We start from the raw sequence: 57,671 nt of genomic DNA, 5'->3' as shown, positions 1-57,671 counted from the left end.
GGACTCGCGGGTCATCCTCGACCAGCCCGGCGCCGAGAAGCTGATCGGCAAGGGCGACGGGCTCTTCCTGCCGATGGGGGCGAACAAGCCGACCCGTATGCAGGGCGCCTTCGTCACCGAGGACGAGGTCGCGGCCGTCGTCCAGCACTGCAAGGACCAGATGGCGCCGGTCTTCCGGGAAGACGTCACCGTGGGCACCAAGCAGAAGAAGGAGATCGACGAGGACATCGGCGACGACCTCGACCTGCTGTGCCAGGCCGCCGAACTGGTCGTCTCCACGCAGTTCGGGTCGACCTCGATGCTCCAGCGCAAGCTGCGCGTCGGGTTCGCCAAGGCCGGCCGGCTGATGGACCTCATGGAGTCCCGCAACATCGTCGGTCCGAGCGAGGGTTCCAAGGCACGTGATGTTCTTGTGAAACCTGACGAGCTGGACGGAGTGCTCGCGGTGATCCGTGGGGAGGCTCATCCGTAGAGAAACGGGGAAGTCCGTTTCCTCTTGCGGATGGGCCACGGCCACGTGGGTGAGCACGTCAGGGCCACGTGGGTGATTCGAACGTGACTCACCCGTAAGGGAACCGTGAGCAACCGTTTCCCTTCGCCGCACGTCAAGTTGAGGGAAGGGAAAGGCACGTGTCCCACCATCAGGATGACCAGCCGTTCTGATGGCGTACAAAGTCCCACCGCCCGGTTGCCCCACCCTTTCGCAACCCCCCTAGACTGAACCTCCAGCACAGGTGGCTACACGCTCGAAAGGCGCCCCCGTGTCCATCGGCAACTCCCCTGACGACAACTCCCCTCAGGACGAGCCTCCCATCGAAAAGGGTGATCGCCCTTCGATCGGCCGTGCTCTGCAGCAGGCGCGCATCGCGGCGGGGCTGACAGTCGACGACGTCAGTAACGCCACCCGGGTCCGCATCGCCATCGTGCACGCGATCGAACAGGACGACTTCTCGCCCTGCGGCGGCGACGTGTACGCGCGCGGTCACCTGAAGACGCTGGCGCGCGCCGTTCACCTCGATCCGGCGCCGCTGCTCGCCCAGTACGACGGTGATCACGGCGGGCGGCCCGCGCCGACCCCCGCGGCACCGATGTTCGAGGCCGAGCGGATCCGTCCGGAGCGCCGGGGGCCCAACTGGACCGCCGCCATGGTCGCCGCGATCGTCGCGGTGATCGGCTTCGTCGGGTTCACGATGGTCAAGGACGACTCGGACGGCTCGAAGACGCAGGTCGCCGAGGGATCCACGCCCACCGCCAGCAAGCCCGTCAAGACCAAGCCGACCCCCACCAAGCCCGCCGATCCCAAGCCCGACCCGTCGGACAGCGCCATCGCGGCCGCGCCGCAGGACAAGGTGACCGTCCAGGTGACCGCCCCCGACGGGCGCAGCTGGATCTCCGCCAAGGACCACAACGGCCGGCTGCTCTTCGACGGCTTCCTGAAACAGGGCGACTCCAAGACCTTCCAGGACAAGGAGAAGATCGACCTCGTCCTCGGTGACGCCGGAGCGCTCCAGCTCTACGTCAACGGCAAGAAGATCGAGGACGAGTTCCAGCCCGGTGGGGTCGAGCGCCTCACGTACACGAAGGGCGACCCCGAGGTCGGATGAGCGACCCAGAGGTCGGAGAAGCGACCTCAAGGGGCATGCGGGTACGGGGTTGGCCAAGATCGGCCAACCCCGTCGACGTGGGGTGTCAGTGGGACGAAGTAGTCTTGAGCCCATGCCTGAACGCCGTACCGTCGCACTCGTCACTCTTGGCTGCGCCCGTAACGAGGTGGACTCGGAGGAGCTCGCAGGCCGCTTGGAGGCGGACGGCTGGCACCTCGTGGAGGACGCCGAGAACGCGGACGTCGCGGTCGTCAACACCTGTGGCTTCGTCGAGGCCGCCAAGAAGGACTCCGTCGACGCCCTCCTGGAGGCCAACGACCTCAAGGGCCATGGGAGAACGCAGGCCGTCGTGGCCGTCGGCTGCATGGCCGAGCGGTACGGCAAGGAGCTCGCCGAGGCCCTTCCCGAGGCCGACGGAGTGCTCGGCTTCGACGACTATGCCGACATCTCCGACCGCCTCCAGACCATCCTGAACGGCGGAATCCACGCCGCCCACACCCCGCGCGACCGGCGCAAGCTGCTGCCGATCAGCCCGGCCGAGCGGCAGAGTGCGGGCACGGAGGTCGCCCTTCCGGGGCACGCTCCCGTCGATCTTCCGGAAGGCCTCGCTCCGGAGTCCGGCCCCCGCGCACCCCTGCGCCGCCGACTCGACGGCTCACCGGTCGCCTCGGTGAAGCTGGCTTCCGGCTGCGACCGGCGCTGCTCCTTCTGCGCCATCCCGTCCTTCCGCGGCTCCTTCATCTCGCGACGGCCGTCGGACGTCCTGGGAGAGACGCGCTGGCTGGCCGAGCAGGGCGTCAAGGAGGTCATGCTGGTCTCCGAGAACAACACCTCGTACGGCAAGGACCTCGGCGACATCCGCCTCCTGGAGACCCTGCTGCCCGAGCTCGCCGACGTCGACGGGATCGAGCGGGTGCGGGTCAGCTACCTCCAGCCCGCCGAGATGCGGCCCGGGCTCATCGACGTACTGACCTCGACCCCGAAGATCGCGCCCTACTTCGACCTGTCCTTCCAGCACTCCGCCCCCGGTGTGCTGCGCGCGATGCGGCGCTTCGGGAGCACCGACCAGTTCCTGCAGCTGCTCGACACGATTCGCTCCAAGGCCCCGCAGGCCGGTGTGCGGTCCAACTTCATCGTGGGCTTCCCCGGCGAGACCGCGGACGACCTGGCGGAGCTGGAGCGCTTCCTGACCGGCGCGCGGCTGGACGCCATCGGCGTCTTCGGGTACTCCGACGAGGACGGCACCGAAGCGGCGACGTACGAGAACAAGCTGGACGAGGACGTCGTCGCCGAGCGTCTCGCGCGCGTGTCCCGGCTCGCCGAGGAGCTGGTCTCCCAGCGGGCGGAGGAGCGCGTCGGGGAGACCCTGCAGGTGCTGGTCGAGTCCCTGGGCTCCGCCGGCACCGACGGCGAGGAGGAGCCCGCGTACGGCCGTGCCGCGCACCAGGCGCCCGAGACCGACGGCCAGGTGCTGTTCACAAGCGGCGAAGGTCTCACCGTCGGCCGTATGGTCGAGGCGAAGGTGGTCGGTACGGAAGGTGTCGACCTGGTGGCCGAGCCGCTCCCGGGCTCGCTCGCATGTACAGAGGAGGCGGCCAGATGACCGGAGTCCCGGCATCCGCGGCGGGCGGCCCCGGTGCGCCCGGTACGCGCGGTGCTGCCGGCGCCTCCAGCGCTTCCGGCAAGGGAACCTCCGGAACCTCCGGTACAGGTGCCACCGGCGCCCAGGGCTCGAAGACACCGCGTAGCGCGAAGCTGAGCGCCGCGGCCGTCAACCAGGCCAGCCTGTGGAACGTCGCCAACCTCCTCACCATGCTCCGGCTCGTACTCGTGCCGGGCTTCGTGGCGCTGATGCTGGCCGACGGCGGATACGACCCCGTGTGGCGGGCCTGGGCCTGGGCGGCCTTCGCCGTAGCCATGATCACGGACGTCTTCGACGGCCATCTGGCCCGTACGTACAACCTCGTCACCGACTTCGGGAAGATCGCCGACCCGATCGCCGACAAGGCGATCATGGGAGCGGCGCTCATCTGTCTGTCCTCGCTAGGCGATCTGCCGTGGTGGGTGACGGGCGTGATCCTCGGGCGTGAGCTCGGAATCACCCTGCTGCGCTTCGTGGTGATCCGCTACGGCGTGATCCCCGCCAGCCGCGGCGGCAAGATAAAGACGCTGACGCAGGGAGTGGCCGTCGGGATGTACGTCCTGGCGCTGACGGGGCCCCTGGCGACCCTGAGGTTCTGGGTGATGGCTGTGGCGGTCGCCCTGACCGTCGTCACCGGACTCGACTATGTGAGACAGGCCATTGTGCTGCGGCGCCAGGGACTGGCCGAGCGGAAGGCCGCCGCCGAGGAGGCGGAAGCGTGACCTCAACGGCCGCCGAAGTGCTGCGACTACTCACGGTGAGGGGCGAGACGCTCGCTGTCGCCGAGTCGCTCACCGGCGGTCTGGTGGCGGCGGACCTCGCGGCGGTGCCCGGAGCCTCCAAGGCATTCCGCGGCTCGGTGACCGCGTACGCCACCGATCTCAAGCGCGATGTACTCGGCGTCGACGCCACTCTGCTGGATCAGCGTGGAGCGGTGGATCCGCAGGTCGCGGCACAGATGGCGGTCGGCGCCCGCAAGGTGCTCGGCGCGGACTGGGGCATCGCGACCACCGGTGTCGCCGGCCCCGAACCCCAGGACGGACAGCCCGTCGGCACGGTTTTCGTTGCCGTGGACGGGCCGCAGAGCGCGTCCGGCGAAGGCGTTCTTGGCGGGAAAGTGGTGGCGTTGCGGTTGAACGGCTCCCGGACGGAAATCCGTATGGAGAGTGTACGGAGCGTGCTCGCACTGCTTCTGGAGCAGCTTGTGGGCGAACTCACTGAGAATGAGCGGGCACAGGATACGGAACAGAACGGGGGGTTTTGATGTTTGCAGCCCTGAGTGAACACGACATCGCTCCCCGCACGGCCGCGGCGCAAGGCGGTACGGTGGGGCGAGAAGGATGCGGCTACGCGGTCCGAGGAGGGAGCCACCGATGATTCTGCTCCGTCGCCTGCTTGGTGACGTGCTGCGTCGGCAGCGCCAGCGCCAGGGCCGTACTCTGCGCGAAGTCTCCTCGTCCGCCCGAGTTTCACTCGGCTATCTTTCCGAGGTGGAGCGGGGGCAGAAAGAGGCTTCCTCTGAGCTGCTTTCCGCTATCTGCGACGCGCTGGACGTACGGATGTCCGAGCTCATGCGGGAAGTGAGCGACGAGCTCGCACTCGCCGAGCTGGCCCGGTCGGCAGCGGCTACCGAGCCTGTGCCCACACCGGTGCGCCCGAGGCTCAATTCCGTATCGGTGACCGGTGTGCCGCCGGAACGGGTGACCATCAAGGCGCCTGCGGAGGCGGTCGACGTCGTCGCCGCCTGACGCTCACGGGCTCGCGCCCGCGAGCTGAGATGCGAAGAACTGTGTGAGAGCCCCGGCCGGGGCCTTCTCCGGGGAGACCTGGAGGGGGGCGGTCGGGGCTCTTGCGTGGGCGGGGGTCGAAGCCGGGGCGTGGCGTGGGGGTTGTGGCTGATGGCGGTGGCGCGGCTCGGTGGTGTGGCTTGGTGGCCCGGCTTGGCGGTGTGGTGGGTTTGTCAGCGTTTGCCGGTAGTGGTCGGGGCGGCCATGGTGGAGGAGCGGGGGCGGAAGCCGGGGGTCGTGCTGACCGGAGGATGTCCATGTACGTAGTGAAGAGCCCGTTGTCCGATGCCGATCTGAAGACCGTGTCCGAGGCGCTGCAGGGTGCGCTGGTCGATCTGGTGGATCTGTCGCTCGTGGCGAAGCAGATTCACTGGAACGTGGTCGGGCCACGCTTCCGGTCCGTCCATCTTCAGCTCGACGAGGTCGTGGACACCGCCCGGCTGCACTCCGACACCGTGGCCGAGCGTGCCTCCACGCTCGGGGTCTCGCCGGACGGACGTGCCGCGACGGTCGCGACCAGCAGCGGTATCGGGGTCACGCCGGACGGGTGGGTGAAGGACACCGACGCGGTGGGGGCGCTCGTGGACGCGCTCGCGGCCGTCATCGAGCGGATGCGGGAGCGGGTCGGGGCTACTGGGGAGGCGGATCCGGTGAGTCAGGACATCTTCATCGGGATCACCGCGGATCTTGAGAAGCATCACTGGATGTTCCAGGCGGAGAACGGGTGAGGTTGGCTCTGCCGGGTTATGCAGGCTGTGGCTGTGGGGTTGGGCTCGGCTTCGGCTTCGGCTTTGGGTGTGCGGTTGTGGGGCGGGCGCTGGTGGTGTGCGCCGGGCGCCCTGTTCGTGTCGATGCGCCCTGTCGATGGGTTAACTCGGCGGTCTAGCGTCGGGCGTCCGGCTGGAGGTGGTGCCATGGCGGGGCGGATGGGGCGAATAGGCAGGTGGGGGCTGGCTCTCGGCGTTGGAGGGCTGTGGTGGTGGGCCGTGATGCGGCTGGCGTTCGCGCCGGACTCCGGCGTGCTGGAGGGGGCGGTCGCGGCCGGCGGGTGGGGGCTGAGCCTGCTCCCGGTGCACTGTGTGCCGAAGGGGCGAGCCGCGGGGGCGGCCGGGTCGGATCAGTGGGCGGGGCGCGTTTCGGAGGCTTGGCGGAGGTGGCGGGGGCCGCTTGTGGGGCGTGGGGGGTCTTCCTGAGGGGCTTCACGAAGGGCTTTAGAGGGCTTCAGGGATGGTTTCGCGGCGGCTCCTGGGAGGGTGTTGTGCCGGGGGGCGTGCGTCCGTGCCTCGCTACCAAGGCATTGCCACGCCTCCGTTGGGGCGGAGGATCTGCCCCGTTGTGAACGACGAAGCCTCGGAGGCGAGGTGCAGGACCGCGTGGGCGATGTCCTCCGGCTCGCCGACCCGGCCCAGTGGTGACATCCGGGCCATGAACCCCTCGGTCCGCGCCTGGGCCTCGCCGTCGTGGCGGTCGGTCATGGGCGTACGGATCCAGCCCGGCGCGACCGCGTTGACGCGGATGCCGTGCGGGCCCATCTCCGTCGCCAGGGTCTTCGTCAGCTGGACGACGGCTGCCTTCGCTGCTCCGTAGCAGAGCAGGCCCGGCCCGCCGGTGTCGACGGCTCCGGACGCCATCGTGACGATGCTGCCCCGCGTGCCCGATGCGATCATCGCGAGGGCCGCCTCCTGGCAGGCGTACAGAACACCCTTGAAATTGACGCCGAGTACGCGGTCGAGGTCCTCGTCGCGGGTCTCCAGGACCGGGCTGCTGTGCATGATCCCGGCGACCGCGGCCATGACGTCCAGGCGCTCGCAGGTGGCGACCGCCTCTTTGAGCTGGGCGCGGTCGGTGACGTCGAGGGGGTGCGAGTGTGCGGTACCGCCCGTGTCCTTGATGAGGGCCGCTGTCTCGTCCAGGCCCTGGGTGTCGCGGTCCGCGCAGTGGACGGTGGCCCCTGCCTCCGCGAGCAGTACGGCGCTGGCGCGGCCGATACCGCTTGCCGCGCCGGTGACGAATGCGGTGCGTCCGGTGAGGTCGTACGCCGTGACGGGCATGAGGGGACCGTACGAGGGTTTCTGACGGGCCGTCAATTGGTTGCGCGTGGTGGGTTCGTGCGCGACGGGTTGTTCGCGGTGGGTCTGGTCAGGGGTGCGGAGACGGGCCCGGCTGGCAAGTTGGGCACCAGTAGGTGGGGCGCTCCCTGGAGCCGTCGCCCTGGTGCGCGGTGCGGATCGACGTGCGGCAGCGCAGACAGGGGCGGGGCGCGCGGCCGTACACGTACAGGCTCTGGTCGCGGCGGCCTGTGGTGCTGCGGACCGGGCGGTCGCGGTTGGCTTCGAGGAGCTTCCTGGCGAGGGCGGGCAGACGGGCGGCGTGCTCGGCGGGGAGGTCGCCGATGGGGAGCCACGGGGTCGCGCGGAGCAGGAAGCAGAGCTCGCTCTTGTAGATGTTGCCTATGCCGGCGAGGTTGCGCTGGTCGAGGAGGGCCTCACCGAGGGGGCGGGCCGGGTCGCGCAGGAGGTTGGCCAGAGCCTTGTCGGGGTCCCAGTCCGGGCCCAGGAGGTCGGGGCCGAGGTGGCCGACGGCTCGGTCCTCGTCGGTGGTGCGGAGCAGATCCAGTACGGAGAGCCGGTAGCCCACGGCCGTGCGGTTGTTGGTGCCGAGGATCACCCGGATCTGGTGGCCCGGGCCGCCGCTCCAGCGCTCGCCCGGGGCGTACACCTTCCAGGAGCCGTCCATCCGAAGATGCGAGTGCAGGGTCAGGCCGCCCTCGATACGGGTGAGCAGGTGCTTCCCGCGCGGGGTGACGTCCAGGACCGTGCGTCCGGTGAGGTCGGCCGTGGCGTACTTGGCGACTCGGAGGTCGGAGCGGGTGAGCACATGGTCCGCGAGAGCGGTGTGCAGGCGCCGGGCGGTCTGCCAGACGGTGTCTCCTTCGGGCATGGGATCCAGGGTGGCACGGGGTGGGCGGGGTGTCTTGTGTGGTGGGGAAGGCCGGGGGAAGGGGACCGGGCGGCGAGAGGAGCGGGTGGGGACAGGGCCGGTGGTGACGGGTGGGCGTCGGGCGGGAGGTTTTACGCCGCAGGCGGCTTACGCGCGGAGGCGCAGCCCTCGTGGGGTCGCGTGGAAACCGGCTCCTTCCAGGAGGGTGCCGAAGGCGGATGTCAGCGCGGAGGCGCCGTTGACCCGCTCCACCGTCACGGTGCCGAGGGAACCCGCGCGGGCGGCCGCGGCGAGTGCTTCGGCGGCTGTGCGCAGGCGTGGGTCGTGGAGGGGCGAGTCGTCGGGAGGCGAACTGTCGGAGGGCGAGCCGTCGAGGGTGGACGGCCAGGCCAGGAGCGTCTTGCCGCCGCGCTCCATGTAGAGGGTCAGCTCGCCGTCCACCAGCACGACCAGGGAGCCCGCCTTGCGGCCCGGCTTGTGACCGGCGCCGGTGGGGGGCTCGGGCCAGGGGAGGGCCGCGCCGTAGGCGTTCGCGGGGTCGGCGGCGGCCAGCACGATGGCGCGGTTGCCGTTGCCCGCGCGGGCACGGGAGGCGGGGCCTCCGAGGAAGGCCTGCGGGGCCGTACGGGGGGTGTCGGCGAAGGGCGTTGGATATCGATGATCGGAGCCGGGTGTCGCGGCGCCGGGGAAGGGCGGTCCGGAACCGTCGCGCAAGGAGTACGGGTCGTTGTCCGACCGGAGTGCGTCGGAGGCGGGGAAGCCCATGTCGCCCATGTCGTCGAAGGGATCCGGGTGTTCGGTGGGACCGTCGGCGTGGCTCGGTGTGCGTGCACCCAGGCGGCCGCCGGGCAGGGGCATGCCCGGGAACCCGGGCTCGGGCAGGGCCTCGCCCCGCTCGCGGGCGTTGGCCGCCGCGCGGAGCCGGTCCACCGCGCCGTCCATCGCGAACTGGGCGGCGCCCAGCCCCTCCACCACATAGCCGCGGCGGGCCTGGCCGCTCTCCTCGAAGGCGGACAGGATGCGGTAGACGGCGGAGAAGCCGCCCTCCACACCCTCTGCCGCGACCGCGCCCCGGGTGACCACGCCGTGCCGGTCGAGCAGAGTACGGGCCAGGGTGTGGGCGCGGACCGTGGCGTCGGGTTCGAGGGCGGGGAGCAGCGACCAGCGGCCCGCGACGGTCGGCGGGCCCGTCCGGGACTGGGGGCGTGCGGCGGCCGTCAGGCTTCCGTACCTTCCGCGGGGCACTGTGCGTTTCGCGCGGTGCGCGGTGGAACCCGCGGTGCGGCCCGAGCCGAGGAGAGAGCGCATCGGGCCGAGGGTGTCGTTGGTCAGACGGCCCGACCAGGCCAGGTCCCAGATGGCGTCGGCGAGTTGGGGATCGGTGGCATCGGGGTGCGTGGTGGCACGGATCTGGTCGGTGATCTGGCGGAAGAAGAGGCCGTAGCCTCCGGAGAGGGCGTCCAGGACCGACTGGTGGAGCGCGGTCAGCTCCAGGGGATGCGGGGGCGGCAGGAGGAGGGGCGCGGTGTCCGCCAGGTAGACGGACACCCAGCCGTCCTTGCCGGGCAGCGCGCCCGCTCCGGCCCAGACGACCTCTCCGGCGGCGGTCAGCTCGTCGAGCATCGCGGGGGCGTAGTGCGCGACGCGGGACGGCAGGACGAGCTTCTCCAGCGCCGACGCGGGCACCGAAGCCCCCTGCAACTGCTCGATGGCGCGCACGAGTCCGTCGATGCCGCGCAGACCGTGCCCGCTGCCGAGGTGCTGCCACTGCGGCAGGAACTGCGCCAGCGCGGCGGGCGGCACCGGCTCCAGCTCGTGGCGCAGCGCGGCCAGCGAACGGTGCCGCAGCCGGCGCAGCACCGCCGCGTCGCACCACTCCTGGCCGATCCCCGCCGGGTGGAACTCCCCCTGTACTACGCGACCGGCCGCGGCGAGCCGCTGCAGCGCCCCTTCGGTGACGGCCGGCCCCAGGCCGAAGCGGGTCGCCGCCGCGGTCGACGTGAACGGGCCGTGCGTGCGGGCGTACCGGGCGAGGAGGTCGCCGAGCGGGTCCTTGACCGGCTCGGTGAAGGCCTCCGGGACGCCGACCGGCAGCGCCGTGCCGAGCGCGTCACGCAGTCGGCCCGCGTCCTCGATCGCCGCCCAGTGGTCGGCCCCGCCGATCCGGACCCGGATGGCGCGGCGGGCCGAAGCCAGGTCTTGGGCCCACTCCGGCTCGGCGTCGCGCTCGGCCAGTTCGGCGTCGGTGAGCGGGCCGAGCATCCGCAGGAGGTCCGCGACGCTTTCGGTGTCCTTGGCGCGGCGGTCCGCCGTGAGCCACTGGAGCTCCCTCTCCAACTCCGTCAGGACATCGGCGTCCAGGAGCTCGCGCAGCTCCGCCTGGCCGAGGAGCTCGGCGAGCAGACGCGAGTCCAGCGACAGGGCCGCGGCACGCCGCTCGGCGAGCGGGGAGTCTCCCTCGTACAGGAACTGGGCGACGTAGCCGAACAGCAGTGACCGGGCGAAGGGGGACGGCTCCGGTGTCGTGACCTCGACGAGCCGCACCTTGCGGGACTCCAGGTCGCCCATCAGTTCCGTGAGGCCCGGTACGTCGAAGACGTCCTGGAGGCATTCGCGGACCGCTTCCAGAACGATGGGGAAGGAGCCGTACTCGCTGGCCACCTGGAGCAGTTGGGCGGCGCGCTGGCGCTGCTGCCACAGGGGGGTGCGCTTGCCGGGGCTGCGGCGCGGCAGGAGCAGGGCGCGGGCGGCGCATTCGCGGAAGCGGGAGGCGAACAGGGCCGAGCCGCCGACCTGGTCGGTGACGATCTGATTGACCTCGCCCTTGTCGAAGGCGACGTCCGCCGCGCCCACGGGGGCCTGGTCCGAGTCGTACTCCGTACCCAGCTTGGCGGGCTCCTGGTCGAGCAGGTCCAGGCCCATCAGGTCGGCGTCCGGGAGGCGCAGGACGATGCCGTCGTCGGCGTGCATGACCTGGGCGTCCATGCCGTACCGCTCGGAGAGGCGGGCACCCAGCGCCAGCGCCCACGGGGCGTGGACCTGGGCGCCGAAGGGCGAGTGCACGACGACCCGCCAGTCGCCCAGCTCGTCACGGAAACGCTCGACGACGATGGTGCGGTCGTCCGGGATGTGGCCGCAGGCCTCGCGCTGTTCGGCCAGGTAGGACAGCACGTTGTCGGCGGCCCAGGCGTCCAGGCCCGCCGCGAGGAGGCGGAGGCGGGCGTCGTCCTTGGGCAGCGATCCGACCTCGCGCAGGAAGGCGCCCACCGCGCGGCCCAGTTCGAGCGGACGCCCGAGCTGGTCGCCCTTCCAGAACGGCAGCCTGCCCGGCACACCGGGGGCGGGGGACACCAGGACGCGGTCGCGCGTGATGTCCTCGATGCGCCAGGAGCTGGTGCCGAGCGTGAATACGTCTCCCACGCGGGACTCGTAGACCATCTCCTCGTCGAGCTCGCCGACCCGGCCGCCGCCCTTCTTGGGGTCGGCGCCGGCGAGGAAGACCCCGAAGAGGCCACGGTCGGGGATGGTGCCGCCGGAGGTGACGGCGAGACGCTGGGCGCCGGGGCGGCCCGTGACCGTACCCGCGACGCGGTCCCACACCACGCGCGGCCGCAACTCGGCGAAGGCGTCGGAGGGGTAGCGGCCCGCGAGCATGTCGAGCACCGCCGTGAACGCCGACTCCGGAAGCGACGCGAAGGGGGCCGCGCGGCGGACCGTGGTGAGCAGGTCGTCGACCTGCCACGTGTCGAGCGCGGTCATGGCGACGATCTGCTGGGCCAGCACGTCCAGCGGGTTGGCGGGGATGCGGAGGGACTCGATGGAGCCGGTGCGCATCCGCTCGGTGACCACGGCCGCCTGGACGAGGTCGCCCCGGTACTTGGGGAAGACCACGCCTGTGGAGACCGCCCCGACCTGGTGGCCCGCACGGCCCACGCGCTGGAGGCCCGACGCCACGGACGGCGGTGACTCGACCTGGACGACGAGGTCCACCGCGCCCATGTCGATGCCGAGCTCCAGGCTGGATGTGGCGACCACCGCGGGCAGGCGGCCCGCCTTCAGGTCCTCCTCGACGAGGGCGCGCTGTTCTTTGGAGACCGAGCCGTGGTGGGCGCGGGCGATGACCGGCGGGGCACCCTGGGCCGCGCCCGAGCCGCCCATCAGCTCGGCCGGCGTGTGGTGCTCCTCCAAGGGCTCGCCCGTCGCCCTCTCGTACGCGATCTCGTTGAGCCGGTTGCAGAGGCGCTCCGCCAGACGGCGGGAGTTGGCGAAGACGATCGTCGAGCGGTGGGACTGGACCAGGTCGGCGATCCTCTCCTCGACGTGCGGCCAGATCGAGGGGCGCTCGGCTCCCGTGTCGGAGTCCGCGACGGGGGAGCCGCCGAGCTCGCCCAGGTCCTCGACGGGCACGACCACGGAGAGGTCGAATTCCTTGCCGGACGGGGGCTGGACGATCTCGACTTTGCGGTGGGGGGAGAGATAGCGGGCGACTTCGTCCACCGGGCGGACGGTGGCGGAGAGGCCGATGCGGCGGGCCGGCTTCGGGAGCAGCTCGTCCAGGCGCTCCAGGGTGAGGGCGAGGTGGGCGCCGCGCTTCGTGCCCGCGACCGCGTGCACCTCGTCCAGGATCACCGTCTCGATGCCCGTCATCGCGTCGCGCGTGGCCGACGTGAGCATCAGGAACAGCGACTCCGGGGTCGTGATCAGGATGTCCGGCGGGCGGGTGGACAGTGCGCGGCGCTCGGCCGGCGGGGTGTCGCCGGAGCGGATGCCGACCTTCACCTCGGGCTCGGGCAGGCCCAGGCGGACCGCCTCCTGCCGGATGCCGGTCAGCGGGCTGCGCAGGTTTCGCTCCACGTCGACCGCCAGGGCCTTGAGCGGTGATACGTACAGGACCCTGCAGCGCTTCTTCGGGTCGGCCGGGGGTGGGGTCGAGGCCAGCTGGTCGAGGGCCGCTAGGAATGCGGCGAGGGTCTTGCCGGAGCCGGTGGGGGCCACGACCAGCACGTCCGAGCCCTCGCCGATGGCTTGCCATGCTCCGGCCTGGGCCGCGGTGGGCGCGTCGAAGGCACCCGCGAACCATGCACGGGTTGCTTGCGAGAAGCCGCTCAGGGCTCGGTGTGCGGAGCTGACCATGCGTCCATCCTGCACCCGGGCACTGACAACGGGGCTGACCTGCGTTGGATCGACTGCGAGGAGCTGCGAGGGAGCCGTGGGGATTGGCTGCTGGGCAGCTGTGAGGGATTGGCTGTGGGGCGTCGGTCGTGCGCCTGCCGGTTGTTTGGGGGCGGGGGCCGGTCCGGGGATATCCGTCCTCGGTCTGGCGCGGAATCGGTTTGCTTTCTGGGAGCTCGAGTCGACGCGCCAGCCGCTGCGGGCGGACACCCCCGGACCGGCCCCTTCCGTCGTTCGGCGGCTGCGGATCGTGGGTGTGCTCGGCCAGCGACTCTCGTGATGGCGGAGAATGGGGGCATGGCTGGAGCTGGGAAGGAGCGGGCTCGGCACTGGCAGTTTGCGGAGTTGCCCGGTGTCGATCTGCTGCGGGCTCGGTATGTGCAGAAGACCTTCGTCCGGCATACGCACGAGAACTTCGTCATCGCTGCCATCGCCGATGGTGTGGAGGTCTTTCATCACGGTGGGGCGGATCAGTACGCGGGGGCCGGGTCTCTGGCGCTGGTCAATCCCGATACGCCGCACACGGGGCGGGCAGGGGTTCCTGAGGGCTGGCGCTACGGGGCCGTTTATCCGTCGCCGGAGCTGGTTGCGGAGATCGCTGCTGAGACCACCGCTCTTCGTGGTACTCCGGGGTTCGTGAGCCCGGTTCTCGATGATCCGTATGCCGTGAGGCTGGTTCACCAGGTGTTGCGGGCCGCCGAGGAGGGCAACGCGCTGGCTGCCGACACGTTGTTGCGCGTTGCCGTGACCCGGTTGCTGCGGGTGAACGGCGGGCCGTTGCCGGAGCGGGTTCTGCGGACGGCGGGGGCCGGGGTCGCGGCACGCGCGCGTGCCGTTCTTGAGGAACAGATTGTGGAGCCGCCCACTCTGGAGCGGCTCGCCGGTGATCTGGGGACCAGCCCCTTCGCGTTGCTGCGTGCCTTTCGGGACGCCTACGGGATGCCCCCGCACGCGTGGCTGACCGATGTCCGGGTACGGCGTGCGCGTCGGTTGCTGGACTCGGGTGTCCCGCCTGCGGAGGCAGCCGTCGTGGTGGGGTTCACGGATCAGCCGCACCTCAACCGGCACTTCACGCGGATCGTGGGCGTGCCGCCGGGCGCGTATCAGCGCGAGCGCAAGAACGTACAAGAATCGCGGCGGGAGATGCTCGTACCGTCCGGGGCGTGGCAGAACATGCAGCTCTCGCAGACATACGCAGTGAAGACGGCGGAAAACCCGACGCCGCCGTCGTACGGGACGCCCTCGGAGTCGGGGTTGCCGTCGGACTGTCCGGTTTCGCCTTCGGAGTGACCTCGGCGGGCAGTGGGCTCACGCTGCTGCAGACCTGCGCACTGAGTCTTCTGGTGTTCACCGGAGCCTCCCAGTTCGCCCTTGTAGGGGCGTTGGCCGGCGGGGGGAACCCGTTCACCGCCGCGGCGGGCGCGTTCTTCCTGGGGGTGCGCAACGCCTTCTACGGGCTGCGTCTGTCGCAGTTGTTGGCCCTCCCGCGCGCGGTGCGGCCGTTCGCCGCCCAGTGGGTCATCGACGAGACCACCGCCGTGGCCCTAGCCCAGCCCACGCGGCGCAGCGTACGGATCGGCTTCACCGTCACCGGGCTCACCCTCTACGTGCTGTGGAACCTCACCACGCTGCTCGGCGCGCTGGGCGCCGACGCCATCGGCGACACCGACGCCTGGGGCCTGGACGCGGCCGGGCCCGCCGTCTTTCTGGCGCTGCTCGCGCCCATGATCAAGACCACCATGGAGCGGGTTGTCGCGGGGCTCGCGGTCGTCCTGGGGCTCGGGCTGCTGCCCGTCCTGCCTGCCGGTGTTCCCGTCCTGGTGGCCGCGCTCGCCGCCCCGGCCGTCCTGTGGGCGGAAGGGCGCCGCCGGGCGCGTATCGGGCCGGACGAGGACGACGACACCGTGGGGGAGGAGCGTTGAACATCTGGATCGCCATCGGCCTCACCGCCGTCGGTTGCTATGCCGTCAAGCTCATCGGGCTGCTGATTCCCGCGGGCCTTCTGGAGCGGCCGCTCGTCCAGCGGCTCGCCGCTCTGCTGCCCGTCGCCCTCCTGGCCGCCCTCACGGCCCAGCAGACCTTCGCCGACGGACACGTCCTGGTGCTGGACGCGAAGGCGGCGGGGCTTGCCGCGGCCGGCGTGGCGTTGCTGCTGCGTGCCCCGTTCCTGTTGGTCGTCGCTGCGGCTGTGCTCGTCACGGCGGGGGTGCGGGCGATGACCGGCTGAAGGGAGGGGAGGGGGCACGCGTGCGTGTGCCCCCTGATCGAGGTCCCGTCTGCGACCGGTAGCGGTAGCTGGTGATCGGCTTGGCCAGGCCCGTGAGTGAACGGGTGCCGACGTCAGCCGACGGGCAGTCCGTAGGCCCGCAGGGTGCGCAGGGCCTCGATCGTCACGATGGGGCGTGCCTCCAGAGCCGTACTCGGTGCCCACTGGTGCCGGCGGACCGGCCAGCCGCCGTCCTCCTGCTGCTGGCTCAGCAGGAACTCCAGGGAGCCCGTCATCTCGGCGTCGGTGAACCACGCGCGCGCGAGTGAGCCCGGTGTTCTTGCGTAGTCGTACGGGAAGTGGTGCTCCCCGGGTGCGTAACCGGGGGCCACGGGGAAGGCGTCAGGACGCGCCGGGTCCAGCGCCGCGAGCCGGTGTTCGCGCACCAGGCGGCCGAGGCGGTCGGCGGCCGCCTCCGCGCGCGGGCGGTCGGGCGCCGAGTCCAGGAAGGCGACGGCCGCCTCGATCTCGTACGGATGCGACTTGTCCAGGGACTCCACGGCCTGCCAGCAGAAGTCGGTGGCCCTGAACAGCCAGGCGTGCCAGACCTCGTTGCGGTGCAACAGGCCGACCACGGGGCCGGTGGCGAGGAGTTCGCTGGGCGGGTCGTCGACGATCGGCAGGAAGGGTGCTGCCGGATAGCCGCGCTGGCTGGGATGGATCGTCGGCAGCGCGCCGTCCTGCGTCGACACGGAGGTCAGATAGCGGCACATGCGCTCCACCCGCTGCCCGCCACAGCGCCCGATCGAGTCCAGGACGCGCAGTGCGTGTCCGGTGTGCAGGGGCTGGCTGACCGGGCCGCGCAGATCGGGTTCCAGCGCGTGACCGTACCCGTCGTCCTCGTTGCGGTAGGCGGACAACGCGGTCTCGACCGCGTCGGCATCGCCGCCCAGGAAGTGGTACGCGAAACGGCGCTGCTCCAGCACGCGCGCGGTGAGCCAGACGAAGTGCTCGGCGCGGGCGAGGGGGGTGTGCGCCGGGGGCGTCGGGGGGAGTGGGGATGCTCCTGTTTCGGCCATGAGTCAGACCGTAGGGCGGAAAGCGTTCTCGGCAAGCGGTCCCGGCTCGGGCCCACTCTCAGGGGCGGGATACTGGAGTCATGCGGTTGACGGTCTTCTGGCAGCGGATGGCGGATCACTTCGGAGCGGGGTACGCCGACACCTTCGCGCGCGATCATGTGATGTCGGAGCTCGGCGGGCGCACGGTGCGGCAGGCGCTGGACGCGGGCTGGGAGGCGAAGGACGTGTGGCGCGCGGTGTGTACAGCGGTGAACGTTCCCTACGAAAACCGCTGACGGGCCACGAAGATCCGGGGGCGGGGGCCGATTGTCGGAGGTGTGGGCGAGACTTGGTCCGTGGCATCGACAGATGAGACCGCGCACGTCGGTCAGCAGGCTTCCCCGCTCGGCACGACACCTCCCAGGCCCCCGGCCCGGGGCGCGGCCGAGACGGGTGCCCGCATGCCGCGCTGGCTGCCGCGGGCCATGGTGCTCGCCCTCACCCTCATCGCCTGTTTCCAGCTGGGCAGTTGGGCTTTCCACGAGCTGACCGGGCTGCTGATCAACATCCTGATCGCGTTCTTCCTGGCCCTCGCCATAGAGCCCGCGGTGAGCTGGATGGCCTCGTTCGGCATGCGCAGGGGGCTGGCCACCGGGATCGTCTTCCTCTTCGTGATGATCGCCAGCGCGGGCTTCGTCACCCTGCTCGGCTCGATGCTCGCGGGACAGATCATCGACATGGTCGAGGACTTCCCGAAGTACGTCGACTCGGTGATCAGCTGGATCAACACGACCTTCCACACGGAGCTCAGCCGCGTCGACATCCAGGAGGGCCTGCTGCGCTCCGACTGGCTGCGGAAGTACGTGCAGAACAGCGCGAGCGGTGTCCTGGACGTGTCCACCCAGGTGCTGGGTGGGCTCTTCCAGCTCCTGACGATCACACTGTTCGCCTTCTACTTCGCCGCCGACGGCCCGCGGCTGCGGCGCGCCCTGTGCTCCGTGCTGCCGCCCGCCCGGCAGGCCGAGGTGCTGCGCGCGTGGGAGATCGCCGTCAACAAGACCGGCGGTTATCTGTACTCGCGCGGGCTGATGGCACTGATCTCCGGCGTCGCGCACTACATCCTGCTGGAGTCCCTCGGCGTGAACTACGCGCCCGTGCTCGCCGTCTGGGTGGGTCTGGTCTCGCAGTTCATCCCCACCATCGGTACGTACCTCGCGGGCGCCCTGCCGATGCTGATCGCCTTCACGGTCGACCCCTGGTACGCGCTGTGGGTGATGATCTTCGTCGTGGTCTACCAGCAGTTCGAGAACTACGTGCTGCAGCCCAAGCTGACCGCGAAGACCGTGGACATCCACCCGGCGGTCGCCTTCGGGTCGGTCATCGCGGGCACCGCCCTGCTCGGCGCCGTCGGCGCGCTGATCGCCATCCCGGCGGTCGCCACGCTGCAGGCCTTCCTGGGGGCCTACGTGAAGCGGTACGACGTCACGGACGACCCCCGGGTCCACGGGCGCCGCGAGCGGGGCACGAGCACTCTCCTCGCACGCATACGACGCACGCTGAAGGGGCCCCGGGAAGCGCGGACGGCGGAGGACGAAGAGCCCCGCGACGCCTCGTAGCACGACCCCGCAACGCCTCGTAGCGCACCGACGCGGCGCCCGTACGACCCTGGAAGCAGCAGGGAGACACGGCTCGCGACACGCTCTCGTCGAAGCGCGTGGTGCGCTTGACACCAAAATCGAACATCCATTCTGATGGAGGCTCCGGCGAAGCCCGAGACGGGATGTCGACGGGGATTTGGTGGAGAGCGCCCGAGTTATCCACAGGCCGGACGGGCGTCGGGGCGCATTGTCAGTGGCAGGCGTTAGCGTCTTTGACGTGAAGCGATCGACTCAAGCAAATCGGGTGGAACCAATGGCAGCAGGCACTGACCGCGAGAAGGCGCTCGACACCGCACTCGCACAGATTGAACGGCAATTCGGGAAGGGCGCGGTGATGCGCCTCGGCGAGCGGCCGAACGAGCCCATCGAGGTCATCCCCACCGGGTCGACCGCACTCGATGTCGCCCTCGGCGTCGGCGGTCTGCCGCGCGGCCGAGTGGTCGAGGTGTACGGCCCGGAGTCCTCCGGCAAGACGACCCTGACCCTGCACGCGGTGGCGAACGCGCAGAAGGCCGGCGGCCAGGTCGCCTTCGTGGACGCGGAGCACGCCCTCGACCCCGAGTACGCGAAGAAGCTCGGCGTCGACATCGACAACCTGATCCTGTCGCAGCCGGACAACGGCGAGCAGGCTCTGGAGATCGTGGACATGCTGGTCCGCTCCGGCGCGCTCGACCTGATCGTCATCGACTCCGTCGCCGCCCTGGTGCCGCGCGCGGAGATCGAGGGCGAGATGGGCGACTCGCACGTGGGTCTGCAGGCCCGGCTGATGAGTCAGGCGCTCCGCAAGATCACCGGCGCGCTGAGCCAGTCCCAGACCACCGCGATCTTCATCAACCAGCTGCGCGAGAAGATCGGCGTGATGTTCGGCTCCCCGGAGACCACGACCGGTGGCCGGGCGCTGAAGTTCTACGCCTCGGTGCGGCTCGACATCCGCCGTATCGAGACGCTGAAGGACGGCACGGACGCGGTCGGCAACCGCACCCGCGTCAAGGTCGTCAAGAACAAGGTCGCCCCGCCCTTCAAGCAGGCCGAGTTCGACATCCTCTACGGGCACGGCATCAGCCGCGAGGGCGGCCTGATCGACATGGGCGTGGAGAACGGCTTCGTCCGCAAGGCCGGCGCCTGGTACACGTACGAGGGCGACCAGCTCGGCCAGGGCAAGGAGAACGCGCGCAACTTCCTCAAGGACAACCCCGACCTCGCCAACGAGATCGAGAAGAAGATCCTGGAGAAGCTGGGCGTCGGTGTGAAGCCGGAGAAGCCCACCGCCGAGCCGGGCGCGGACGCGGCGGTGTCGGCAGCCTCGGACGAGGCCGCGAAGACGGTTCCCGCTCCCGCCACCAAGGCCGTCAAGCCCAAGGCCGCGGCGGCCAAGAGCTAGTCCGTGACACGGCGAACCGACTGGGCCGAGTACGTCCACCCCGCAGCCTCCGAAGGGAAGAGGCGCGGGGGTGGCAGCGGCACGGCCGGAGACAGCGACAGGGCGTACGACGCTGACGGGCCGTACGGTCTCGGGGCCCGGGACGCCGAGGCTGCGTACGGCGATGTGGAGGGGGACGGACGGCCGGACGACGGTCCGCGCCGCGATGACGGTCCGTACCGCGGCGACGGTCCGCGGGACGGTGACACCACGCCGGGCGGCGGTTCGCGTCGCGGCTCCGGCCGGCGCGGTGACGATGGCTGGCCGTACGGGGGCGACGGGCCGCAGGGCACGGGGGAGCGGGGCGCCGGAGCCCCGCGCGGTGGTGGCCGTGGTGGACGGGGCCGCGGTCGGCGGCGTGGTTTCGGCGAATCGTCTGCCGACGGCGACCCACAGGACGGAGGCTCCTCTGCCTCGTCGAGGGCCGAGAAGGGGGAGCCCCCAGGGGACCCGGCTGAGCGGGCGCGGGGCATCTGCCTGCGCCTGCTCACCGGGACCCCGCGCACGCGGAAACAGCTCGCGGACGCGTTGCGCAAGCGCGAGATCCCGGACGACGTGGCGGACGAGGTGCTCTCCCGCTTCGAAGAGGTCGGGCTGATCAACGACAGTGCCTTCGCGGACGCCTGGGTGGAGTCCCGGCATCACGGCCGGGGCCTGGCCCGGCGGGCGCTCGCCCGGGAGCTGCGGACCAAGGGCGTGGACTCCGCACTGATCGACGAGGCCGTCGGACAACTCGACTCCGAGCAGGAGGAGACGACCGCACGCGAGCTCGTCGCCCGCAGGCTGCGCTCCACGCGCGGCCTCGACCGCGACAAGCGGATACGACGCCTCGCGAGCATGCTCGCCCGCAAGGGCTACTCCGAAGGCATGGCCCTCAGAGTGGTCCGGCAGGCGTTGGAGGAAGAGGGCGAGGACACGGAGTTCCTCGACGACGGCGAGGGGTTCTGAGACGGGCCCCCGATGACGGTGGTTCTGAGACGGGCCCTTGAGGAGGTGTGAGGCTGCCTCCGGGCCGACCGGTTCCGGGCCCCGGGCACGGTGGACGCGCGGGGGCGCCCATCGCATCCGGGGCCGGGACGGGGCTTGGCGGAGAGGGGCAGAGCGGAGAGGACTGGGCGGGGCGCGGGCTTCCGACGCCGATCGACCGACACAGACCCGACGCCGATGCCGACCCGTCAACGTCGGCGCCCGCCCGCGCCTGAGAGCCCCGACCTCGGACGAGTGACAACTCCCTGTCAGGGAGCCTCCGTTGCCATGAGTGAGGGTGGGGTTAACCCCCGGTCCAAGACGCTGGTCGACCGCAGTGCACAGACCCTTGTGCACAGGCGACTGTGTACGCATGGCACAGGAACCCGGCGCCACCGACCCCGCTGAGCAGGGACACACACGTCCCGATCCCGCGACACCGGAGCACACAGCTCCCGACCCCGACCCCCGCCCGGCCCCCGTCGAGCTCTCCGACCTCGCCGCGCTCAAGGCACTTGCCCAGCCCCGGCGGCAGTGGATGCTGCAGCACCTCACCGTGCACGGCCCCGCCACATCCGCGACGCTCGCCAGGGCACTCGGGCTCAACACCGGGGCCACCAGCTACCACCTGCGCGAACTCGCGCGCTACGGCTTCGTCGAAGAGACGGGCGCCGCCGGGCACGGCCGGGAGCGCTGGTGGCGAGCCGTCCCCGGTGACCGCCGCTTCCCGCCGCGCAGCCGCCAGAGCCCCGAGATGCGGCTCGTGATGGACGAGTTGAACCACCACGCGTACGCCGCCGACCTCGAACTCTTCGAGCAACTCCAGCGGGACGCGGCCGACGAACCATGGGCCGACGCCTTCCCGTACTCGCGCGGCACGATCCGGCTGACGCTCCCCGAACTGCGCGAGTTCTTCGAGGAGTACATCTCGCTCCTCAACCGCTACAAGCGCCCCGAGGCGGACACTCCGGCCGACGCGCGCACGGTACTCACGCGGTTCCTCGCCTTCCCCGCCCAGGCCGCCTCCGCAGACGCGTCCTCCCCCGATTCCCCGCCCGGTCCCACTCCCGACACCGCAGACGACGGAAGAGAGACCGAGACCCCATGATGCTTCGCTACGCCCTGCGGACCGTCCGCCACCGGAAGGGCGGATTCCTCGGTGCCTTTCTCGCCCTGATGTGCGCGGCCGCCCTCATCACGGCCTGCGGCACCCTCCTCGAAACCGGATTGCGCGGCACCATCGGCACCGAGCGCTACGCCGCCGCCCCCGTCGTGGTCTCCGCCGACCAGAACGTCCACCGGACCACCGTCAAGCACAAGAAGGGCAAGACGAAGACCAAACACAAGGCCAAGCCCATCGCCGAACGGGCCTGGCTGCCCGAGAACCTCACCACGACGCTCAGCCGAGTCCCCGGCGCCCGTCGCGTCATCCCCGAACTGACCTTCCTCGCCGAGCCGTTGATACCCACCGGCACCGGCGGCCGGACCGCCTACGGCCACGCCTGGGACTCCGCTCCCCTCACTCCGTACGCCCTCACCACCGGAACCCCTCCCCGCGCCCGGGACGATCTGGTCGTCGACCGCTATCTCGCCGACCGAGCCCGACTGAAGCCGGGGGACCGCCTCACCGTCCAGTCCACCCAGAGCCCGCGCACATATCGGGTCACCGGCATCGCCGCGCCCACCGGAGACGACATACGCCACCAGACCTCGCTCTTCTTCTCCACCGCCGAAGCCAGGCGCCTCGCCGCGCACCCGGGCCAGGTCACGACCATCGGCGTCGTCCCGGCCGAGGGCACCGACACCGCCGACCTCAAAGCAGCCGTGGCCAAGGCGCTGCACGGCACGACCGCGCAGGTCAGCACGGGTGACGAGCGAGGTCCCGTCGAGTCCCTGGACGCGGCAGCCGCCCGGATCAAGCTCGTCAGCATGGGCGGAGCGATGGGCGGCACGTCCCTGCTCGTCGCCGTACTCGTGGTCGTCGGCACCTTCGCGCTCTCCGTGCAGCAGAGGCACCGCGAACTCGCCCTGCTGCGCGCCATCGCCGCCACACCAGGACAGATCCGCAAGCTCCTCGGCCGCGAAGCCCTGCTGATCGGCGCGGCCGCCGGAGTCGCCGGAGCGCTCGCGGGGCTGCCGCTCGGGAGCTGGCTGCACGGCAGGTTCGTCGCCCTGGGCGCCGTGCCCGCCACGCTTCAGCACACCGTCAGTGTGTTCCCGCTGTTCGCCGCCATCGCCGCCACGCTCATCGGTGCCTGGGCCGCCGCCCGTGTCTCCTCGCGTCGCATCGCCCGTATTCGCCCGGCCGAGGCACTTGCTGAGGCCGCCGCCGAGCGTGACCGCCCCGCCTGGGGGCGCATCATCGCGGGGCTCGTGCTGCTCGCCGGAGGTACGGTCCTCGTCGCCGTACTCAGCATCCTGCGCACTGAGCCGGCGTCGACTCCCGTGACGTTCCTTGCCATTGTCGTCCTCGCCTCGTCCGTCGCCCTGCTCGGCCCGCTCCTGGTCAGGGCTGCCGCGGCAGTCCTGGGCGCCCCGCTGCGACTCAGTGGCCCGGGAGGCAGGCTCGCTACGGCCAATCTGCGGGGCAACGCCGCCCGCATGGCCTCCGTCGTCACCCCGCTCACCCTCCTCATCGGTATGACCTGCACCGTCCTCTTCGTCCAGCCGACCCTGGGACACGCCGCCCGCGCCCAAGCCCGCGAGGGCACCCGCGCCGACTGGGTTCTCACCGCCGAGGGCCCTGGCGTCCCCGCGCAGGCCGCACGGCAGCTCCGTACGGACCGCGATGTGGCCACCGAAGTCGTCCGGACGACCGTCCGCGTCGGCCTCGACAAGTACGCGGCACAGGGCGTCAGCCCCGCCGGCCTGACCCGCACCTGGGACCCCGACGTCACCGCGGGCTCCCTCGCCGAGCTCACGCACGACACCGTCGCCGTCAGCCAACTGGCCGCGGACCAGCTCCACTTGAAGCCCGGCAGCACGCTGAAACTCACCCTCGGCGACGGTACGCTCGCCACCCTCACCGTCGCCGCTGTCTACGCCAAGGGCCTCGGCTTCGGCGACCTCACCATGGCCCACGACCTGGTCGCCCGCCACGTCGACAACCCGCTCGCGGCCACGGTCCTCGTCTCCACCGCCCGTTCACAGGAAGAACTCGCGGCCGCCGTCCGGAAGTTCCCGGGCGTCCGGGTCATCCCACCGGCCACCGCGGACTCGTTGCAGGCCGAGCGGCTGCAGGCGAACGCCGAGGTCAACTACTTCGCCATGGGGCTCGTTCTCGCCTTCACCGCCATCGCGGTCGTCAACACGCTCGCCATGTCGGTCTCCGAGCGCGTACGGGAGTTCGCGTTGCTCCGCCTCGCCGGTGCCACGCGTCGCCAGGTACTGCGGATGCTGCGGACCGAGGCACTGTCGGCGCTGCTCCTGGCGACGACCCTCGGCAGCGGCATCGCGCTCGCCGTCCTGACGGCCTTCAGCATCGGGATGACGGGCAGCGCGGCTCCTGCCGTCACACCCCTGGTGTACGTCACGGTGGTCGCCGCCGCCGGACTGCTCGCCCTCGTCGGCACCGCGCTGCCGGGCCGGGCGGCCCTCAAGACGCGGCCGGTCACGGTGGCCACGGCCAGGGAGTGGCCTGAGTGGTCCGGGAGTAAGGGGTGGTACGCAATGGTGGGGGCCCCTTACACGAAGGGGCCCCCACCACTACATATGCCCAACGAGGCGCTGGAGTACGCGCGCAGGGGAGGCTTTGTGACTGACAGCTGAGGAAGAGGCCCGCGCCCGGATCAGGCTGTCCGACCGGAGGTCTGAGAAGCCACCGGCAGGCTGGCTACCGTCGCCCGGTCACCAGCGCTGCAGTCACCGGCAGCCCATCCACCGGCAGCTCAGTCACCGGCAGGCCTGCCGCGCGCCAAGCCTGGAAGCCGCCCACCAGGTCTGTCGCCCGGTGCAGTCCCAACTGGCGCAGGGACGCGGCCGCGAGACTCGACGCGTAGCCCTCGTTGCAGACGATCACGACGCGCAGGGCGTGGCTCGTGGCTTCCGGAGCGCGATGGCTGCCCTGGGGGTCGAGGCGCCATTCCAGTTCGTTGCGCTCGACGACGAGGGCGCCGGGGATCAGCCCGTCGCGCTCGCGCAGTGCCGCGTACCGGATGTCGACCAGCAGGGCCTCGCCCGCCCGCGCGGCGTCGTGGGCGGTGTCGGCCTCGACCCGGTCGAGGCCCTCACGGACCCGCTCCAGCAACTCGTCGATCCCGACCGGGCCTTCGGCTCGCAGGCGGCCTTCGGCGGTCACTGCCAGTCCGCCGGGCGCTCGACCTGCTCAAGGCGCAGGATCTGGCCGCTGCGGCTGTAGCGGCGGATCTGCGGCAGCGGCGGGTAGTAGGCGTGGACGGAGATCGCGTGCTCCTCCGTGGACTCGTTGAGCACCTCGTGCACATGGTGGCGGCCGAAGGAACGGCCCTTTCCGGCCCCCAGGCGCCGTTCCCGGTCGATGCCCTCGGTCAGTTCGAGGGTCTTCCAGCCGTCGGTGGGCAGCCGGGCGGTGAGCGAGTTCTCCTTGAGCTCGCCCGACGCCGTGAGGAAGGCGCCGACCGACTCGGCGTGGTCGTGCCAGCCGGTGCCCGTGCCGGGCGGCCAGCCGATGAGCCAGGCCTCGCTGCCGCCGGGCCCTTCGAGGCGTACCCACGTACGGCCCTCGGGGTCGAGCGGGAGAGAGGCGATCAGCTCGGCGTCGGCGGCCGTGCGCCGGACGAAGTCGAGCAGCTCGGCCTGCGTGGGGCCGTGGGCCGGAGCGGCGGCGGAGGCAGAGGAGGTCAAGGAAGGGGAGACAGACACGGGTACCGTCCTGGTCAGCGTTCGCGTGGGGCGCGCGGGAACGACGTCGGCGACGCGCGCGGGTGGAGAGGGTGCGAATTCAGCAGGACGGGCGACACACGCAGCCCGCATAGCGGACGAGGTCCATATGGACCCTCCGCCACAGGCGCACACAGGTGTCGGTCACGATCCGGAGTACACCATGACGGTCCGGACCGGTCAACTCAGTGTCACCGACTGGACAGAGCGCGCTCAGGACGTCCCCGCCGCGGCCTCCGCCGTGGCCCGGGGGCCGCCCAGAGCCGCCTCCGCCGCCTCGTACAGATCCGCCGGGCGCACCCCGCTGAGCGCTGTGACCAGGTGCCCGTCCGGGCGGATCAGCAGCACCGTGTGCGCCGCCGCACCCGGATAGCTCTCGGCGACCAGCAGCTCGGCGTGGTGCGGCAGCGCGGTCACGGCGGCCGCGAGACGCGGCATGATCCCGGCAGTCACCCAGTGCTTGCGCTCCCACACCCCGGTCCCCGGCGCGATCAGCAGGACCAGCAGCGCCCCGTGGCCCAGCCTGTCCCGCAGCCGTACGAAGGAACCGTCCTCCGCAGTCACCCGTACATCGGCGACCTGATCGCCCACCTCCGTGCCGACCTCGGCCGACGACTCGGCGCGTGGAGGCGCGAGAGGCGAATCGGCGTACGCTCCCGGCGCGCCCAGCTGGCCGCGCCCCAGATGACCGTCGGTGAGCAGCGAGTCATGGCCGCGGGCCGACCCGGGCACCGCGGAGCGCAGGCCTCCGGCACGCAGTATCGGCAGCGCCTGGTCCGCGGCACGCAGGCGGGCGGCGACGACCGCGCGCCGCTCCACCTGGTAACTGTCGAGCAGCGCCTCGTGCGGGCCGTGGTGCCAGGCGAGGGACAGCTTCCACGCGAGGTTGTCGGCGTCCCGCAGGCCGTCGTCGAGACCCTGCGTACCGAGCGCACCGAGCAGATGCGCGGCGTCCCCGGCCAGGAAGACACGGCCGGCCCGCCACCGGCGCGCCAGCCGGTGATGCACCGTGTGGACTCCGGTGTCCAGCAGCTCGTACGGGGGTGTGGTGCCCCCGCTCCAGCCCGCGAGGGTCTCGCGGACGCGGGCCACCAGCAGGTCCGGTGTGACCAGGTCCTTGCCCGGCGGCAGCAGCCAGTCCAGACGCCACACGTCGTCGGCGAGCGGACGTGCGGTCACCTCCCCGGCCGAGGGGCCCGATGTCCGCCACGGCGGCATCCGGTGCAACAACGCCTCACCGGGCCACGGAAGTTCCGTACGCAGCGCGGCGACGGCGTGCCGCTCGACGGCGGTACGTCCCGGGAAGCGGATGTCCTGGAGCTTGCGCACCGTCGATCGCGGTCCGTCGCAGCCGATCAGATAGCTGCCGCGCCACCAGGTGCCCTTGGGCTCGCGGGTGTGCGCCGTGACGCCCGAGGTCTCCTGCTCGATCGAGTCGAGGCGGCTGTCCACGGCGACCTTGACCAGGCGCTCGGTCGCGATCGCGGCCCTGAGCGCGGCGGTCAGTACGTGCTGGGGGACGTGCAGCGGTGCGGGCTCGTCGTCGCCGAACGCGATCTGCCGCATCACCTGCTTGCGCCGCATCGACCGCCATCCGGCCCAACGGAAACCGGCCTCGGCCAGGGGGAACCCTGTCAGCCGCTCGATCAGCGCGGTGGTGTCCTCACGCAGTACGACGGTCCGCGCGAGCCTCTGTTCGTCCTTGCCGGGACCCTCGTCCAGAACGATGGACGGGACCTCCTGGCGGGCCAGCGCCAGGGCGAGCGTGAGTCCGACGGGCCCCGCTCCGACGATGATCACCGGGTCCACGACGCGGCGCCCCCTGCCCGGAGAGGTGTGCCGAGTGTCTTACCGGGAGAGGCAGGTGGAGCGGGGTGCACGATCACAGAACGTATGCAACCCATTGCCGGTGCTTGCGTCAAGTGACGGAGGCAGTGGCGATCATGCCACTGCCTCCGGTTGCTCACATCTCGTCAGTTCTTCGGTGTGTGCGGGCCGTTCACGGACCCTTCTCGACCTCGTGGGTGACGTCCACGTGGTCGCCGGGTGCGCTGAGCTCGTCGACCGCGTCCACTCCGAGGACCGCGCCGGTGGACTTCTTGCCGCGGCGCAGCCTGCCCTCCAGCCAGCTGGCGAAGGTGGTGAGGGCGAAGTTGATCAGGATGTAGATCACAGCGACGATCGTGAAGCTGGCGATCACGTTCGCGCCGTAGTAGGCGCTCATTGGGCTGACGGCGGCCATCAGGTCGGGGAAGGTGAGGACCGCACCGCCGATCGCCGTGTCCTTCACGATCACCACGAGCTGACTGACGATCGCCGGCAGCATCGCCGTGACCGCCTGGGGCAGCAGGATGAACCGCATGACCTGGTTCTTGCGCAGTCCGACAGCCAGCGCGGCCTCGGCCTGTCCCCTGGGCAGCGACAGGATGCCTGCCCGGACGATCTCCGCGAGGACCGAGGAGTTGTAGAGAACCAGGCCGGTGACGACGGCGTACAGGGGACGGTCGTCCGTGTTGACGTTCGTGTACTCGGAGAACAGGGCTAGGCCGAAGATCATGAGAACCAGCACCGGGATGGCCCGGAAAAACTCCACCACGACGCCGGCCGGGACACGCACCCAGGCGTGTTCGGACAGTCGGGCGATACCCAGGACCGCACCGAGCGGCAACGCGATGACCATGGCGAGTGCCGCGGCCTTGAGCGTGTTCTGAAGACCCGGCCAGAGGTATGTGCTCCAGGCTTCGGTTCCGGTGAAGAAGGGCTTCCAGAGCACCCACTCCAGCTGGCCCTTCTCCTCCAGCATGTCGTACATCCACCACAGCACCGCGGCGAGGGCGGCGATGAACACCACGGAGAAAATGACGTTCCGCCGTTTGGCCCGTGGGCCCTGGGCGTCATAGAGGACCGAGCTCATCGCTTCACCGCCACCTTCTTGCTCACCCAGCCGAGGATCAGCCCGGTCGGCAGCGTCAGACACACGAATCCGAACGCGAAGACCGCGGAGATCAGGACGAGCTGTGCCTCGTTCTCGATCATCTCCTTCATCAGCGTCGCCGCCTCGGCGACACCGATCGCGGCGGCCACCGTGGTGTTCTTCGTCAACGCGATCAGGACGTTCGCCAGGGGACCGACGACCGAACGGAACGCCTGCGGCAGCACGACCAGCGTCAGCACCTGCGTGAAGTTCAGGCCGATGGCACGCGCCGCCTCGGCCTGGCCGACGGGCACCGTGTTGATGCCGGACCGCAGCGCCTCACAGACGAACGCCGAGGTGTAGACGATCAGACCGAGCACCGCGAGCCGGAAGTTGGTGGTGTTGATCTGGTCCGAGCCGAGCGTGACCTCGAACGTCTGGTTGAGGCCGAGCGAGGTGAACAGGATGATCACGGTGAGCGGGATGTTCCGCACGATGTTGACGTAGGCGGTACCGAAACCGCGCATGAGAGGCACCGGACCGACCCGCATGGCGGCCAGCATGGTTCCCCAGATCAGGGAGCCGACGGCGGAGAGGACGGTGAGTTGCACCGTCGTCCAGAAGGCTTCCCACAGGTCGTAACCTTCAAGAAAGTCGAACACGATCTCCCGCGCTTCCGCGTGTGGGGAGGGGCCTTCCTGACAGGTGCGCCGCCCCGGAGGACGGCGCACCTGTCAGGTCAGGTCCCGCTTCACTTGACGATGTTGCCGATCTTCGGGGCGGGCTCGTTCTTGTAGTTCGCCGGGCCGAAGTTGGCCGTCACGGCCTTCTCCCACGCGCCGTCGGCGACCATCTTCTCGAGAGCCGTGTCGATCTTGGCCTTGAGGTCGCTGCCCTTCTTGACGCCGATGCCGTAGTTCTCGTTGGTCATCTTGAAGCCGCCGAGCTTGAACTTGCCCTTGAAGTTCGCCTGCGCGGCGTAGCCGGCGAGGATCGAGTCGTCCGTGGTCAGCGCGTCGATGGCGCCGCTCTGCAGACCGGACAGGCACGCCGAGTACGCCGGGTACTGCTGCAGCTGGGCCTTGGGGGCGAGCTTGTCCTTGACGTTCTGCGCCGAGGTGGAGCCCGTCACCGAACACAGCTTCTTGCTGTTGAGGTCCTTCGGCGTCTTGATCGAGTCGTCGTCGGCGCGGATCAGGACGTCCTGGTGGGCCAGGAGGTACGGACCGGCGAAGTCGACCTTCGCGGCGCGCTCGTCGTTGATCGAGTAGGAGGCGGCGATGAAGTCGACGTCACCACGCTGGAGCATGGTCTCGCGGTCGGCGCTCTTCGCTTCCTTCCACTGGATCTGGTTCGCGCTGTAGCCGAGCTGCTTGGCGACGTACGTCGCGACGTCGACATCGAAGCCCTCGTAGCCCTGCGGCGTTTTCTGGCCGATGCCGGGCTGATCGAACTTGATGCCGATGGTGATCTTCTTGCTGCCGCCGGAGCCGGTGTCGGCGCTGTCGCTGTCCTTGTCGTCCGAGCCGCACGCGGTGGCAGTGAGGGCGAGTGCGAGGACGGCGGCCGAGGCGGCGGTGACCTTGCGGAGCTTCATGGTGAACATCCTTTGAGTGGTGAAGATGTGCGATCCGTCGGTGGCGGGTGACGCAGGCCGTCAGTGGTGCAGGATCTTCGACAGGAAGTCCTTCGCCCGGTCGCTGCGGGGGTTGCTGAAGAACTGGTCCGGCACAGCCTCTTCGACGATGCGTCCGTCCGCCATGAAGACGACGCGGTTGGCGGCCGAACGGGCGAAACCCATCTCGTGTGTGACTACAACCATCGTCATCCCGTCACGCGCAAGCTGCTGCATGACTTCCAGGACCTCGTTGATCATCTCCGGGTCGAGAGCCGACGTCGGCTCGTCGAAGAGCATGACCTTGGGGTCCATCGCCAGCGCCCGCGCGATCGCGACACGCTGCTGCTGGCCGCCGGAGAGCTGGGCGGGGTACTTGTCCGCCTGCGTGGCGACACCCACCCGGTCGAGCAGCCCGCGGGCCTTCTCCTCCGCGGCCTTCTTGTCCGCCTTACGGACCTTGAGCTGTCCCAGCATCACGTTCTCGAGCACCGTCTTGTGCGCGAAGAGGTTGAAGGACTGGAAGACCATGCCGACATCGGCCCGCAGCCGGGCCAGTTCCTTGCCCTCCTCGGGCAGCGGCTTGCCGTCGATCGAGATGTCTCCCGAGTCGATCATCTCCAGGCGATTGATGGCGCGGCACAGGGTGGACTTTCCGGACCCGGAGGGCCCGATGACCACGACGACCTCACCACGCGCGATCGTCAGGTCGATGTCCTGGAGTACGTGCAACGCACCGAAGTGCTTGTTGACGTTCTTCAGTACGACCAGATCGTCGGCCGCGGGTACGGCGTCCTTGGTCACCGATACTTCGGTCATCGGCCTCTTGCTCCGTCCTCCTCGGTTGCGGAGGACAGTAGTGATGCCGCACGACCAGCGTCATTACATCTGAGGGGAAATTGAGCATAACGATCTGGTAGCAACCGGACACTCTTCGTGAAGGCCGCGGCGGGCACGTACCGGCTGCGTAACGGAAGTCGGCCGCGCCCCGAACGTACTTGACGCCGTCAGCGTCATCGGACTGACTTCCAGGGGGCACGCGCGCGTGCCCACGTCTATCCACCGAAAACGTACGACCGATGAACCGAAGGGGGCCGGGATGAGACTGCTCCTCGTCGAGGACGACAACCACGTGGCCGCCGCTCTGTCCGCGGTTCTCGCACGTCACGGCTTCGACGTCACCCACGCCCGCAGTGGCGAGGAGGCCCTCCAGGCGCTCGTTCCCGAAGGCGCCGGCTTCGGAGTGGTGCTCCTCGACCTCGGCCTGCCCGACCAGGACGGCTACGAGGTCTGCGGCAAGATCCGCAAGCGCACCAGCATCCCCGTGATCATGGTCACCGCGCGCGCAGACGTGCGCTCCCGGATCCACGGCCTCAACCTCGGCGCCGACGACTACGTGGTGAAGCCGTACGACACGGGGGAACTCCTCGCCCGTATCCACGCCGTCAGCCGGCGCAACGTCGCCGACGAGACCGCGGCCCCCGGCGAGACCGCACTGAACCTGGGCCCCGTACGGATCGAACTGCCCACCCGTCAGGTCAGCGTGGATGGTTCGGTTGTACAACTGACCCGCAAGGAGTTCGACCTTCTCGCGCTCCTCGCCCAGCGTCCCGGTGTGGTGTTCCGGCGGGAACAGATCATCAGCGAGGTCTGGCGCACCAGTTGGGAGGGGACCGGCCGCACCCTGGAGGTGCACGTCGCGTCGCTGCGCTCCAAGCTGCGCATGCCGGCCCTGATCGAGACCGTGCGCGGCGTCGGGTACCGGCTCGTCGCGCCCGCCGCGTAGCGGGGCCAGGTGCGCGCACGTCTCCTCCCGCTGCTCATCGTCCTGATGGCGGCCGTACTGCTCGCCCTCGGCGTCCCCCTCGCCGTCAGCCTGGCGGCCGCCCAGCAGCAGAAGGTGGTCGTCGACCGGATCGACGACACGGCCCGTTTCGCGTCCCTCGCACAGTTCGTCACCGACCCGCCGAAGGGGTCCCGGGTCGAGTCCTCGGACGAGCGCCTCAACACGCTCGGCAGGGAACTCATCAAGTACAACGGGCTGTACGGCATCAAGGTCGGCGTGTTCTACCGCGACACCATCATGGCCAAGGCGCCCGTGGACTGGTACATCCCCGTGAAGGGCGAGGCCCGCGACGCCTTCGACGAGGCCTTTCAGAGCCGCCGCAGCCACGACCCCGCACAGGTCTGGCCGTGGCAACGGGACCGTCTCGTCGTGGCGTCCCCCGTCATCCGGGACGGTGACGTCATCGCCGTCGTGGTCACCGACTCGCCCACCGGGCAGATGCGCTCGAAGATCCTGCGCGGCTGGCTGGTCATCGGCGTCGGAGAGATCGCCGCGATGCTCCTCGCGCTCAGTGCCGCGCTGCGCCTGACCGGCTGGGTACTGCGACCCGTACGCGTCCTCGACGCCACCACCCACGACATCGCGACCGGCCGCCTGAAGTCCCGTGTCGCGGCCGCGGGAGGGCCGCCGGAACTCAGACGCCTGGCCCGGTCGTTCAACGAGATGGCCGACAACGTCGAGGACGTGCTGGAACAGCAGCGCGCCTTCGTCGCCGACGCCTCGCACCAACTGCGCAACCCGCTGTCCGCCCTGCTGCTGCGCATCGAGCTGCTCGCCCTGGAACTCCCCGAGGGCAACGAGGAGATCGCCTCCGTCCGCACCGAGGGCAAGCGCCTCGCCCAGGTCCTGGACGACCTCCTGGACCTCGCCCTCGCCGAACACGCCGAGGCGGACCTGCGGCTCACCGACATCGGCGAGCTGACCGCCGAGCGCGTGGCGTCCTGGTCGCCGGTCGCCGACGACAAGGGTGTACGACTCGTCGGGACCTGCCCCGCCACGACTGCCTGGGCCGACCCCGTCGCGCTCTCCAGCGCCCTGGACGCGGTGATCGACAACGCGCTGAAGTTCACCCCCGAAGGAGAGTCCGTCGAGGTCGAGGTGGCCTCCAACGGCCAGGTCTCGACCATCGTCGTCACCGACCTCGGTCCCGGACTCAGCGACGAGGAACTCACCCGCGTCGGCGACCGCTTCTGGCGCAGCCCCGGCCACCAGAACATCAAGGGCTCGGGCCTCGGCCTGTCCATCTCCCGGGCCCTGCTTGCGGCGGGCGGCGGCGCCATCACGTACGAGCACCACGAGCCGCACGGCCTGAAGGTGACGGTGAGCGTGCCGCGGACGGTGCCGGGATCCTGAAACGGCCGCGCGAGCCGTGCTGAGCCGTGCCTGTGCCACCGCCCCGGCCTGCCGCCGTACGAACCGCTACGGCTTGACCGAGCGGTAATAGCGGCTCGCGCCCTCGTCCAGGTCCAGGGGATCGGTGTAGATGGCGGTCCGCAGGTCCACACGCTGTGCCGCGTGCACCTTCTCGCCGATGCGGTCGCGACTGTGGATCACCGTGCGGGTCATCCCCTCGGTCAGCTCCGTGTCCGTTCCCGCCCGGGTGACCAGCAGGTTCGCCACCGCCACCGTCTGTACGGACTCCCCGGACTGGGCACGGGGATAGGCATCAGCCGGCATGACGGCGGACCGGTAGTACTCGGCTTCCTGCCCTTGTTTGTGCAGCTCCTCCACGAGGTCGGGGGTGATCTGGAGCAGCCTGATGTCGGACCTGTTCGAGAGGTCGCTCACGGCTTTCGTCGGGAGCCCGCCGGACCAGAAGAAGGCGTCGATCTTCTTCGTTTCGAGCAGCTTCGGCATGTCTCCTATGCCGACGGACACCGGCTGGATGTCCTTGTCCAGGTCGAGGCCGGCCGCTTCCAGCACATGCTCGGCGATCAGCCGCACCCCGGAGCCGCGCGGCCCCACCGCGACCCGCTTGCCCTTCAGCTCCGCGATGGTCTCCACGGGGGAACTCTGGGGGACGATCACGTGCACGTAGTCGTCGTACAGCCGGGCGCAGCCGCGGAGCAGTTCCGCGCCCCGGCCGCCCTCCCGCTTGTACTTCGCCACCGCGTCGGCGGCCGCGATGGTGAAATCTGCCTGCCCGGTGGCGACCCGCTGCACGTTCTGCTGCGAGCCCACGCTTCCTTCGAGCTCCACCTTCAGACGAGGCATGTCCTTCGCGAGCGCCTCCTGCAGCAGCGTCCCGTACAGCTGGTACACGCCGGACGCCGATCCCGTACTGAAGGACACCGTCCCGCCCGGTGAGCTCTTGCCCAGGGGCAGCAGCCACCACAGGAGCAGCCCGAAGGCCACGAAGGCGCCGGCCGAACCCTGCAGGGCCCGGCGTCTGCCGATACGGGAAAGTGCCTGGAACATGCGCGCGATCCTGCCAGCACATCGCCCACGATGACCAGGGCCGGGCCCCCGGGCGCGGGCGCCACGGCCCGCACACCCCCGCACGAAAGGCGCCAGGGCCGGACGTACTCCGGGCACCGCCTACCCTTGTCGCATGAGCAGCAGCGACCGGAGCCCGGCAGTGGACCTGACGAGAACGTATGAAGTACGCACTTACGGATGTCAGATGAACGTCCACGACTCGGAACGGCTCTCCGGACTGCTCGAGGACGCCGGATACGTACGCGCGCCCGACGGTTCCGACGGTGACGCCGACGTCGTCGTCTTCAACACCTGCGCGGTGCGGGAGAACGCCGACAACCGTCTCTACGGGAACCTCGGCAGGCTCGCGCCGATGAAGACGAAGCGGCCCGGCATGCAGATCGCCGTCGGTGGCTGCCTCGCCCAGAAGGACCGCGACACCATCGTGAAGAAGGCGCCCTGGGTGGACGTCGTCTTCGGTACGCACAACATCGGCAAGCTGCCCGTCCTCCTGGAGCGCGCCCGCGTACAGGAAGAGGCGCAGGTCGAGATCGCCGAGTCGCTCGAAGCGTTCCCCTCGACGCTGCCGACCCGCCGCGAGAGCGCGTACGCGGCCTGGGTCTCCATCTCCGTCGGCTGCAACAACACGTGCACCTTCTGCATCGTCCCGGCGCTGCGCGGCAAGGAGAAGGACCGCAGGACCGGCGACATCCTCGCCGAGATCGAGGCCCTGGTCGGCGAGGGCGTCTCCGAGATCACGCTGCTCGGGCAGAACGTAAACGCTTACGGTTCCGACATCGGCGACCGTGAGGCCTTCAGCAAGCTGCTGCGGGCCTGCGGGAAGATCGAGGGCCTGGAGCGCGTGCGCTTCACCTCGCCGCACCCGCGCGACTTCACGGACGACGTCATCGCCGCGATGGCCGAGACACCGAACGTCATGCCGCAGCTGCACATGCCGATGCAGTCCGGTTCGGACACCGTCCTGAAGGCGATGCGCCGCTCGTACCGGCAGGAGCGCTACCTCGGGATCATCGACAAGGTCCGCGCCGCGATCCCGCACGCCGCGATCACCACCGACATCATCGTGGGCTTCCCCGGCGAGACCGAGGAGGACTTCGAGCAGACCCTGCACGCGGTCCGCGAGGCCCGCTTCGCGCAAGCGTTTACGTTCCAGTACTCCAAGCGTCCCGGCACACCGGCGGCGACCATGGAGGGGCAGATCCCCAAGAAGGTCGTGCAGGCGCGCTACGAGCGTCTCGTCGCCCTCCAGGAGGAGATCTCCTGGGACGAGAACAAGAAGCAGGTCGGCCGCACCCTGGAGCTGATGGTCGCCGAGGGCGAGGGCCGCAAGGACGGCGCCACCCACCGCCTCTCCGGCCGCGCCGCCGACAACCGGCTGGTGCACTTCACCAAGCCCGACGAGGAGGTGCGCCCGGGTGACGTGGTGACGGTCGAGATCACGTACGCGGCCCCGCACCACCTCCTGGCGGAGGGCCCCACCCTGAAAGTGCGCCGCACGCGCGCGGGGGACGCCTGGGACAAGCGCAACGCCACCGAGGCCGCGAAGCCGGCGGGCGTCATGCTGGGCCTGCCGAAGATCGGTGCGCCGGAGCCGCTGCCGGTCGCCACGGGCAGCGGGTGCGGCTGCGACTGACGCGGCTGCGACTGACCGCGTCACGGGCCGGGAAGGGGTCCCTCATGCCGTACAGCGTGGAGTTCACCGAGCGCGCCGCACGCGTCCGGGACAGCCTTCCCGCCGAGCGCCGGGAGGTGCTGGACCGCGGGCTGGCCATACTGGTGGCCGACCCGCGCCACAAGCTCTCGCACGCCGTGGGCGGCGACGAGTCGACCCGCGAGATAGCCCTCTCCCGGAACCTGTTCGTCGAGTACGTGATCAGCGACGGCAAGCTCGTGGTGCTCCTCCTCACGGTCATCGATCTCACGGACGTGCTGATCGAGGAGTGACGTCCGGCGGGGCGTGGCGTGGGGTGTGGTGTTGGGCAAGGCGTGGCGTTGGGCGGGGTCTGGCGACGGGGTTCCGCCGAGGAGTGACATCCGGCCGCACGAGGAGTGCCATCGGGCCGTCGCGCGGGGCTACGCTGCCGATCATGCTTGTCGCCGCCGCCGTCTGTCCCTGCCCGCCCCTTCTCGTGCCCGAGGTCGCCGCGGGTGCCGCACCCGAACTGGACGCCGCGCGTGCCGCCTGCACGGACGCGCTGGGGGTACTGGCCGCCGCGCGGCCCGACCGGCTGGTTGTGGTCGGACCCGCCGAGCAGAGCGGGCGTGGGCCGCATCTGGAGGGCGCTCGGGGCACGTTCCGCGGCTTCGGCGTGGATCTCGACGTCAGGCTGGGCCGGAACGGGGCCCGGACGCCGGAAGGCCCGGCGGCCGGATCCGAACCCGTCGAGGGCGCTGATCGGCCCCTGCCGCCTTCGCTCGCGGTCGCGGCCTGGCTGCTCGGCCGTACGGACTGGTCCGACGCCCCCGTCGAAGGTCTCGGCGTGGGGGAACCGCTCGCGGCCGAGCGGTGTATCCAAACCGGAAGGGAAATCGCCGCGCGGGCCGAGCGGGTGGCGTTGCTGGTGATGGGCGACGCCAGCGCGTGCCGCACGCTCAAGGCGCCCGGGTATCTGGACGACCGGGCGGCGGGCTTCGACGCGGATGTGGCGCATGCGCTCGGAGCGGCCGACGTGGCCGCCCTTCAGACGCTGGACGCGGAGCTGGCGTACGAGCTCAAGGCCTCCGGCCGGGCGCCTTGGCAGGTGCTCGCGGGCGCCGGCGAGGGCGCGGGGCTCGCAGGCGCGCTCCTGTACGAGGACGCGCCCTACGGGGTGGGGTACGTGGTGGCGGCCTGGTCGTAGGGCGTGGGGCGGGCATCGGGGGGCTGGGCTGGGCCGTAGGGCCCGAGCTGGTCGGTTGGTGTGCCCGGGCTGGCCGGTCTGAGGGCCCGGGACGGTCGGTCCGAGTGTCTGGGGCGGCCAGGTGTAGTGCTCGGGACGGTTGTAGTGCCCAGGCCGGCCGGTCTTGAGCGCCCGGGAGGGCCGGTCTGAGTCCGAGTGCCTGGCGCGGTTGGTCGTAGCGCCCGGACGGTCGTAGTGCCCCGCGTTTGCCCTGACCCCGCGCTGGTCGTAGCGCCTGCGCGCGCCGGGTGCGCGGGCACCGGGCGGGACATGCCCCCGCCGGGGATTCGGGCCGGGGCGAAGCCGAGAGGTGGAGGGCGTCAGGCGTGGGCCGTGGGACCGGGCCGTAAGTGAGCCGCCAGCACCGCGGACGGCCCGGAGCGCAACGTGCTCCGAGGCCGTCCGCCGATGTGGTGTCGCTCAGGATGCCGAGGGCGGTGGTGCCGGGGGAGACGGGGGCGTCGCGCCGCCGTCCGTACCGTCACCATCCTTGTGCGCGAGCCGGTCCAGGGCGCCCTTGGCTTTCCCCGTGCCCGTCTGGATCTTGTCGCTGTACTTGCCCTTGGTCTTCTCATCGGCCAGCTTCGCGGCCTTGTCGAGACCCTGCTCGATCTTGTCGATCTTTCCCCCGTGCTGCTGCGCGAGGTCGGAGACCTTCTCCTTGGCAGGAGCGAGCCCGGCCTTCAGTTTGTCCAGGAGACCCATGGTTCACCTTCCCTCGCGGGACAGCTACTTGCGGGCGCCCTCGCCGGCCTCGCTGTCGGCCGCCTCCTCGGCGGACTGCTGCTTGGGGATCTCGACGCCCTCCGCGGCGGACTCCTCGGACTCCGCCGAGTCCGTCGCCGCGGACGAGGTCTCGGTCTCGGCCTTCTCCGAACCCTTCGCCGCGTCCTCCGCATCCGCCCCGGGCTCGGCCGTCACAGCGACGGCCTCGGCCTCGGCGGTCGACGCCTCCTCCGACCCCTTCGACTTAGGCCCATCTTTACGAAGAAGCCGTGCAAAAACGCCCATATCATCTCCATACTCTACTCATGTGGGCGAAATTCCGCGTTGCCCGGTGCGTCCCACTGCGTCGCCCGGGTCACCGGCCCTCACGACCGGCGGCTGGAACCTCGCAACAGGCAACGACCTTGGCCCCGCGCCGTCACGTAGCTCGTTCGAGAAGAGGCCCCGAGGTTTGCGAGACTGTTGCGGTGAGTAGTCCTGCCCCCGCCCCGCGGGTCATCGCCGTCGTCGGTCCCACCGCGGCGGGAAAGTCCGATCTCGGCGTCCATCTGGCCCAGCGCCTGGGCGGTGAGGTCGTCAACGCCGACTCGATGCAGCTCTACCGGGGGATGGACGTCGGTACCGCCAAGCTGACGCCCGAGGAACGGGGCGGCATCCCGCACCACCTCCTGGACATCTGGGACGTGACGGTCACGGCGAGCGTCGCCGAGTATCAGCGCCTCGCGCGCGACCGCATCGACGCACTCCTCACCGAGGGCCGCTGGCCGATCCTCGTCGGCGGCTCCGGACTGTACGTCCGGGGGGCCGTCGACAACCTGGAGTTCCCCGGCACCGACCCCGAGGTACGGGCCCGCCTGGAGGAGGAGCTCACCCTGCGTGGCTCCGGCGCGCTGCACGCCCGGCTGGCCGTCGCCGACCCGGAGGCCGCCCACGCGATCCTGCCCAGCAACGGCCGCCGGATCGTCCGTGCTCTTGAGGTCATCGAGATCACTGGGAAGCCCTTCACCGCCAACCTCCCCGGCCACGACTCCGTCTACGACACCGTGCAGATCGGCGTCGACGTGGCGCGCCCCGAGCTCGACGACCGCATCGCCCTGCGGGTGGACCGCATGTGGGAGGCCGGCCTCGTCGAGGAAGTGCGCGCACTGGAGGCGCAAGGGTTGCGCGAGGGGCGTACGGCGTCGCGTGCCCTCGGCTACCAGCAGGTGCTCGCGGCGCTCGCGGGGGAGTGCACTGAGGACGAGGCACGTGCCGAGACCGTACGTGCCACCAAGCGCTTCGCGCGCCGTCAGGATTCCTGGTTCAGACGCGATCCACGGGTGCATTGGCTGAGTGGGGCTGCGGCGGATCTCACAGAACTTCCGCAGCTCGCGCTGGCGTTGGTCGAACGACCGGTCACAGCCTGATCACGTCCTGGCATCGGGACGCTCCGGCCGTCATCCCGGTCTCCGAGGCCGTGCCATCATCGAGCTTCGATCGACCAAGTGGAGTCCGAGTTGGGAGGGCGCGTGGCGATGGAGGCCGGCCCTCGCGACACCGCACAAGGCGCGGAACAAGGCACCGCCACCGGCGGGGCGCACGACACCGCACAGGAGCAGCAGGACCCCGATGAGGACCGACTGAGCCCGGACGGGCCCGACGAGATCGCCGGCGGGGTCACCGCCGACGGTCCCGAGCCCGACGAGATGTTCCCGGGGCCCGAGGTCGAGGTCGAGCTTCGCCCGCAGCGCCGCATGCGCATCTGGCAGCTCGCGCCCATCGTGAGCCTCGCCGCACTCGGCTCCCTGATGTTCGCCTTCCCGCTCGCCTTCGACTTCGGCGACAGCGGGGCCATGATCGCCATGCTCGGCCTGCTGATCTGCTCCTGTGCCGCAGGCTGGGGCATGATGGCCGCCCGCCGTGTGGGTTACACGTGGCCCGGCCTTCCGCAGCGCGGCTCCGGCCGCCGTCCGGACTGGCGGGTCGCCATCGCGTACGCCGTGGTCGTCGCCGCGGTCGTGGTGCTCGCCGTGTGGCGCGTGGCCCGGCTGCGCTGAGCCCCCTGGGGCATGCCCTGCGCGTGCGGTCCTGGCCGGGGTCCGGTGTGGTCCGGCTGCCGGACCGCTCGGCCGGGTTGTCGCACCGACCCTTTACGATCGAGGAATGAGCACGCGGATCGCCTTCCTCAAGGGGCACGGGACCGAGAACGACTTCGTGATCATCCCCGACCCCGAGAACGTCATCGACCTGCCCCCGGCCGCCGTCGCCGCCCTGTGCGACCGCCGCGCGGGCATCGGCGGGGACGGTCTGCTGCACGTCGTACGGTCCGCGGCGCACCCCGAGGCCCGGGCGATGGCAGCCGAAGCGGAATGGTTCATGGACTACCGCAACGGCGACGGCTCGATCGCGGAGATGTGCGGCAACGGAGTGCGTGTGTTCGCCCACTATCTCCAGCGCGCCGGACATGTGGCCGAAGGTGACATCGCCGTCGCCACGCGCGGAGGCGTCAAGACGGTGCACATCGCCAAGGAGGGCGACATCACCGTCGGCATGGGCAAGGCGCTCCTCCCCGAAGGGGACGTCACCGTGAGCGTCGGCGAGCGCAGCTGGCCTGCGCGCAACGTCAACATGGGCAACCCCCACGCCGTCGCCTTCGTGGAGGACCTCGACCACGCCGGAGATCTGTACACCGCGCCGCCGTTCAGCCCCGCCTCCGCGTACCCGGACGGCGTGAACGTCGAGTTCGTCGTCGACCGTGGTCTTCGTCACGTCGCTCTGCGTGTCCACGAGCGAGGCTCCGGCGAGACCCGGTCGTGCGGCACGGGCGCGTGCGCCGTGGCCGTGGCGGCGGCGCGCAGGGACGGCGCCGACCCTGCGGTGACCGGCACACCGGCGACGTACACGGTCGATGTGCCCGGCGGGCGCCTGGTGATCACCGAGCGGGCCGACGGCGAGATCGAGATGACCGGGCCCGCGGTGATCGTCGCAGAGGGTGAGATCGACGCCGGATGGCTCGAAACCGCGACCCCCTGAACCTTCGCTCGAATGGGTGATCCGTTTCACGCTCGGCGAGAGGCGGTCAGCCGGGCGTGGTGGGCTCGGTAGCATCAAGCACCGGCCCGGACGGGGGAACGACGCCATCCCCAGAGCCGCGCAGTACGCCATGGGGCACCCCGTCCGCCGGTCCACGCAGCCGGAGGTGCCCATGAGTGCGGAGGCCACGAACCCCGCGACGCCCGGCCCCACGACGCCCGGGGCACAGCGCAGGAGAAGCCGCCCCCGGATCGACCTGCGGCGCCTCGGCCGGGCCGCCCTCCTGGGACCCGCGGTCCGCGGTCGGCTGCCCGACGCGATCGGTCACGTGGTCGAGGCCCATCGCGCCTACCACCCCGACGCCGACCTGGACCCGCTGCGCCGCGCGTACGTCCTCGCCGAGTCCTCGCACCGCGGCCAGATGCGCAAGAGCGGCGAGCCGTACATCACGCACCCGCTCGCCGTGACCCTGATCCTCGCCGAACTCGGCGCGGAGACCACGACTTTGACGGCGTCTCTGCTCCACGACACCGTCGAGGACACGGAAGTGACGCTCGATCAGGTGCGTGAGGAGTTCGGCGAGGAGGTCCGCTATCTCGTCGACGGCGTGACCAAACTGGAGAAGGTCGACTACGGGGCGGCCGCCGAGCCCGAGACGTTCCGCAAGATGCTCGTCGCCACCGGCAGCGACGTACGCGTGATGTCGATCAAGCTCGCCGACCGGCTGCACAACATGCGCACCCTCGGTGTGATGCGCCCCGAGAAACAGGCACGCATCGCCAAGGTGACGAGGGACGTGCTGATCCCGCTCGCCGAACGCCTGGGCGTGCAGGCCCTGAAGACCGAGCTGGAGGATCTCGTCTTCGCGATCCTGCACCCCGAGGAGTACGCCCACACCCGCGAACTCATCGTCAACAACGCCTCGCGCGCCGACGATCCCCTGGAGGAGATCGCCGAAGAGGTGCGGGTGGTTCTGCGGGAGGCCGGTCTGCAGGCCGAAGTCCTCATCCGGCCACGGCACTTCGTCTCCGTGCACCGAGTCTCGCGCAAGCGCGGCGAGATGCGCGGCTCCGACTTCGGACGCCTCCTGGTGCTCGTGAACGAGGACGCCGACTGTTACGGGGTCCTCGGTGAACTGCACACCTGTCTCACGCCCGTGGTCTCGGAGTTCAAGGACTTCATCGCCGTCCCCAAGTTCAACCTGTACCAGTCGCTGCACACCGCGGTCGCCCGCACCGACGGCCAGGTCGCCGAAGTCCTCATCCGTACGCACCAGATGCACAAGGTCGCCGAGGCCGGCGTCATCGCGCTCGGCAATCCCTACGCTCCTCCTTCGGAGGAGCAGACGGACGGCGACGGGACACGCGTCGGCGACGCGGTGGACGGCGAGCGCGCCGACCCGACCCGTCCCGGCTGGCTCTCCCGCCTCCTCGACTGGCAGGAGGCGGCCCCCGACCCCGACACGTTCTGGTCGACGCTCCGCGAGGACCTCGCCCAGGACCGGGAGATCACCGTCTACCGGCCCGACGGCGGCACGCTCGGGCTGCCCGCGGGCGCCAGTTGCGTCGACGCCGCGTACGCCCAGTACGGCGAGGACGCGCACGCCTGCATCGGCGCGCGCGTCAACGGCCGCCTGGTGAGGCTCAGTACGGTCCTGAGCGACGGCGACACCGTGCAACTGCTCATGGGCCAGGACGCGGCCTCCGAGCCCTCCAGGGAGTGGCTGGAGCACGCGCACACGCCCGTCGCGCGGATCGCCATCACCCGCTGGCTGGCCGCGCACCCGTCGCCCGCGACGCCGCCCGAGGCTCCCGCCACGACCCGCCGTCCGTCCGCGGACGCGCCGGCCGCGCGCCCGGCCGCCGCGGACGTCGTCGTCGACCAGCCCGGCGCGACCGTACGCCTCGCGGGCTGTTGTACGCCCGTGCCGCCCGACGACATCACGGGCTTCGCCGTACGCGGCGGAGTGGTGACCGTGCACCGCGCCGAGTGCGCGGGCGCGACCCGCATGAAGGACCTCGGGCGCACGGAGGTCGGAGTGCGCTGGGGCGACACATCGGAGTGCCGCGTCACGCTCTTCGTCGAGTCCTTCGGACGGCCCCACCTGCTCGCCGACCTCACCGAGGCCATCGCCCTGGAGGGCGTCGACATCGTCTCGGCGACCGTCGAACCGCCCAGCCAGCAGCGCGTGCGCCACACCTACACGCTCCAACTTCCGGACGCCGCCCACCTTCCCGTGCTGATGCGGGCGATGCGCAACGTCCCGGGTGTCTTCGACGTGGGCCGCGCGCAGCACCAGACGACAACTCCGTAGAGCAGCGACTCGGCGGAAAGCGCCCGTTCGGGTGGGTTCGGCGCGAGTCGTCGCCGTAGGGCGGGCGGTCGCTGATAGCCGTGGTCCATGCTGCGCATCCCCAGGACCACGCCCCGTACCGGGACCCCACGCCAGAAGGCCCCCCGACGGCTCCGTACGGCGTTCCTCGCCTCCGCCGCCTCCGTCTGCCTCATCGCCGCGAGCGCCCCCGCCCCACCCCCGCTCGGCATCGGCGACCGGCTCTTCCCGCACCTGGGCAACCCCGGGTACGACGTCACGTCGTACGACCTCTCCTTCATCTATCCCGGCAGCAACAGCAAGCCGCTGCCGGCCGTCACCACGATCGTGGCCAGGACGACAGACTGGCTGGAGCAGGTCAATCTTGACTACTCGCACGGAACGGTGCGATCCGTCGAGGTCAATGGCGAGCCGGCGGAGTTCCGGAGCTCCGGGGAGGACCTGGTGGTCACGCCCGCGGAGCCGCTGCTGCCCGGCGTCCGGATGCGGATCACCGTGCACCACGACAGCAACCCCGTGTCGACCAAGGACCAGGACAGCGGCTGGGTGCGGACCGAGGACGGCCTCGCGATGGCCAACCAGGCCGACGCCGGCCACCGGGTCTTCCCGAGCAACGACCACCCCTCGGACAAGGCCCTGTTCACGATCCGGGTCACCGCACCCAACGGCTACACGGCCGTCGCCAACGGGCTGCCCCTGGGTGTGAACCGCCGCGACGCGGCGACCACCTGGACGTACCGGACCGAGCACCCCATGGCCACCGAGCTGGCCCAGGTCTCCATCGGCCGCTCCTCCGTGCTGCACCGGAGCGGGCCGGACGGCCTGCCCGTACGCGACGTGGTGCCCACCAAGGACCGCGAGGCGCTGGAACCGTGGCTCAAGAAGACACCCGACCAGATCGACTGGATGCAGGAGAAGGTCGGTGACTACCCCTTCGAGACGTACGGGCTGCTGATCGCCGAGGCCCGCACCGGGTTCGAGCTGGAGACACAGACGCTCTCCCTCTTCGAGAAGGAGCTCTTCACGCGGCCCGAGTACCCGAAGTGGTACGTCGAGGCGATCATGGTGCACGAACTGGCGCACCAGTGGTTCGGCGACAGCGTCTCCCCGCGCACCTGGTCCGACCTGTGGCTCAACGAAGGCCACGCCACCTGGTACGAGGCCCTCTATGCCGAGGAGAAGGCCGACAAGCCCATGGAGGCACGGATGCGCGCCGCCTACCGGGCCTCCGACACCTGGCGTGCCACGGGAGGCCCGCCCGCCGCGCCCAAGGGGGCCGCTCCCGGCGAGAAGCTCAGCATCTTCCGCCCGAACGTCTACGACGGCAGCGCCCTGGTCCTGTACGCGCTCCGCGAGGAGATCGGCCGCCGCTCCTTCGAGCAGCTGGAGCGGACCTGGGTGAGCATCCACCACGACGGGGTCGCGGACACCGCGGACTTCACGCGCCTCGCCTCGGGCATCGCGGCCCGTGATCTGAGCGGATTCTTCGAGGCATGGCTCTACGGGGAGAAGACCCCGCCCATGCCGGGCCACCCCGACTGGCGCAGCGAGAAGCCCGCCGAGAAGCCCGCCAAGCCCAAGCGATAGCCCCAGAAAACTCGGTGACGAGACGGGCCGTGCCGTGCGAACATCTTCACGTCGACGCCACTCCGGGTCGGCGGCACGGCCCTCCGGAATCCGGACGGGAATCTCCCGGCGGCCCCGGACGTTGTCGTGAATGTCGGACGGAAGTCCGTCGTCCCACAGGTATCCCCATCGACGTAAGGACCCAATGACCTCCTCTTCTTCCCCTTCCCAGGACACGCAGAGCTTCGCGCAGAACTACCCCGACGGTCTTCGGGCCGATGCCCTGATGGAAGAGGACGTCGCCTGGAGCCACGAGGTCGACGGAGACCGGGACGGCGACCAGTTCGACCGCTCCGAGCGTGCGGCACTGCGTCGCGTCGCGGGCCTCTCCACCGAGCTCGAGGACGTCACCGAGGTCGAGTACCGACAGCTCCGCCTGGAGCGCGTGGTGCTCGTCGGTGTGTGGACCTCCGGGACCGCGACCGATTCGGAGAACTCCCTCGCGGAGCTGGCCGCCCTCGCCGAGACGGCGGGCGCGCTCGTGCTCGACGGCGTCATCCAGCGCCGCGACAAGCCCGACGCGGCCACCTACATCGGCTCAGGCAAGGCCCACGAGCTGCGGGACATCGTGCTGGAGACCGGCGCGGACACCGTCATCTGTGACGGTGAGCTCTCGCCGGGCCAGCTGATCCACCTCGAAGACGTCGTCAAGGTCAAGGTCATCGACCGTACGGCCCTGATCCTCGACATCTTCGCCCAGCACGCCAAGTCCCGCGAGGGCAAGGCGCAGGTCGCGCTCGCGCAGATGCAGTACATGCTGCCGAGGCTGCGAGGCTGGGGTCAGTCTCTGTCCCGTCAGATGGGCGGCGGCAAGGGCGGCGGCCTCGCCACCCGTGGTCCCGGTGAGACCAAGATCGAGACCGACCGGCGTCGCATCCGCGAGAAGATGGCGAAGATGCGCCGGGAGATCGCGGACATGAAGACCGGCCGCGAGATCAAGCGCCAGGAGCGCCGTCGCAACAAGGTGCCCTCGGTGGCGATCGCCGGCTACACCAATGCCGGCAAGTCCTCGCTGCTCAACCGCCTCACGGGCGCGGGCGTGCTGGTGCAGAACGAGCTGTTCGCCACCCTCGACCCGACCGTGCGCCGCGCCGAGACGCCCAGTGGGCGGATCTACACACTCGCGGACACCGTCGGCTTCGTCCGGCACCTGCCGCACCACCTCGTCGAGGCGTTCCGCTCCACGATGGAGGAGGTCGGCGACGCCGACCTGATCCTGCACGTGGTGGACGGTTCGCACCCGGCGCCGGAGGAGCAGCTGGCCGCCGTGCGCGAGGTTGTCCGCGACGTGGGCGCGACCAAGGTGCCCGAGATCGTGGTGATCAACAAGGCGGACGCGGCCGACCCGCTGGTGCTCCAGCGGCTCATGCGGAACGAGAAGCGGTCCATCGCCGTCTCGGCCCGTACGGGCCGGGGGATCGCCGAGCTGCTCGCGCTCATCGACATCGAACTGCCGCACCCCTCGGTCGAGATCGAGGCGCTCGTCCCGTACACGCTCGGCCGGCTGGTCGCGCGCGCCCACTCCGAGGGTGAGGTGATCTCCGAGGAGCACACCCCGGAGGGCACCCTGCTCAAGGTGCGGGTGCACGAGGAACTGGCGGCGGAGCTGCAGGCGTACGTTCCGGTGCCGGCTGTCTGATCGGTCTGCTCTGATCGAAAACGGCGAAGGCCCGCCCCCTGCCAGAGGGGACGGGCCTTCGCCGTAGTCGTGGCGCGGATGCCGTGGGCCGGAGCGGTGGGCGCAGCAGGCCCGCCGCGCCCACCGCTCCGCCCCGGCGTGCGTACGGCGCCTACTTGTCGCCGTACTCCTTGCTCATGTTGTCGAAGAGCGTCTTGGCGCCCTGGCCCAGCTGCGGTCCCGCGAGCCAGGTGTTGTCGGTCGGGCCGATCGAGGTGTTCGAGACGAGCACGGTCTTGCCGCCGACGACCCGGAACCAGCCGCCGCCCGACGAACCGCCGGTCATGGTGCAGCCGATGCGGTACATCGTCGGCAGGCTCGGGCTGAGCGAGAGGCGGCCCGGCCGGTCGACGCACTTGTGCATGATCAGACCGTTGTACGGCGGCGCCGCCGGGTAACCCCAGGCGCCCATCGTGCCCGCGTCCGCCGCGGCGGGGGTGGAGAAGTCCACGTCCAGCGCCGTACCGACGGTCTCCTCGAGGGACTTGGAGCCCGACTCCGGCTTCACGTGCAGCACCGCGTAGTCGTACGCGGCACCCGCGCCGCCCGACTCCGAGCCGCCCTGGATCCACTCGTTCGAGGTGGACGCCCAGTCCGCCCAGTACTGGCCGTACGGGGAGATCTCCTGCTGTGTCGCGTCGGCCAGCTCGGCCTCGGACTTGCCGAGGTCGTTGTAGGCGGGCACGAAGGCGATGTTGCGGTACCAGCCGCCGCCACCGCCCGCGTGGACACAGTGGCCGGCGGTCCACACGAGGTTGGACTTCCCCGGGTTGCGCGGGTCCTTGACGACCGTGCCGGAGCAGACCATCGAGCCCTCGGGGGAGTCGAAGAAGACCTTCCCGACCGGGGCGGCGTTGTCGTGATATGGGGTCTCTTCCCGCGTCGCGGTGACCGGGGCCGGAGCCGGGTCGCTCACGCCCTGGTCGGCCGAGGCGTCCTTCGCGGAGATCGTCTTGTCCGGGTCCTTGGCGGACTTCATCCGCTCGGGCTTCCAGAGGCCCTCGATCACCGGGTTGACGAAGTCCTCGGCCTCAGTGAGCCACTTGTCCTTGTCCCAGTTCTTCCATTCGCCGTCCTTCCAGTCGTCGACATCGATGCCGCGCTCCTTGAGCTTGTCGGCGATGTCGGCCGGAATTTCGATCTTGTCGCCGCCGGAGGCTCCCGAGCCGGTGGCGGCCGGCTTGTCGGCGGCGTTGTCGTCGCCCGACTCACAGGCGGTGGCGGTGAGCGTCAGAGCCGCTGCCAGCCCGGCGGCGGCGAGGACGCGGCGTCGCCCGCGCATCCCCGAGAAGGACGGACGTGTGGAACGCATGATGTTGTTACCCCCGATTGAACGTGCAGCTTTCGTCTGCGGGTCAGGCGCGAAGAGCGCGAAGAAGGCTCTCCGCGGAGCCCGTGTCACCGCGACACCCCACTATGCCCGGGGAGTCGAGGACGAACGGCGGCCAGGCGGTGAAGGTTTCCGTGAGGCCCACCCTGCCGCCGTCCGTCCCTGTGGCGCTGCTTGCTGTACTGCTACGCCGCTACGGTCGCGGCGCTACTGCTGCGCCGCGAACTTCTTGCTCACCGCGTCGTAGATCCCCTTGGCCTCCGTGCCCAGGTGCGGGCCCGCGAGCCAGCCCGCGGTCACCGGGCCGATCGAGGTGTTGGACACCAGCGCCGGCTTGCCGTCCGAACCCGCCGCGACCCAGCCGCCGCCCGACGAACCGCCGGTCATGGTGCAGCCGATGCGGTACATCGTCGGCTGGGACTCGGCGATCGAGAGCCGGCCCGGCTTGTCCGCGCACTGGAACATGGTCTCCCCGTCGAAGGGCTTCGCCGCCGGGTAGCCGGTCGCGGTGATGTCCCCGACCTCCGAGACGGCCGGAGCGTTGAAGTCCACCGGGAGCGCCGAACCGACGGTCTCCTCAAGGGACTTGCCCCCGCTGCCCTTCTCCGGCGTCACATGAATGACCGCGAAGTCGTACGAGGCGCCGTCGCCGCCCGTCGCGCCACCCTGCTCGATCCACTGGTCCGAGGTCTGGGCCCAGTCGGCCCACCAGAGACCGTACGGAGCGACCTCTTCCTTGGTGGCGGTCGCGAGCTCCGCCGCCGACATGGCGTCGTTGTTGTACGACGGCACGAAGGCGATGTTGCGGTACCAGCCGCCCTTCTTGCCGGCGTGCACACAGTGGCCCGCGGTCCACACGAGGTTGGACTTGCCCGGGTGGGCCGGGTCCTCGACCACGGTCGCCGAGCAGACCATGGTGCCCTCGGGGGAGTCGAAGAACACCTTGCCCGTCTCGGGTGCGTTCTCGTGGTACGCCGCCGGGACGGACTTTGCCTCCACGGGCGCAGGCTCCGGGTCGGTCACGCCCTGGTCACCCGAGAGGTCGTTCTCGTCGACGCCCTTGCCCTGGTCCGGGTCCTCGGCCTCGCGCATTCGGTCCGGGTCCCACAGGTCCTTGATGATCGGGTTGATGTAGTCCCCGGCCTCGCGCAGCCAGTCGTCCTTGTCCCAGTTCTTCCAGGCGCCGCCCTTCCACTGGTCGATGTCGATCCCGTGCTCTTTGAGCCTGTCCTTGATGTTGTCCGGGATCTTGATCTTGCCGTCGCCGGCCGCTGACGCCGACGCCTCCGCGCCCGCGTTGGTGTCCTCTTCCGAACCGCAGGCGGTGGCGGTCAGCGCCAGCGCGGTGGCCAGTCCGACCGCGGCCAGCATGGGGGAGGTTCTGCGGCGCGAGCTCCTCCCTCGACGGGCGGTGAAGAGCGGGCGTATGGGTCGCATGGTGTGACTCCCCCTGGAGGTGAACGAACAACTCTGTGCTGCCACATGGGACTTCGTACGGATCCGGTGACCCGGATGTGTCCGACGTGGACCGCGGGTGCTGATCAGCGGTAATTCGCTGAACGGCACCACAGACTATGCCGTTGCTGTGGGGGACTTCCGACGGAACCGCAACGGTTCCGTCACGGCAAGGATCTTCGCCCCACCGTTGCCCCTCGCGGTCCTCGTCGTTGGTACGTACGGGGGACGTTCCGGCTGCGTTCATTCCCTGTCGCCTCCCACCGGGCGGCCGAGCAACTCGCCTCTTCTGGACAGCGGGAGGACCGACAGACGTGGCTGTGACCGAGTCTGCGCCCGAGACGGCGCCCGCGGTGCCCGAGGCCGCGGGGGCGCGCGCGACACCGGAGAACGGCGGGGCGCGCGCGGCGCACGAGGGGATCCTGCGGCGCCAGGCGGCGCGCGAATCCGCAGCGCGCACCTACGCACGCGCGCTTCCGATCGTCCCCGTCCGCGCGCGAGGCCTGACGATCGAGGGAGCCGACGGGAACCGCTACCTCGACTGCCTCTCGGGCGCCGGGACGCTGGCCCTCGGCCACAACCACCCGGTCGTACTGGAAGCCATCAGGAAGGTCCTCGACTCCGGGGCGCCGCTGCAGGTCCTCGACCTGGCCACGCCCGTCAAGGACGCCTTCACCACCGAGCTGTTCCGCACGCTGCCGCCCGGTCTCGCCGACCACGCGCGCGTGCAGTTCTGCGGGCCCGCCGGTACGGACGCCGTGGAGGCCGCCCTGAAGCTGGTGCGCGCCGCGACCGGCCGCAGCGGGATTCTCGCCTTCGCCGGCGCATACCACGGGATGACCGCGGGGGCGCTCGCGGCATCCGGGGGCGCGTCCGACGTACGTGTCGCGCGCCTGCCCTATCCGCAGGGCTACCGCTGTCCGTTCGGCGTCGGCGGCGAGCCGGGTGCCGAACTCGCCGCGCGCTGGACCGAGTCCATCCTCGACGACACCAAGTCCGGGGTGCCGAGCCCCGCCGGGATGATCCTGGAACCGGTGCAGGGCGAGGGCGGAGTGATTCCGGCCCGCGACGACTGGATGCGGCGGATGCGGGAGATCACCTCGGCGCGCTCCATCCCGCTGATCGCCGACGAGATCCAGACGGGAGTCGGACGCACCGGTGCCTTCTGGGCGGTGGAGCACAGCGGCATCACACCCGACGTGATGGTCCTCTCCAAGGCCATCGGCGGCAGCCTGCCACTGGCGGTCGTCGTCTACCGCGAGGGCCTCGACACGTGGGAACCGGGCGCCCACGCGGGCACGTTCCGCGGCAACCAGCTCGCCATGGCCGCCGGCGCCGCGACTCTCGCGTACGTCCGTGAGAACGGCCTCGCCGACCGGGCCGCGGCTCTGGGCACCCGCATGATCACCCAACTCCAGAGCCTCGCTGACGACTTCGGCTGTGTCGGTGACGTGCGCGGCCGGGGGCTGATGATCGGCGTCGAACTCGTGGACCCCGAGAAGCCGCCGTCGTCCCCCAGCGGGCCGCCTCCCGCGGCCCCCGAACTGGCGGCCGCCGTCCAGCGGGAGTGCCTGCGCCGCGGACTGATCGTGGAGCTCGGCGGACGGAACTCCAGTGTGGTGCGCCTGCTTCCACCGCTCACGATCAGCGACGAACAGGCGAGCGTGGTGCTCAACCGGCTGGCGGACGCGGTGGCGGAGGTCGCCAAGGCCCACGCCGGCACGGAGGCCGAGAGTCCCCGGCGGACAGCGACCGGGCGCACCCAAACGGTCGGGCACGCCCAAGGCGCCGAGCACACCCAACGGGGCGAGCGATCCGGATAGCAGCCGGCCCACTGGACGGCTCGGCAGTGGGGCCCCGGAGATGTCGTCCTCCGGTGACACCCGCGAGGCACCACCGGAACTGCCTCCTCCACCTCGCACCCCCGAATCCAGCCCCGCACCCCTGAAACCGGACGACACCCGCACCCGCACCCGCATCGACCAGGAACAGCAAGGGTCCAACGCACGCCGGAACAGCCCCGGTTCGTCGCCGCACGAACCTGAACCACCCCCGAGGAAGCCTCTTGAACGCCATCCCCGCACCCGACGGCCACCCCTACACCCACGAGCGAGGAGGGCGCGGCACACAGGCCCCGCTCGGGTCGGGGGCCGAATCGGTCCCCAGGCAGAAGACCGGGTCCCAGGAGTCCGAACGGCTGCGCGGGGCCACCACCGACCTGCTGGAACACCCCGATCCGCACACCGCGGCCCAGGCCGCCGCCATCGAGAACCTGCTGCGCTGCTGGGTACGCGAGCACGACCTCGCCGCCCCCGACGACGGCACCCTCCGCATCCCCCTCCCCGCGAGCGGCACAGCCCTAGTCGTTCCCGTCCACTACTGGTCTCCCACGGGATGGCACCGCCTCGGCCCTCCCTACCTCTCCGACGCCCCCGACCAGGCACCTCCCACGGACGCGGTCACCCTCGCGGCCCTCCTGGGACGCGAGACCCCGACGACCGGCGCTCCCACCCAGCCGACCGCCCTCATCGCCCCGGGCGCACCCGCCGAGCCAAGTGCGTCCGACGAGACGGACACTCCTGCTGAGCCCCACGCCTCCGACGCCGCGGACACTCCTGCCGAGTCCCCCGCCTCCGACACCACGGACACTCCCGCCCAGTCCCACGCCTCGGCCGACGGCGGTGACCTGGTCGGCCGCGTCGCCGACTCCGTACGGCGGACCGTCCTCTTCATCACGGACCGCAGGGAGAACCCCGCCGACGGCCCCGACCTCTTCCTCTCGGCCGAGCAGGCGCTGCTGCTCGGCCACCCGCTGCACCCCACTCCGAAGAGCCGCGAGGGACTCTCCGGGGCCGAAACCCGCCTCTACTCACCCGAGTTGCGCGGCTCCTTCCCTCTGCACTGGATGGCCGTCGCCCCCTCCGCGCTCGCCACCGACTCGGCCTGGACCGAGCGAGGCCGCCTGGTGCCCGCAGAGCAGCTCACGCCCCGGCTCGCCGGTGCCGGACTGCGGTTGCCCGACGGATGCGCTGCGCTGCCGATGCACCCCTGGCAGGTCCGCGAGATCCGCCACCGCCCGGATACGGCGAAACTTCTGGACGCCGGACTGCTCCTGGACCTCGGTCCCCATGGCTCCCCCTGGCACCCCACCTCCTCCGTACGCACTCTCTACCGCTCCGGCGCCCCCGCGATGCTGAAGCTGTCGCTGGGCCTGCGGATCACCAACTCCCGCCGGGAGAACCTCCGCAAGGAGCTTCACCGCGGTGTCGAGGTCCACCGGCTGCTGCGCGGAGGCCTCGCCGAGCAGTGGCAGGCCGTCCACCCGGGCTTCGACATCGTCCGCGACCCGGCCTGGCTCGCAGTGAACGATCCGGACGGCAACCCCGTGTCCGGCCTCGACGTGATGATCCGCCACAATCCGTTCACGCTGACGGACGACGTCTCCTGTGTCGCCGGACTCGTCTCGCCCAGGCCCCAGGCGCAGCCCACCGGACAGCAGCATCCCGAGCAGAGCCGGACCACGACACGGGCCAGGCTCACCGAGATCGTCACCCGGCTCGCCGGCCGCACAGGCCGGCCACGCGGTGCCGTCGCCGCCGAGTGGTTCCTGCGCTACCTGGAGCAGGTCGTCCGCCCCGTCCTCTGGCTGGACAGCGAGGCGGGCATCGCGCTGGAGGCCCACCAACAGAACACCCTGCTCCTGCTGGACCAGGAAGGGTGGCCCACGGGCGGCCGCTACCGCGACAACCAGGGCTACTACTTCCGCGAGTCCCGGCGCGCGGAACTGGACAAGCGCCTTCCCGGCATCGGCGAACAGAGCGACACCTTCGTCTCCGACGAGGTCACCGACGAGCGCTTCGCCTACTACCTCGGCATCAACAACGTGCTCGGCCTCATCGGAGCCTTCGGCTCCCAGCGCCTCGCCGACGAACGGCTGCTGCTCGCAGCCTTCCGACGATTCCTCGCCGACGTCGCCTCGGGGCCCGCCCGGCTGCGTACCTCCCTGCCTGCCCAACTGCTCGACTCACCCGTTCTGCGCTGCAAGGCCAACCTGCTGACCCGGCTGCACGGCCTCGACGAACTCGTCGGTCCGGTCGACACCCAGTCCGTCTACGTCACCATCGCCAACCCCCTTCATTCCTGAGGAACATGACCCACCCCGTCTCCTGAGAGGAGCGTCGCCGTGCCTCCCACCGATGCGAGCACCGACGCCGGTACCGCCCCCTACACCACCGCCGGCAGCGACACGGGTCCCGGTGCGGACACCGAGGACACCCTCGATCTGCGCCTGCCCGACGAACTCCTCGCGCTCTTCGCCGGGAAGGCCGAGGAAGCGAGGGGCGAGGCGGCCGGGGGAGCGCAGGCCGAAACGGCCCGGGGAGCCGCGGAACGGGCAGAGCGGAACGGCGGGGGCCGGAGCACGGTGGGCACGGCGTATGCCTCGGCGCCGGGCACAGCGTGGCCCGCCCCGGTCGCCCCGGCCGGTGACGACCTGCTCGACCACGTCGGTGACTGGGGGCCGACAGCCACCGCCGCGGGTGTCTTCCACTTGGTCCCCGTAGACCTCGACCGAGACCTTCCGCTCATCAGCCGCTGGATGAACGACCCTGCCGTGGCCGCCTTCTGGGAGCTCTCCGGACCCGGGACGGCGACCGAGGACCACCTGCGCGCCCAGCTCGGCGGCGACGGGCGCAGCGTCCCATGTCTCGGTGTGCTGGACGGCACGCCGATGAGCTATTGGGAGATCTACCGGGCGGATCTCGACCCCCTGGCCCGCCACTACCCCGCGCGCCTTCACGACACCGGTATCCACCTCCTCATCGGTGGTGTCGCCAATCGCGGGCGTGGGCTCGGCACGACTCTGCTCAGAGCCGTCTCCGATCTCGTCCTCGACCGTCGTCCCTCATGCGCACGCGTCATCGCTGAACCCGACCTCCGCAACATCCCCTCCGTGTCCGCCTTTCTCAGTGCCGGCTTCCGGTTCTCCGCCGAAGTCGATCTGCCCGACAAGAAGGCAGCCCTCATGGTCCGGGACCGGGCCCTGCGCGATCTGTTGTAGCGCCGTCACTTTTAGTACACCGCTCGCCCCGATCAGGTTCCCAGTCGAGGAGTCCCCGTGCCGAACCCGTCCGCCGCCCCGACTCCCGGAGGGCCGTCGTGGCTCTACGACCCGCCCGAACTGAGCCCGGAGCGATGGGAAAGAGCGGGGCGCCGCCTGCTCGCAAAGATGATCGGGGAGTTCGCGCACGAGGAGATCCTGGTACCCGAGGCGGACGGGAACCGCTCCGGTGAGGCCGTGGCGGCCACCTGTGCTCCCGAGGTCACGGCACCGGTCGGAGCCCCGGAGCCCAGAGGAGACGATTCGCCGCCCGCTGCAGGAGCCGACGACGAGCGTTTGTACACCCTCCGCCTCGACGCCGGCGGCACCATCGCCTTCCGGGCCCGCCGCGGCGCGTACGACAGCTGGCAGGTCGATCCGTCCTCCCTCACCTTGACCGAGGCAGGCGGAGCGCCAGGCGAGACCGCGGGACCGCAACCCTCACACTCCTACACCCCGACCCCCTCGACTTCCTCACCCGTGCCCGCGCCACCCTCGGGCTCGACGGAGCCACCCTCGGGCACGTCATCAGGGAACTGACCACCACACTCGCGGCGGACGCGCGCCTCGACCACACAGCGCTGCCGGCAGCCCGGCTCGCCGACCTCGGATACGCCGAGCTGGAAGGCCATCAGACGGGCCACCCCTGGATCGTCCTCAACAAAGGCCGCCTCGGCTTCTCCGCCACGGACGCCGCCCACTGGGCACCCGAGGGTCGCAGAGGGACGGCCCTGCCGTGGATCGCGGTGCACACCTCGCTGGCCACATACCGGGGCGTCGCGGGCCTGGAGACCGCGGACGAGCTCTACGCGCGCGAGCTCGATCCCACAACCAGGGAGTCCTACGACGTCGCACTACGCGCGCGCGGGCTCACGCCGGAGTCGTACCTCTACCTGCCCGTGCACCCCTGGCAGTGGAACGACGTCGTGCTGCCGCTCTTCGCGCCCTCGGTCGCCGCAGGCGCCATCGTTCCGCTGCCCCCGGACGCCGATTTACGCCTGCCCCAGCAGTCGGTCCGTACCTTCCTCAACACCTCACGCCCGGACCGGCACACCGTCAAACTGCCGCTGTCCGTCCTCAACACCCTGGTGTGGCGCGGCCTCCCGACGGAGCGCACTCTCGCGGCACCCGCCGTCACCGCCTGGATGCACGGCTTGCGCGACGCGGACCCCTTCCTGCGCGACACCTGCGGGGTGATCCTCCTCGGCGAGGTCGCTTCCGTCACGGTCGGGCACCCCGTGTACGACACGCTTCCGGAAGTCCCGTACCAGTACAAGGAGTTGCTCGGCGCGATCTGGCGTGAGCCGCTCTGCCGCCATCTGGCGCCCGGTGAACGCGCCCGCACTCTGGCCGCTCTCCTGCACACCGACCCCGACGGCCGGGCCTTCACGGCGGAGCTCGTCGAACGCTCGGGCCTGGCCCCGCGGATCTGGCTGCGCTGTCTCTTCGCCGCGCTGCTGCCGCCCCTGCTGCACTTCCTCTACCGCTACGGCACTGTGTTCAGCCCCCATGGCGAGAACGCGATCGTTGTCTTCGACGACCACGACGTACCCGTCCGACTCGCGGTGAAGGACTTCGTGGACGACGTGAACGTCAGCGCCGAGCGGCTGCCCGAGCACGCCTCCATGCCGGACGACGTACGGGCCGTTCTGCTCACGGAACCGGCCGCCTTCCTCACGCAGTTCATCCACTCCGGGCTCTTCGTCGGTGTCTTCCGCTTTCTGGCCCCGCTCTGCGAGGCGCAACTGGGCGTTCCGGAGGCCGAGTTCTGGTCGCTCGTCCGGGCGGAGATCCTCCGTCACCACAGGCTCTTCCCGGAGCTGAAGGAACGCTACGAAACGTTCGACCTGCTCACTCCGCGTATCGAGCGGCTGTGCCTCAACCGCAACCGACTGCACCTGGACGGCTACCGTGACCGCCCCCAGCGCCCGCACGCCGCCGTGCACGGCACCGTTCCGAACCCGCTGCACCAGCCATGATCACTGACCGCATCATCGATGCCTCCGACGGTCACTTCACTCACCGTGTCACCGGCCGTGCACCCGTCTTGATCGCGTCCCTCGCCCCGGCCTTGATCGCCCGGTTGTCAGTGCGGCCCCGTAGGGTGGTCGGGCTATGACAGAGCCCTCACTCCCCGAACTCCTGCATGCCGCCGTCACAGCCGTCGGCGGTACGGAGCGCCCTGGCCAGGTGACCATGGCCGAAGCCGTCGAGCAGGCCATCGACGACGGCTCCCATCTGCTGGTCCAGGCCGGCACGGGTACCGGAAAGTCGCTCGGATACCTGGTGCCCGCGCTCGCGCACGGGGAGCGGGTCGTCGTGGCGACGGCCACCCTGGCGCTCCAGCGCCAGCTCGTGGAGCGGGACCTGCCGCGCACGGTGGACGCCCTGCATCCGCTGCTGCGCCGCCGCCCCGAGTTCGCGATGCTCAAGGGCCGGTCGAACTACATGTGCCTGCACCGCCTCCACGAAGGCGTCCCACAGGACGAGGAGGAGGGCCTCTTCGACCAGTTCGAGGCGGCCGCTCCCACCAGCAAGCTGGGCCAGGACCTGCTGCGGATGCGGGACTGGGCGGACGAGACCGAGACGGGCGACCGCGACGATCTCACCCCCGGTGTCTCGGACCGGGCCTGGTCGCAGATCTCGGTGTCCTCCAGGGAGTGCCTCGGCGCCTCGAAGTGTGCCTACGGAGCGGAGTGCTTCGCCGAGATGGCCCGCGAGCGCGCCAAGCTCGCCGAGGTCGTCGTCACCAACCACGCCCTACTCGCGATCGACGCCATCGAAGGCGCCCCGGTCCTCCCGCAGCACGAGGTGCTGATCGTGGACGAGGCGCACGAGCTGGTCTCCCGCGTCACCGGAGTCGCGACCGGCGAGCTCACCCCGGGCCAGGTCAACCGCGCCGTGCGCCGCGTCGCGAAGCTCGTCAACGAGAAGGCGGCCGACCAGCTCCAGACGGCCGCCGAGGGCTTCGAGCGCCTGATGGAGCTCGCTCTGCCCGGCCGCCTGGAGGAGGTCCCCGAAGATCTCGGATACGCGCTGATGGCCCTGCGGGACGCCGCGCGTACGGTCATCTCGGCGATCGGTGCGACTCGCGACAAGTCCGTCAGTGACGAGGACGCGGTCCGAAAACAGGCCCTCGCCTCCGTGGAGTCGGTCCACGACGTGGCGGAGCGGATCACGAACGGCTCGGAGTGGGACGTCGTCTGGTACGAGAGGCACGACCGGTTCGGAGCTTCCCTGCGGGTCGCCCCGATGTCCGTGTCGGGTCTGCTGCGCGAGAAGCTCTTCACGGACCGCTCCGTCGTCCTGGCCTCGGCCACGCTCAAGCTCGGCGGCGACTTCAACGGCGTGGGTGCCTCACTGGGCCTGGCCCCGGAAGGCATCGAGGGCGAGGACATCCCGCCCTGGAAG

General features: G+C 70.6%; 48 protein-coding genes and 1 pseudogene (2 of these 49 running past the window's edge). 32 read left to right on the top strand and 17 right to left on the bottom strand.

Annotation, left to right across the window (positions count from 1 at the left end; translation table 11 throughout):
• The 7 genes from QF035_RS16060 to QF035_RS16030 form a co-directional block, all read left to right on the top strand.
• Nucleotides 1–472: the 3' portion of an FtsK/SpoIIIE family DNA translocase gene (locus QF035_RS16060; RefSeq protein ID WP_307521023.1), read on the top strand. 2,294 nt of this gene lie to the left of the window's left edge; 472 of the gene's 2,766 nt are visible here — the last part of the coding sequence; the start codon falls outside the window, past its left edge; the stop codon is at nt 470–472.
• Between the two features lie 289 nt (nt 473–761).
• Nucleotides 762–1,604, top strand: a complete 843-nt coding sequence (locus QF035_RS16055; RefSeq protein WP_307521022.1) for a helix-turn-helix domain-containing protein — start codon at nt 762–764, stop codon at nt 1,602–1,604.
• Between the two features lie 112 nt (nt 1,605–1,716).
• Entirely contained in the window at nt 1,717–3,207 is a 1,491-nt protein-coding gene (gene rimO, locus QF035_RS16050; RefSeq protein ID WP_307521021.1) for a 30S ribosomal protein S12 methylthiotransferase RimO, read from the top strand.
• A complete protein-coding gene (gene pgsA / locus QF035_RS16045; protein WP_307521020.1) occupies nt 3,204–3,968 on the top strand; it encodes a CDP-diacylglycerol--glycerol-3-phosphate 3-phosphatidyltransferase in 765 nt (254 codons plus the stop codon). Before rimO ends, pgsA begins: the two co-directional genes overlap by 4 nt.
• Complete coding sequence (locus QF035_RS16040; protein WP_307521019.1) at nt 3,965–4,510, top strand: CinA family protein; 546 nt, start codon at nt 3,965–3,967, stop codon at nt 4,508–4,510. The genes pgsA and QF035_RS16040 overlap by 4 nt, the downstream gene beginning before the upstream one ends.
• Before the next feature lie 109 nt (nt 4,511–4,619).
• Complete coding sequence (locus QF035_RS16035) at nt 4,620–4,994, top strand: helix-turn-helix domain-containing protein (protein WP_055509692.1); 375 nt, start codon at nt 4,620–4,622, stop codon at nt 4,992–4,994.
• A gap of 296 nt (nt 4,995–5,290) precedes the next feature.
• Nucleotides 5,291–5,761 (top strand): Dps family protein, encoded by a 471-nt coding sequence (locus tag QF035_RS16030; protein ID WP_307521018.1) that lies wholly within the window; start codon nt 5,291–5,293, stop codon nt 5,759–5,761.
• 558 nt (nt 5,762–6,319) lie between these two features.
• Here QF035_RS16030 and QF035_RS16020 read toward each other — a convergent pair.
• The 3 genes from QF035_RS16020 to QF035_RS16010 all read right to left on the bottom strand — a co-directional run bounded on the left by QF035_RS16020 (nt 6,320) and on the right by QF035_RS16010 (nt 13,106).
• Nucleotides 6,320–7,084 (bottom strand): SDR family NAD(P)-dependent oxidoreductase, encoded by a 765-nt coding sequence (locus QF035_RS16020; protein WP_307521016.1) that lies wholly within the window; start codon nt 7,082–7,084, stop codon nt 6,320–6,322.
• Between the two features lie 88 nt (nt 7,085–7,172).
• The gene (locus QF035_RS16015; protein WP_307521015.1) at nt 7,173–7,973 is read right to left on the bottom strand and encodes an Fpg/Nei family DNA glycosylase; all 801 of its coding nucleotides are present in this window, start codon (nt 7,971–7,973) and stop codon (nt 7,173–7,175) included.
• 147 nt (nt 7,974–8,120) lie between these two features.
• Complete coding sequence (locus QF035_RS16010) at nt 8,121–13,106, bottom strand: ATP-dependent helicase (RefSeq protein WP_307521014.1); 4,986 nt, start codon at nt 13,104–13,106, stop codon at nt 8,121–8,123.
• 336 nt (nt 13,107–13,442) lie between these two features.
• Between QF035_RS16010 and QF035_RS16005 the strand changes: the two genes are divergently transcribed.
• From QF035_RS16005 to QF035_RS15995, 3 genes are read left to right on the top strand one after another with little or no spacing between them, the layout of a single operon-like run.
• Nucleotides 13,443–14,435, top strand: coding sequence for an AraC family transcriptional regulator (locus QF035_RS16005; RefSeq protein WP_307521012.1), 993 nt, complete (start codon nt 13,443–13,445; stop codon nt 14,433–14,435).
• Nucleotides 14,336–15,067 (top strand): AzlC family ABC transporter permease, encoded by a 732-nt coding sequence (locus QF035_RS16000; protein ID WP_307531154.1) that lies wholly within the window; start codon nt 14,336–14,338, stop codon nt 15,065–15,067. Before QF035_RS16005 ends, QF035_RS16000 begins: the two co-directional genes overlap by 100 nt.
• A complete protein-coding gene (locus QF035_RS15995) occupies nt 15,064–15,372 on the top strand; it encodes an AzlD domain-containing protein (RefSeq protein WP_307521011.1) in 309 nt (102 codons plus the stop codon). The genes QF035_RS16000 and QF035_RS15995 overlap by 4 nt, the downstream gene beginning before the upstream one ends.
• Nucleotides 15,373–15,485: 113 nt before the next feature.
• On the opposite strand, the gene QF035_RS15990 is transcribed toward QF035_RS15995, so the two are convergent.
• Nucleotides 15,486–16,430: a hypothetical protein gene (locus tag QF035_RS15990; protein ID WP_307521010.1), complete on the bottom strand. Its 945-nt coding sequence runs from the start codon at nt 16,428–16,430 to the stop codon at nt 15,486–15,488.
• Between the two features lie 80 nt (nt 16,431–16,510).
• On the opposite strand from QF035_RS15990, the gene QF035_RS15985 reads away from it, so the two are divergent.
• The 6 genes from QF035_RS15985 (at nt 16,511) to QF035_RS15960 (ending at nt 24,221) form a co-directional block, all read left to right on the top strand.
• Complete coding sequence (locus tag QF035_RS15985; RefSeq protein ID WP_055618504.1) at nt 16,511–16,705, top strand: DUF3046 domain-containing protein; 195 nt, start codon at nt 16,511–16,513, stop codon at nt 16,703–16,705.
• A 60-nt stretch (nt 16,706–16,765) separates the two neighbouring features.
• Entirely contained in the window at nt 16,766–18,025 is a 1,260-nt protein-coding gene (locus tag QF035_RS15980) for an AI-2E family transporter (protein WP_307521009.1), read from the top strand.
• 295 nt (nt 18,026–18,320) lie between these two features.
• Nucleotides 18,321–19,448 carry a recombinase RecA gene (recA, locus tag QF035_RS15975; protein WP_307521008.1) on the top strand — a complete coding sequence of 376 codons (1,128 nt, stop codon included), beginning with the start codon at nt 18,321–18,323 and terminating at the stop codon, nt 19,446–19,448.
• A 3-nt stretch (nt 19,449–19,451) separates the two neighbouring features.
• Nucleotides 19,452–20,435 (top strand): recombination regulator RecX, encoded by a 984-nt coding sequence (gene recX, locus QF035_RS15970; RefSeq protein ID WP_307521007.1) that lies wholly within the window; start codon nt 19,452–19,454, stop codon nt 20,433–20,435.
• A gap of 391 nt (nt 20,436–20,826) precedes the next feature.
• Entirely contained in the window at nt 20,827–21,561 is a 735-nt protein-coding gene (locus QF035_RS15965; protein WP_307521006.1) for a winged helix-turn-helix domain-containing protein, read from the top strand.
• Entirely contained in the window at nt 21,558–24,221 is a 2,664-nt protein-coding gene (locus QF035_RS15960; protein ID WP_307521005.1) for an FtsX-like permease family protein, read from the top strand. The genes QF035_RS15965 and QF035_RS15960 overlap by 4 nt, the downstream gene beginning before the upstream one ends.
• Before the next feature lie 64 nt (nt 24,222–24,285).
• On the opposite strand, the gene QF035_RS15955 is transcribed toward QF035_RS15960, so the two are convergent.
• The 8 genes from QF035_RS15955 to QF035_RS15925 all read right to left on the bottom strand — a co-directional run bounded on the left by QF035_RS15955 (nt 24,286) and on the right by QF035_RS15925 (nt 30,658).
• On the bottom strand, nt 24,286–24,750 hold the full coding sequence (locus QF035_RS15955; RefSeq protein ID WP_307521004.1) for a rhodanese-like domain-containing protein: 465 nt from the start codon (nt 24,748–24,750) through the stop codon (nt 24,286–24,288).
• A complete protein-coding gene (locus QF035_RS15950; RefSeq protein ID WP_307521003.1) occupies nt 24,747–25,292 on the bottom strand; it encodes a cysteine dioxygenase in 546 nt (181 codons plus the stop codon). Before QF035_RS15950 ends, QF035_RS15955 begins: the two co-directional genes overlap by 4 nt.
• A 79-nt stretch (nt 25,293–25,371) precedes the next feature.
• Nucleotides 25,372–25,443, bottom strand: a complete 72-nt coding sequence (locus QF035_RS55780; protein ID WP_309544753.1) for a putative leader peptide — start codon at nt 25,441–25,443, stop codon at nt 25,372–25,374.
• 80 nt (nt 25,444–25,523) lie between these two features.
• Complete coding sequence (locus tag QF035_RS15945) at nt 25,524–27,119, bottom strand: FAD-dependent monooxygenase (protein WP_307521002.1); 1,596 nt, start codon at nt 27,117–27,119, stop codon at nt 25,524–25,526.
• A gap of 190 nt (nt 27,120–27,309) precedes the next feature.
• On the bottom strand, nt 27,310–28,224 hold the full coding sequence (locus tag QF035_RS15940) for an amino acid ABC transporter permease (protein WP_307521000.1): 915 nt from the start codon (nt 28,222–28,224) through the stop codon (nt 27,310–27,312).
• The gene (locus QF035_RS15935; RefSeq protein ID WP_307520999.1) at nt 28,221–28,886 is read right to left on the bottom strand and encodes an amino acid ABC transporter permease; all 666 of its coding nucleotides are present in this window, start codon (nt 28,884–28,886) and stop codon (nt 28,221–28,223) included. The genes QF035_RS15940 and QF035_RS15935 overlap by 4 nt, the downstream gene beginning before the upstream one ends.
• 89 nt (nt 28,887–28,975) lie before the next feature.
• Nucleotides 28,976–29,821, bottom strand: a complete 846-nt coding sequence (locus tag QF035_RS15930) for a glutamate ABC transporter substrate-binding protein (protein WP_307520997.1) — start codon at nt 29,819–29,821, stop codon at nt 28,976–28,978.
• A 60-nt stretch (nt 29,822–29,881) separates the two neighbouring features.
• Entirely contained in the window at nt 29,882–30,658 is a 777-nt protein-coding gene (locus QF035_RS15925; RefSeq protein WP_143638069.1) for an amino acid ABC transporter ATP-binding protein, read from the bottom strand.
• A gap of 280 nt (nt 30,659–30,938) precedes the next feature.
• On the opposite strand from QF035_RS15925, the gene QF035_RS15920 reads away from it, so the two are divergent.
• Nucleotides 30,939–31,625, top strand: a complete 687-nt coding sequence (locus tag QF035_RS15920; protein WP_055616841.1) for a response regulator transcription factor — start codon at nt 30,939–30,941, stop codon at nt 31,623–31,625.
• A 9-nt stretch (nt 31,626–31,634) separates the two neighbouring features.
• The gene (locus tag QF035_RS15915) at nt 31,635–33,038 is read left to right on the top strand and encodes a sensor histidine kinase (RefSeq protein WP_307520996.1); all 1,404 of its coding nucleotides are present in this window, start codon (nt 31,635–31,637) and stop codon (nt 33,036–33,038) included.
• A 66-nt stretch (nt 33,039–33,104) separates the two neighbouring features.
• On the opposite strand, the gene QF035_RS15910 is transcribed toward QF035_RS15915, so the two are convergent.
• Nucleotides 33,105–34,103, bottom strand: coding sequence for a TAXI family TRAP transporter solute-binding subunit (locus QF035_RS15910; RefSeq protein WP_307520995.1), 999 nt, complete (start codon nt 34,101–34,103; stop codon nt 33,105–33,107).
• Nucleotides 34,104–34,236: 133 nt separating this feature from the next.
• On the opposite strand from QF035_RS15910, the gene miaB reads away from it, so the two are divergent.
• The 3 genes from miaB (at nt 34,237) to QF035_RS15895 (ending at nt 36,964) form a co-directional block, all read left to right on the top strand.
• A complete protein-coding gene (gene miaB, locus QF035_RS15905; protein ID WP_307520994.1) occupies nt 34,237–35,757 on the top strand; it encodes a tRNA (N6-isopentenyl adenosine(37)-C2)-methylthiotransferase MiaB in 1,521 nt (506 codons plus the stop codon).
• 44 nt (nt 35,758–35,801) lie between these two features.
• Nucleotides 35,802–36,068: a hypothetical protein gene (locus QF035_RS15900; RefSeq protein WP_055616853.1), complete on the top strand. Its 267-nt coding sequence runs from the start codon at nt 35,802–35,804 to the stop codon at nt 36,066–36,068.
• Nucleotides 36,069–36,211: 143 nt separating this feature from the next.
• The gene (locus QF035_RS15895) at nt 36,212–36,964 is read left to right on the top strand and encodes a class III extradiol dioxygenase subunit B-like domain-containing protein (protein ID WP_307520993.1); all 753 of its coding nucleotides are present in this window, start codon (nt 36,212–36,214) and stop codon (nt 36,962–36,964) included.
• 459 nt (nt 36,965–37,423) lie between these two features.
• Here QF035_RS15895 and QF035_RS15890 read toward each other — a convergent pair whose 3' ends face one another.
• Together QF035_RS15890 and QF035_RS15885 are read right to left on the bottom strand one after the other, a co-directional pair.
• Nucleotides 37,424–37,708, bottom strand: a complete 285-nt coding sequence (locus QF035_RS15890) for an antitoxin (RefSeq protein ID WP_307520992.1) — start codon at nt 37,706–37,708, stop codon at nt 37,424–37,426.
• A 24-nt stretch (nt 37,709–37,732) separates the two neighbouring features.
• A complete protein-coding gene (locus tag QF035_RS15885; protein ID WP_307520991.1) occupies nt 37,733–38,014 on the bottom strand; it encodes a hypothetical protein in 282 nt (93 codons plus the stop codon).
• Nucleotides 38,015–38,196: 182 nt separating this feature from the next.
• Between QF035_RS15885 and miaA the strand changes: the two genes are divergently transcribed.
• From miaA to hflX, 6 genes are all read left to right on the top strand, one after another.
• Nucleotides 38,197–39,135, top strand: coding sequence for a tRNA (adenosine(37)-N6)-dimethylallyltransferase MiaA (gene miaA, locus QF035_RS15880; RefSeq protein WP_307520989.1), 939 nt, complete (start codon nt 38,197–38,199; stop codon nt 39,133–39,135).
• Between the two features lie 108 nt (nt 39,136–39,243).
• Nucleotides 39,244–39,765 carry a hypothetical protein gene (locus QF035_RS15875; protein WP_269650904.1) on the top strand — a complete coding sequence of 174 codons (522 nt, stop codon included), beginning with the start codon at nt 39,244–39,246 and terminating at the stop codon, nt 39,763–39,765.
• A gap of 106 nt (nt 39,766–39,871) precedes the next feature.
• Complete coding sequence (gene dapF, locus QF035_RS15870; protein WP_307520988.1) at nt 39,872–40,741, top strand: diaminopimelate epimerase; 870 nt, start codon at nt 39,872–39,874, stop codon at nt 40,739–40,741.
• Between the two features lie 172 nt (nt 40,742–40,913).
• Nucleotides 40,914–43,055: a RelA/SpoT family protein gene (locus tag QF035_RS15865; protein WP_307520987.1), complete on the top strand. Its 2,142-nt coding sequence runs from the start codon at nt 40,914–40,916 to the stop codon at nt 43,053–43,055.
• Between the two features lie 87 nt (nt 43,056–43,142).
• Nucleotides 43,143–44,660 carry a M1 family metallopeptidase gene (locus tag QF035_RS15860; RefSeq protein ID WP_307520986.1) on the top strand — a complete coding sequence of 506 codons (1,518 nt, stop codon included), beginning with the start codon at nt 43,143–43,145 and terminating at the stop codon, nt 44,658–44,660.
• Nucleotides 44,661–44,844: 184 nt separating this feature from the next.
• Complete coding sequence (hflX, locus tag QF035_RS15855) at nt 44,845–46,338, top strand: GTPase HflX (protein WP_307520985.1); 1,494 nt, start codon at nt 44,845–44,847, stop codon at nt 46,336–46,338.
• A gap of 151 nt (nt 46,339–46,489) precedes the next feature.
• On the opposite strand, the gene QF035_RS15850 is transcribed toward hflX, so the two are convergent.
• Together QF035_RS15850 and QF035_RS15845 are read right to left on the bottom strand one after the other, a co-directional pair.
• On the bottom strand, nt 46,490–47,689 hold the full coding sequence (locus tag QF035_RS15850) for a trypsin-like serine peptidase (RefSeq protein WP_307520984.1): 1,200 nt from the start codon (nt 47,687–47,689) through the stop codon (nt 46,490–46,492).
• 225 nt (nt 47,690–47,914) lie between these two features.
• A complete protein-coding gene (locus QF035_RS15845) occupies nt 47,915–49,144 on the bottom strand; it encodes a trypsin-like serine peptidase (RefSeq protein ID WP_307520983.1) in 1,230 nt (409 codons plus the stop codon).
• 332 nt (nt 49,145–49,476) lie between these two features.
• Here QF035_RS15845 and QF035_RS15840 point away from each other — a divergent pair, with 332 nt between their 5' ends.
• The 5 genes and pseudogenes from QF035_RS15840 to QF035_RS15820 form a co-directional block, all read left to right on the top strand.
• Nucleotides 49,477–50,985 carry a diaminobutyrate--2-oxoglutarate transaminase family protein gene (locus QF035_RS15840; RefSeq protein WP_373466663.1) on the top strand — a complete coding sequence of 503 codons (1,509 nt, stop codon included), beginning with the start codon at nt 49,477–49,479 and terminating at the stop codon, nt 50,983–50,985.
• A 242-nt stretch (nt 50,986–51,227) separates the two neighbouring features.
• Nucleotides 51,228–53,306, top strand: a complete 2,079-nt coding sequence (locus QF035_RS15835; RefSeq protein WP_373466662.1) for an IucA/IucC family protein — start codon at nt 51,228–51,230, stop codon at nt 53,304–53,306.
• A 39-nt stretch (nt 53,307–53,345) separates the two neighbouring features.
• The gene (locus QF035_RS15830) at nt 53,346–54,221 is read left to right on the top strand and encodes a GNAT family N-acetyltransferase (RefSeq protein ID WP_307520982.1); all 876 of its coding nucleotides are present in this window, start codon (nt 53,346–53,348) and stop codon (nt 54,219–54,221) included.
• A 57-nt stretch (nt 54,222–54,278) separates the two neighbouring features.
• Nucleotides 54,279–56,239 (top strand): annotated as a pseudogene (locus QF035_RS15825) (IucA/IucC family protein).
• Nucleotides 56,240–56,375: 136 nt separating this feature from the next.
• Nucleotides 56,376–57,671 carry the 5' portion of an ATP-dependent DNA helicase gene (locus tag QF035_RS15820; RefSeq protein WP_307520980.1) on the top strand. Its footprint extends 726 nt past the window's final position, so only the first 1,296 of its 2,022 coding nucleotides appear in the window; the start codon lies at nt 56,376–56,378; its stop codon lies off the right edge, out of view.

The organism is Streptomyces umbrinus (assembly GCF_030817415.1).
GTDB classification, from domain to species: Bacteria; Actinomycetota; Actinomycetes; order Streptomycetales; family Streptomycetaceae; genus Streptomyces; species Streptomyces umbrinus_A.
Note: the sequence above shows the minus strand (reverse complement) of the source record. Positions and strands in the feature narration are given on the sequence as shown.

What these genes read in the sequence shown, in the direction of transcription:
- QF035_RS15860 (WP_307520986.1), top strand. Translation starts at nt 43,143, where the DNA reads ATGCTGCGCATCCCCAGGACCACGCCCCGTACCGGGACCCCACGCCAG.
- QF035_RS15900 (WP_055616853.1), top strand. Translation starts at nt 35,802, where the DNA reads ATGCCGTACAGCGTGGAGTTCACCGAGCGCGCCGCACGCGTCCGGGAC.
- QF035_RS15965 (WP_307521006.1), top strand. Translation starts at nt 20,827, where the DNA reads ATGGCACAGGAACCCGGCGCCACCGACCCCGCTGAGCAGGGACACACA.
- dapF (WP_307520988.1), top strand. Translation starts at nt 39,872, where the DNA reads ATGAGCACGCGGATCGCCTTCCTCAAGGGGCACGGGACCGAGAACGAC.
- QF035_RS15845 (WP_307520983.1), bottom strand. Translation starts at nt 49,144, where the DNA reads ATGCGACCCATACGCCCGCTCTTCACCGCCCGTCGAGGGAGGAGCTCG.
- QF035_RS15920 (WP_055616841.1), top strand. Translation starts at nt 30,939, where the DNA reads ATGAGACTGCTCCTCGTCGAGGACGACAACCACGTGGCCGCCGCTCTG.
- QF035_RS16005 (WP_307521012.1), top strand. Translation starts at nt 13,443, where the DNA reads ATGGCTGGAGCTGGGAAGGAGCGGGCTCGGCACTGGCAGTTTGCGGAG.
- QF035_RS15925 (WP_143638069.1), bottom strand. Translation starts at nt 30,658, where the DNA reads ATGACCGAAGTATCGGTGACCAAGGACGCCGTACCCGCGGCCGACGAT.
- rimO (WP_307521021.1), top strand. Translation starts at nt 1,717, where the DNA reads ATGCCTGAACGCCGTACCGTCGCACTCGTCACTCTTGGCTGCGCCCGT.
- QF035_RS15850 (WP_307520984.1), bottom strand. Translation starts at nt 47,689, where the DNA reads ATGCGTTCCACACGTCCGTCCTTCTCGGGGATGCGCGGGCGACGCCGC.
- QF035_RS15885 (WP_307520991.1), bottom strand. Translation starts at nt 38,014, where the DNA reads ATGGGCGTTTTTGCACGGCTTCTTCGTAAAGATGGGCCTAAGTCGAAG.
- QF035_RS16015 (WP_307521015.1), bottom strand. Translation starts at nt 7,973, where the DNA reads ATGCCCGAAGGAGACACCGTCTGGCAGACCGCCCGGCGCCTGCACACC.
- QF035_RS15875 (WP_269650904.1), top strand. Translation starts at nt 39,244, where the DNA reads ATGGAGGCCGGCCCTCGCGACACCGCACAAGGCGCGGAACAAGGCACC.
- QF035_RS15910 (WP_307520995.1), bottom strand. Translation starts at nt 34,103, where the DNA reads ATGTTCCAGGCACTTTCCCGTATCGGCAGACGCCGGGCCCTGCAGGGT.
- QF035_RS15890 (WP_307520992.1), bottom strand. Translation starts at nt 37,708, where the DNA reads ATGGGTCTCCTGGACAAACTGAAGGCCGGGCTCGCTCCTGCCAAGGAG.
- QF035_RS15940 (WP_307521000.1), bottom strand. Translation starts at nt 28,224, where the DNA reads ATGAGCTCGGTCCTCTATGACGCCCAGGGCCCACGGGCCAAACGGCGG.
- QF035_RS15930 (WP_307520997.1), bottom strand. Translation starts at nt 29,821, where the DNA reads ATGAAGCTCCGCAAGGTCACCGCCGCCTCGGCCGCCGTCCTCGCACTC.
- miaB (WP_307520994.1), top strand. Translation starts at nt 34,237, where the DNA reads ATGAGCAGCAGCGACCGGAGCCCGGCAGTGGACCTGACGAGAACGTAT.
- QF035_RS15865 (WP_307520987.1), top strand. Translation starts at nt 40,914, where the DNA reads ATGAGTGCGGAGGCCACGAACCCCGCGACGCCCGGCCCCACGACGCCC.
- QF035_RS15895 (WP_307520993.1), top strand. Translation starts at nt 36,212, where the DNA reads ATGCTTGTCGCCGCCGCCGTCTGTCCCTGCCCGCCCCTTCTCGTGCCC.
- recA (WP_307521008.1), top strand. Translation starts at nt 18,321, where the DNA reads ATGGCAGCAGGCACTGACCGCGAGAAGGCGCTCGACACCGCACTCGCA.
- QF035_RS15960 (WP_307521005.1), top strand. Translation starts at nt 21,558, where the DNA reads ATGATGCTTCGCTACGCCCTGCGGACCGTCCGCCACCGGAAGGGCGGA.
- QF035_RS16030 (WP_307521018.1), top strand. Translation starts at nt 5,291, where the DNA reads ATGTACGTAGTGAAGAGCCCGTTGTCCGATGCCGATCTGAAGACCGTG.
- QF035_RS16010 (WP_307521014.1), bottom strand. Translation starts at nt 13,106, where the DNA reads ATGGTCAGCTCCGCACACCGAGCCCTGAGCGGCTTCTCGCAAGCAACC.
- QF035_RS15985 (WP_055618504.1), top strand. Translation starts at nt 16,511, where the DNA reads ATGCGGTTGACGGTCTTCTGGCAGCGGATGGCGGATCACTTCGGAGCG.
- pgsA (WP_307521020.1), top strand. Translation starts at nt 3,204, where the DNA reads ATGACCGGAGTCCCGGCATCCGCGGCGGGCGGCCCCGGTGCGCCCGGT.
- QF035_RS15990 (WP_307521010.1), bottom strand. Translation starts at nt 16,430, where the DNA reads ATGGCCGAAACAGGAGCATCCCCACTCCCCCCGACGCCCCCGGCGCAC.
- hflX (WP_307520985.1), top strand. Translation starts at nt 44,845, where the DNA reads ATGACCTCCTCTTCTTCCCCTTCCCAGGACACGCAGAGCTTCGCGCAG.
- QF035_RS16020 (WP_307521016.1), bottom strand. Translation starts at nt 7,084, where the DNA reads ATGCCCGTCACGGCGTACGACCTCACCGGACGCACCGCATTCGTCACC.
- QF035_RS16035 (WP_055509692.1), top strand. Translation starts at nt 4,620, where the DNA reads ATGATTCTGCTCCGTCGCCTGCTTGGTGACGTGCTGCGTCGGCAGCGC.